The 50,791-nt window shown below is 67.7% G+C and carries 50 protein-coding genes and 1 riboswitch (1 of these 51 running past the window's edge); of the genes, 14 read left to right on the top strand and 36 right to left on the bottom strand.

The window, feature by feature from the left end:
- Positions 1-84: 84 nt before the first annotated feature.
- From ACXYMN_RS16620 to ACXYMN_RS16610, 3 genes are read left to right on the top strand one after another with little or no spacing between them, the layout of a single operon-like run.
- The gene (locus tag ACXYMN_RS16620) at positions 85-993 is read left to right on the top strand and encodes a sulfite exporter TauE/SafE family protein (RefSeq protein WP_459014780.1); all 909 of its coding nucleotides are present in this window, start codon (positions 85-87) and stop codon (positions 991-993) included.
- Entirely contained in the window at positions 993-1,760 is a 768-nt protein-coding gene (locus ACXYMN_RS16615; RefSeq protein WP_459014779.1) for a TIGR02186 family protein, read from the top strand. The genes ACXYMN_RS16620 and ACXYMN_RS16615 overlap by 1 nt, the downstream gene beginning before the upstream one ends.
- Positions 1,760-2,191 carry an acyl-CoA thioesterase gene (locus ACXYMN_RS16610; protein WP_459014778.1) on the top strand — a complete coding sequence of 144 codons (432 nt, stop codon included), beginning with the start codon at positions 1,760-1,762 and terminating at the stop codon, positions 2,189-2,191. Before ACXYMN_RS16615 ends, ACXYMN_RS16610 begins: the two co-directional genes overlap by 1 nt.
- A 317-nt stretch (positions 2,192-2,508) precedes the next feature.
- Here ACXYMN_RS16610 and uvrC read toward each other — a convergent pair whose 3' ends face one another.
- The 8 genes from uvrC to petA all read right to left on the bottom strand — a co-directional run bounded on the left by uvrC (position 2,509) and on the right by petA (position 10,403).
- A complete protein-coding gene (gene uvrC / locus ACXYMN_RS16605; RefSeq protein ID WP_459014777.1) occupies positions 2,509-4,383 on the bottom strand; it encodes an excinuclease ABC subunit UvrC in 1,875 nt (624 codons plus the stop codon).
- A gap of 324 nt (positions 4,384-4,707) precedes the next feature.
- Complete coding sequence (locus ACXYMN_RS16600; protein ID WP_459014776.1) at positions 4,708-5,502, bottom strand: SDR family oxidoreductase; 795 nt, start codon at positions 5,500-5,502, stop codon at positions 4,708-4,710.
- Positions 5,503-5,522: 20 nt separating this feature from the next.
- Positions 5,523-6,476, bottom strand: coding sequence for a calcium/sodium antiporter (locus ACXYMN_RS16595; RefSeq protein WP_459014775.1), 954 nt, complete (start codon positions 6,474-6,476; stop codon positions 5,523-5,525).
- Entirely contained in the window at positions 6,473-6,643 is a 171-nt protein-coding gene (locus tag ACXYMN_RS16590; RefSeq protein WP_459014774.1) for a hypothetical protein, read from the bottom strand. The genes ACXYMN_RS16595 and ACXYMN_RS16590 overlap by 4 nt, the downstream gene beginning before the upstream one ends.
- A gap of 1 nt (position 6,644) precedes the next feature.
- Positions 6,645-7,439, bottom strand: a complete 795-nt coding sequence (locus ACXYMN_RS16585; protein WP_459014773.1) for a S49 family peptidase — start codon at positions 7,437-7,439, stop codon at positions 6,645-6,647.
- A 228-nt stretch (positions 7,440-7,667) separates the two neighbouring features.
- Positions 7,668-8,462, bottom strand: a complete 795-nt coding sequence (locus ACXYMN_RS16580; RefSeq protein WP_459014772.1) for a cytochrome c1 — start codon at positions 8,460-8,462, stop codon at positions 7,668-7,670.
- A gap of 19 nt (positions 8,463-8,481) precedes the next feature.
- Complete coding sequence (locus ACXYMN_RS16575) at positions 8,482-9,828, bottom strand: cytochrome b (protein ID WP_459014771.1); 1,347 nt, start codon at positions 9,826-9,828, stop codon at positions 8,482-8,484.
- A gap of 11 nt (positions 9,829-9,839) precedes the next feature.
- Complete coding sequence (gene petA, locus ACXYMN_RS16570; RefSeq protein WP_459014770.1) at positions 9,840-10,403, bottom strand: ubiquinol-cytochrome c reductase iron-sulfur subunit; 564 nt, start codon at positions 10,401-10,403, stop codon at positions 9,840-9,842.
- A gap of 271 nt (positions 10,404-10,674) precedes the next feature.
- Between petA and ACXYMN_RS16565 the strand changes: the two genes are divergently transcribed.
- A complete protein-coding gene (locus tag ACXYMN_RS16565) occupies positions 10,675-11,340 on the top strand; it encodes an outer membrane protein (RefSeq protein ID WP_459014769.1) in 666 nt (221 codons plus the stop codon).
- On the opposite strand, the gene pssA is transcribed toward ACXYMN_RS16565, so the two are convergent.
- The 9 genes from pssA to ACXYMN_RS16520 form a co-directional block, all read right to left on the bottom strand.
- Positions 11,330-12,079 carry a CDP-diacylglycerol--serine O-phosphatidyltransferase gene (gene pssA / locus ACXYMN_RS16560; protein WP_459014768.1) on the bottom strand — a complete coding sequence of 250 codons (750 nt, stop codon included), beginning with the start codon at positions 12,077-12,079 and terminating at the stop codon, positions 11,330-11,332. The two genes, ACXYMN_RS16565 and pssA, sit on opposite strands and share 11 nt — an antisense overlap.
- Entirely contained in the window at positions 12,076-12,747 is a 672-nt protein-coding gene (locus ACXYMN_RS16555; protein WP_459014767.1) for a phosphatidylserine decarboxylase, read from the bottom strand. Before ACXYMN_RS16555 ends, pssA begins: the two co-directional genes overlap by 4 nt.
- Positions 12,748-13,204: 457 nt before the next feature.
- Positions 13,205-13,810 carry a glutathione S-transferase gene (locus ACXYMN_RS16550; RefSeq protein ID WP_459014821.1) on the bottom strand — a complete coding sequence of 202 codons (606 nt, stop codon included), beginning with the start codon at positions 13,808-13,810 and terminating at the stop codon, positions 13,205-13,207.
- A 145-nt stretch (positions 13,811-13,955) separates the two neighbouring features.
- Positions 13,956-14,882, bottom strand: a complete 927-nt coding sequence (locus tag ACXYMN_RS16545; protein WP_459014766.1) for a tyrosine recombinase XerC — start codon at positions 14,880-14,882, stop codon at positions 13,956-13,958.
- Positions 14,879-15,589, bottom strand: a complete 711-nt coding sequence (locus ACXYMN_RS16540; protein WP_459014765.1) for a DUF484 family protein — start codon at positions 15,587-15,589, stop codon at positions 14,879-14,881. Before ACXYMN_RS16540 ends, ACXYMN_RS16545 begins: the two co-directional genes overlap by 4 nt.
- A gap of 119 nt (positions 15,590-15,708) precedes the next feature.
- Positions 15,709-16,407 (bottom strand): thiamine ABC transporter ATP-binding protein, encoded by a 699-nt coding sequence (locus tag ACXYMN_RS16535; protein ID WP_459014764.1) that lies wholly within the window; start codon positions 16,405-16,407, stop codon positions 15,709-15,711.
- Positions 16,394-17,917, bottom strand: a complete 1,524-nt coding sequence (locus tag ACXYMN_RS16530) for a thiamine/thiamine pyrophosphate ABC transporter permease ThiP (protein ID WP_459014763.1) — start codon at positions 17,915-17,917, stop codon at positions 16,394-16,396. Before ACXYMN_RS16530 ends, ACXYMN_RS16535 begins: the two co-directional genes overlap by 14 nt.
- The gene (locus tag ACXYMN_RS16525) at positions 17,893-18,876 is read right to left on the bottom strand and encodes a thiamine ABC transporter substrate-binding protein (protein ID WP_459014762.1); all 984 of its coding nucleotides are present in this window, start codon (positions 18,874-18,876) and stop codon (positions 17,893-17,895) included. The genes ACXYMN_RS16530 and ACXYMN_RS16525 overlap by 25 nt, the downstream gene beginning before the upstream one ends.
- A gap of 45 nt (positions 18,877-18,921) precedes the next feature.
- A riboswitch (TPP riboswitch) is annotated at positions 18,922-19,022 on the bottom strand.
- 80 nt (positions 19,023-19,102) lie between these two features.
- On the bottom strand, positions 19,103-19,948 hold the full coding sequence (locus tag ACXYMN_RS16520) for an isocitrate lyase/PEP mutase family protein (RefSeq protein WP_459014761.1): 846 nt from the start codon (positions 19,946-19,948) through the stop codon (positions 19,103-19,105).
- A 117-nt stretch (positions 19,949-20,065) separates the two neighbouring features.
- Here ACXYMN_RS16520 and aroC point away from each other — a divergent pair, with 117 nt between their 5' ends.
- Positions 20,066-21,166: a chorismate synthase gene (gene aroC / locus ACXYMN_RS16515; RefSeq protein WP_459014760.1), complete on the top strand. Its 1,101-nt coding sequence runs from the start codon at positions 20,066-20,068 to the stop codon at positions 21,164-21,166.
- A gap of 60 nt (positions 21,167-21,226) precedes the next feature.
- Here aroC and ACXYMN_RS16510 read toward each other — a convergent pair whose 3' ends face one another.
- The 4 genes from ACXYMN_RS16510 to tsaA form a co-directional block, all read right to left on the bottom strand.
- Positions 21,227-21,436, bottom strand: a complete 210-nt coding sequence (locus ACXYMN_RS16510; RefSeq protein ID WP_459014759.1) for a hypothetical protein — start codon at positions 21,434-21,436, stop codon at positions 21,227-21,229.
- Between the two features lie 665 nt (positions 21,437-22,101).
- A complete protein-coding gene (locus ACXYMN_RS16505) occupies positions 22,102-22,413 on the bottom strand; it encodes a hypothetical protein (protein WP_459014758.1) in 312 nt (103 codons plus the stop codon).
- Between the two features lie 72 nt (positions 22,414-22,485).
- The gene (locus tag ACXYMN_RS16500) at positions 22,486-22,899 is read right to left on the bottom strand and encodes a lysozyme inhibitor LprI family protein (RefSeq protein ID WP_459014757.1); all 414 of its coding nucleotides are present in this window, start codon (positions 22,897-22,899) and stop codon (positions 22,486-22,488) included.
- Between the two features lie 111 nt (positions 22,900-23,010).
- Positions 23,011-23,493, bottom strand: a complete 483-nt coding sequence (gene tsaA, locus ACXYMN_RS16495; protein ID WP_459014756.1) for a tRNA (N6-threonylcarbamoyladenosine(37)-N6)-methyltransferase TrmO — start codon at positions 23,491-23,493, stop codon at positions 23,011-23,013.
- Positions 23,494-23,627: 134 nt separating this feature from the next.
- Between tsaA and ACXYMN_RS16490 the strand changes: the two genes are divergently transcribed.
- The 4 genes from ACXYMN_RS16490 (at position 23,628) to ACXYMN_RS16475 (ending at position 26,950) form a co-directional block, all read left to right on the top strand.
- Entirely contained in the window at positions 23,628-24,335 is a 708-nt protein-coding gene (locus tag ACXYMN_RS16490) for an ABC transporter permease (RefSeq protein WP_459014755.1), read from the top strand.
- A complete protein-coding gene (locus ACXYMN_RS16485; protein ID WP_459014754.1) occupies positions 24,328-25,032 on the top strand; it encodes an ATP-binding cassette domain-containing protein in 705 nt (234 codons plus the stop codon). The genes ACXYMN_RS16490 and ACXYMN_RS16485 overlap by 8 nt, the downstream gene beginning before the upstream one ends.
- Positions 25,033-25,077: 45 nt before the next feature.
- Positions 25,078-25,905, top strand: a complete 828-nt coding sequence (locus ACXYMN_RS16480; protein ID WP_459014753.1) for an ABC transporter substrate-binding protein — start codon at positions 25,078-25,080, stop codon at positions 25,903-25,905.
- A gap of 178 nt (positions 25,906-26,083) precedes the next feature.
- On the top strand, positions 26,084-26,950 hold the full coding sequence (locus ACXYMN_RS16475; protein WP_459014752.1) for a substrate-binding domain-containing protein: 867 nt from the start codon (positions 26,084-26,086) through the stop codon (positions 26,948-26,950).
- Between the two features lie 149 nt (positions 26,951-27,099).
- Here ACXYMN_RS16475 and ACXYMN_RS16470 read toward each other — a convergent pair whose 3' ends face one another.
- The 4 genes from ACXYMN_RS16470 to ACXYMN_RS16455 all read right to left on the bottom strand — a co-directional run bounded on the left by ACXYMN_RS16470 (position 27,100) and on the right by ACXYMN_RS16455 (position 31,703).
- The gene (locus tag ACXYMN_RS16470) at positions 27,100-27,801 is read right to left on the bottom strand and encodes an ABC transporter ATP-binding protein (RefSeq protein WP_459014751.1); all 702 of its coding nucleotides are present in this window, start codon (positions 27,799-27,801) and stop codon (positions 27,100-27,102) included.
- The gene (locus ACXYMN_RS16465) at positions 27,794-28,564 is read right to left on the bottom strand and encodes an ABC transporter ATP-binding protein (protein ID WP_459014750.1); all 771 of its coding nucleotides are present in this window, start codon (positions 28,562-28,564) and stop codon (positions 27,794-27,796) included. Before ACXYMN_RS16465 ends, ACXYMN_RS16470 begins: the two co-directional genes overlap by 8 nt.
- Complete coding sequence (locus ACXYMN_RS16460) at positions 28,561-30,399, bottom strand: ABC transporter permease (RefSeq protein ID WP_459014749.1); 1,839 nt, start codon at positions 30,397-30,399, stop codon at positions 28,561-28,563. Before ACXYMN_RS16460 ends, ACXYMN_RS16465 begins: the two co-directional genes overlap by 4 nt.
- Before the next feature lie 104 nt (positions 30,400-30,503).
- Positions 30,504-31,703, bottom strand: coding sequence for an ABC transporter substrate-binding protein (locus ACXYMN_RS16455; RefSeq protein ID WP_459014748.1), 1,200 nt, complete (start codon positions 31,701-31,703; stop codon positions 30,504-30,506).
- Between the two features lie 236 nt (positions 31,704-31,939).
- Here ACXYMN_RS16455 and ACXYMN_RS16450 point away from each other — a divergent pair, with 236 nt between their 5' ends.
- A complete protein-coding gene (locus ACXYMN_RS16450; protein WP_459014747.1) occupies positions 31,940-32,995 on the top strand; it encodes an aldose epimerase family protein in 1,056 nt (351 codons plus the stop codon).
- A gap of 5 nt (positions 32,996-33,000) precedes the next feature.
- Positions 33,001-34,197, top strand: a complete 1,197-nt coding sequence (gene kynU, locus ACXYMN_RS16445) for a kynureninase (protein WP_459014820.1) — start codon at positions 33,001-33,003, stop codon at positions 34,195-34,197.
- Positions 34,198-34,402: 205 nt separating this feature from the next.
- On the opposite strand, the gene ACXYMN_RS16440 is transcribed toward kynU, so the two are convergent.
- Positions 34,403-35,791: an FAD-binding oxidoreductase gene (locus ACXYMN_RS16440; protein WP_459014746.1), complete on the bottom strand. Its 1,389-nt coding sequence runs from the start codon at positions 35,789-35,791 to the stop codon at positions 34,403-34,405.
- A 236-nt stretch (positions 35,792-36,027) separates the two neighbouring features.
- On the opposite strand from ACXYMN_RS16440, the gene ACXYMN_RS16435 reads away from it, so the two are divergent.
- Positions 36,028-39,879: an HlyD family secretion protein gene (locus ACXYMN_RS16435; protein ID WP_459014745.1), complete on the top strand. Its 3,852-nt coding sequence runs from the start codon at positions 36,028-36,030 to the stop codon at positions 39,877-39,879.
- A 3-nt stretch (positions 39,880-39,882) separates the two neighbouring features.
- Here ACXYMN_RS16435 and ACXYMN_RS16430 read toward each other — a convergent pair whose 3' ends face one another.
- The 10 genes from ACXYMN_RS16430 to ACXYMN_RS16385 form a co-directional block, all read right to left on the bottom strand.
- Complete coding sequence (locus ACXYMN_RS16430; protein ID WP_459014744.1) at positions 39,883-40,731, bottom strand: CE1 family esterase; 849 nt, start codon at positions 40,729-40,731, stop codon at positions 39,883-39,885.
- A 62-nt stretch (positions 40,732-40,793) separates the two neighbouring features.
- Positions 40,794-42,068, bottom strand: coding sequence for a sialidase family protein (locus ACXYMN_RS16425; RefSeq protein WP_459014743.1), 1,275 nt, complete (start codon positions 42,066-42,068; stop codon positions 40,794-40,796).
- Positions 42,069-42,152: 84 nt separating this feature from the next.
- The gene (locus ACXYMN_RS16420; RefSeq protein WP_459014742.1) at positions 42,153-42,446 is read right to left on the bottom strand and encodes an acyl carrier protein; all 294 of its coding nucleotides are present in this window, start codon (positions 42,444-42,446) and stop codon (positions 42,153-42,155) included.
- A gap of 31 nt (positions 42,447-42,477) precedes the next feature.
- Positions 42,478-43,374, bottom strand: coding sequence for a class I SAM-dependent methyltransferase (locus ACXYMN_RS16415; RefSeq protein ID WP_459014741.1), 897 nt, complete (start codon positions 43,372-43,374; stop codon positions 42,478-42,480).
- A 16-nt stretch (positions 43,375-43,390) separates the two neighbouring features.
- On the bottom strand, positions 43,391-44,284 hold the full coding sequence (locus tag ACXYMN_RS16410; RefSeq protein WP_459014740.1) for a CE1 family esterase: 894 nt from the start codon (positions 44,282-44,284) through the stop codon (positions 43,391-43,393).
- A gap of 1 nt (position 44,285) precedes the next feature.
- Complete coding sequence (locus ACXYMN_RS16405) at positions 44,286-45,812, bottom strand: hypothetical protein (RefSeq protein WP_459014739.1); 1,527 nt, start codon at positions 45,810-45,812, stop codon at positions 44,286-44,288.
- Positions 45,809-46,558, bottom strand: coding sequence for an SDR family oxidoreductase (locus ACXYMN_RS16400; RefSeq protein ID WP_459014738.1), 750 nt, complete (start codon positions 46,556-46,558; stop codon positions 45,809-45,811). Before ACXYMN_RS16400 ends, ACXYMN_RS16405 begins: the two co-directional genes overlap by 4 nt.
- 14 nt (positions 46,559-46,572) lie before the next feature.
- Complete coding sequence (locus ACXYMN_RS16395) at positions 46,573-47,331, bottom strand: SDR family oxidoreductase (RefSeq protein ID WP_459014737.1); 759 nt, start codon at positions 47,329-47,331, stop codon at positions 46,573-46,575.
- The gene (locus tag ACXYMN_RS16390; RefSeq protein ID WP_459014736.1) at positions 47,328-48,353 is read right to left on the bottom strand and encodes an alpha/beta fold hydrolase; all 1,026 of its coding nucleotides are present in this window, start codon (positions 48,351-48,353) and stop codon (positions 47,328-47,330) included. Before ACXYMN_RS16390 ends, ACXYMN_RS16395 begins: the two co-directional genes overlap by 4 nt.
- A 12-nt stretch (positions 48,354-48,365) precedes the next feature.
- Positions 48,366-49,946, bottom strand: a complete 1,581-nt coding sequence (locus ACXYMN_RS16385) for an alkaline phosphatase family protein (RefSeq protein WP_459014735.1) — start codon at positions 49,944-49,946, stop codon at positions 48,366-48,368.
- 168 nt (positions 49,947-50,114) lie between these two features.
- On the opposite strand from ACXYMN_RS16385, the gene ACXYMN_RS16380 reads away from it, so the two are divergent.
- Both ACXYMN_RS16380 and ACXYMN_RS16375 read left to right on the top strand, forming a co-directional pair.
- Positions 50,115-50,447 (top strand): hypothetical protein, encoded by a 333-nt coding sequence (locus tag ACXYMN_RS16380; RefSeq protein ID WP_459014734.1) that lies wholly within the window; start codon positions 50,115-50,117, stop codon positions 50,445-50,447.
- Between the two features lie 125 nt (positions 50,448-50,572).
- A protein-coding gene (locus ACXYMN_RS16375; protein WP_459014733.1) for a sulfotransferase family protein crosses the window boundary here: on the top strand, positions 50,573-50,791 show its beginning. Its footprint extends 687 nt past the window's final position; only the first 219 of its 906 coding nucleotides appear in the window; the start codon lies at positions 50,573-50,575; the stop codon falls past the right edge of the window.

The following is a 50,791-nucleotide window of genomic DNA, read 5'->3' as shown; positions in this document are numbered from 1 at the left end:
CTACCCCCCCCCCCCCCCCCCCCCACCTCCGGATCGCCCTCGCACCACATTGCCTTTCACCGCCGCGCGGCACATGCTGGCGGGATGCAACTCTACCTTCCCATCGCCGAGGTTTCGGTCAATCTGATCCTGCTTCTGGGCCTCGGCACGCTCGTGGGCATGCTGTCGGGCATGTTCGGGGTCGGCGGCGGGTTCCTGATCACGCCCCTGCTGTTCTTCATGGGCATCCCCCCCGCCGTGGCCGTGGCCACCGGGGCCAACCAGATCGTGGCAAGCTCGGTCTCGGGCGTCATGGCGCATCTCAAGCGCCGCACGGTGGACCTGCGCATGGGGGTGGTGCTGCTGGCTGGTGGGCTCGGGGGCTCGGGCTTCGGCGTCTGGGTATTCAACATCCTCAAGGAACAGGGCCAGGTCGATCTGCTGGTACGCCTTGCCTATGTCATCTTCCTCGGCATCATCGGCGGGCTGATGTTCGTCGAAAGCCTGCGCGCCCTGCGGCGGTCGAAATCCGGCGCGCGGCCCAGGCGTCGCAGTCACGGCTGGGTCCATGGCCTGCCATTCAAGATGCGCTTCCGGGCCTCGGGGCTCTATATCTCGGCGATCCCGCCGCTGGCTGTCGGCGCGGCGGTGGGCGTTCTGGCGGCGATCATGGGGGTCGGCGGCGGCTTCATCATGGTGCCCGCGATGATCTACCTGCTGGGCATGCCCACCAAGGTGGTGATCGGCACATCGCTGTTCCAGATCATCTTCGTGACCGCCTTCACCACGCTTTTGCACGCCACCACCTCGCAGACCGTCGACATCATCCTCGCGCTGGCGCTGATCGTCGGAGGTGTGCTCGGCGCGCAGTTCGGCGCGGTGGTCGGATCAAAGCTGAAGGCCGAGCAGTTGCGCATCCTGCTCGCCGGTCTTGTCCTTGCGGTCTGCTTCAAGCTGGCCCTCGATCTGTTCCTCACCCCGGACGAGCTTTTCGTCATCGCGGAGGGCGGCTGATGCGCCGCAGCCTCGCCCTGCTCGTCTCGCTGTTTCTGCAGACCCAGCCGACGCCGGCCGCCGAAGACGTCGTGCTCGATCTCAGCAGCGACACGGTCTCGATTTCGACCAATTTCGACGGTTCGGAAATCCTGATCTACGGCGCGGTCAAGCGCGAAGACGCGATCCCCCTGGACAGCGACCTCGATGTGGTGATCACCGTCGAAGGCCCCTATGTGCCGCTGACCGTGTACCGCAAGGACCGCGTGCTGGGGGTCTGGGCCAATACCGACGCGGTCGAGGTCGACCTCGCGCCCTCGTTCTACGCCATCGCCACGTCCGGCCCGTTCGGCGCGGTGCTCAGCAATGTCGAGGACCTGCGCCATCACGTCTCGGTCCCGCGCGCGATCCGCTCCGTCGGCGCGCCGGACAGCGTCGAGAATGCCCAGATTTTCACCGACGCCGTGATCCGCATCCGCCGCGAAGCCGGGCAATACCTGCTGCGCGAAGGCGATGTCACCGTGCGCGAACAGACGCTGTTCTCCACCCGCGTGCAACTGCCCGCCAACCTCACCGAGGGCCGCTACCAGACCCGCATCTTCCTGACCCGCAAGGGCCGGGTGGTCAGCCAGATCGCGCGCGACATCGAGGTGCGCAAGATCGGTCTCGGGCGCTGGCTGTTCAACCTGTCGCAGAACCAGCCCCTGATCTACGGTCTGCTCGCCGTGGCGATCGCTCTTGCCGCGGGCTGGACTGCCGCCGCCGCCACCCGCCTGCTGAGGTCCTGATGTCCAGACCGCCTGCCCCGCGCCGCGCCGACTTTGCCGCCTTCGTGCCGATCCAGACGCGCTGGGACGACAACGACGAATACGGCCACATGAACAACGCCACCTACCTCGCGCTGTTCGATACCGCGCTGAGCTATTGGCAGCTCGACAACGGTATCGACATCCGCGGCCCGGATGCCAGGCGCTTCGTGGTGGTCGAGAGCGGCTGCCGCTATTTCCGCGAGCTGGGCTTTCCCGACGCGCTTGCGGCGGGCCTGCGCATTGCCCGCATCGGAGGATCGTCCTGCCGCATCGAGGTGGCGCTGTTTCGCAGCGGCGACGAGACTGCCGCCTGTCTGGGGCACTTCGTCCAGGTGCTGCTCGGTGCCGATGGCCGCCCGATGCCGATCCCGGATCCGCTGCGCGACACGCTGGCGCGGATCTCGGTCTAGGCAGACCTGCGCGGTTCGAGCCGCGATCACCGCCCCGCCCAACCCCGCCCCGGACCCCGATCCGTCCCTCACACCCACCGGAGCACACCTTGAACGCCTGCCCGCGGGATGGCGCAGCAACGCCCGGGCCGGGCGCTTGATCCCCGCCAGATCCTTCGACAGCACAGCCCGCTCACAAACGGCCCCACAGCGCCAGCCCACCGGGGCGGGCAGGCGCTGGCGCGGCGGCTGCAAACAGCCTTGTCCCGCGCCCCTCGCGCCGCCACCCGCGCCCCGGCCCCCGACCGGGGCCCCGTGACACCGGCGCAGGCCAGACCTCAGCCCTTTTCGTGGAAATACCCGTAGATCCGCTCTGCCAACGCCTCCGACACCCCCTCGACGGCCCTCAGATCCGCCAGATTGGCGCGCCCGACCGCCTTGGCCGATCCGAAATGCGCCAGCAGCGCGCGCTTGCGCGATGCCCCCACGCCCGAGATCTCGTCCAGCGGGTTCTTCCCCATCGACTTCGCCCGCTTGGCCCGGTGGGTGCCGATCGCGAACCGGTGCGCCTCGTCGCGCATCCTCTGCACGAAATACAGCACCGGATCGTTGTGCCTCAGCGCGAAGGGCCGCGTCCCCTTGCGATGGAACTCCTCCTTGCCCGCATCGCGGTCGATGCCCTTGGCCACGCCCACCATCGGGATGTCCTCGACGCCGTATTCGGCCATGATCCCATGCACCGCCGAGACCTGCCCGGCACCGCCGTCGATCAGCAACAGATCCGGCCACAAGCCCTTGTCGCGGTCCGGGTCTTCCTTCTGAAGCCGCTTGAACCGGCGCTCCAGCACCTCTTTCATCATGCCGAAATCGTCGCCCGGCACCACATCCTCGCCCTTGATGTTGAACTTGCGGTACTGGCTTTTCAGGAACCCCTCGGGCCCCGCCACGATCATCGCGCCGACGGCGTTGGTGCCCTGGATGTGGCTGTTGTCGTAGACCTCGATCCGCTCGGGCACCGTGTCCAGCCCGAAGGCCTCGGCCAGACCCTTCAGCAGCTTGGTCTGGGTCGCCGTCTCGGACATCTTCCTTGCCAGGCTTTCTCGTGCATTGCGCGCCGCGCCCTCGACCAGCTCTGCCTTCTCACCGCGCTGCGGCACGTTGATCTCGACCTTGCGGCCCAGCTTGTCGCTCAGCAATTGCTGCATCAGATCGGCGTTCTCGATGCCGTGGCTCAGGATCAGCTGGCGCGGCGGCTCCTTGGTGTCGTAGAACTGGCCGATGAAGGCCTCCATCACCTCGGCGGCATCGACGTCGTCGCCGACCCTCGGATAGAAATCGCGATTGCCCCAGTTCTGGTTCGCCCGGATAAAGAAAACCTGCACGCAGGCCTGCCCGTGTTCCATGTGCAGCGCGATGATATCGGCCTCGGACACGCCCTTGGGGTTGATGCCCTGCACCGACTGCACCTGCGTCAGCGCCCGGATCCGATCGCGGAGCGCCGCCGCGCGCTCGAACTCCATGTCCTCGGACGCGGTCTGCATCTGCGCCGCCAGCGTCTCCTGGATTTGCGTCGTCCGCCCCGACAGGAAGCGTTCGGCATCGCGCACCGTCTCGGCATAGTCGGCCTGCGAGATGCGCCCGACGCAGGGCGCGCTGCAGCGCCGGATCTGGTGCAACAGGCAAGGCCGTGTGCGGCTCTCGAACACCGAGTCCGAGCAGTTGCGCAGCAGGAACACCTTCTGCAACTGGTTGAGCGACCGGTTCACCGCGCCCGCACTGGCGAACGGGCCGTAATAGGACCCCTTCTCGCGCTTGGCGCCGCGATGCTTCTTGATCTGCGGGAAATCATGATCGCCGGTCACGAGGATGTTCGGAAACGACTTGTCGTCGCGCAACAACACGTTGAACTTCGGCTTGAGCTGCTTGATCAGGTTCTGTTCAAGCAGCAGCGCCTCGGTCTCAGTGCGCGTGGTCAGGAACATCATCGACGCGGTGTCGGCGATCATCCGTGCGATGCGCCGCGAATGACCCGCGGGCCGCGCGTAGTTCGACACCCGCGCCCTGAGGTTGCGCGCCTTGCCGACATACAGCACGCGGCTCTGCTCATCCAGCATCCGGTAGACGCCGGGCGATGTGTCCAGCGTCCGCAGATAGGCCTGGATGCAGTCATGCCCGCGCAACGGGGCGGTCTGGTCGCTGTCGGATTTGGTCATCGTCGCTCGGTTGGGTGACCCTGACGGGAAGGTCGGGTTCCTGGGTTGATTCTGTTCGGTCGCTGCAATTGTCACAACATTGTTTCAACCTGTTTAACATCCACCGATCCTGTGGATAAACCTTTGGGCAAAATCCACATGTCGTGAAATTATTCTTTGTTTTCGGTGGCCTTGTCGGTTTGCCCAATTTTTAGGCACAAATTCAAGCCCTTGAAATTGAACGAAAGAATTATGCTGCGCCTGCAACATCCTGAATTCTATCGCGTTTCCGTGATCAAGCCGCCGATGCCGCCCGGACCCGTGCATAACTTGACACAACGTCACCTATTCAAGCCCGATCACATCCGGCGTCTGCCAGGCCAGATGCTGTCCGCCGTCGACACACAGAAGCTGACCGGTGATGGCGGGCGAATCGTACAGATAGCCCAGCGCCGCGGTGATATCGTCGGTATTCGCGCCCCGGCCCAGCACCGTGGCGGCGCGCTGTCGGGCAAAATGCGTATCGCTCTGGCGGCCGCCCTGCAGGGTCGGACCGGGACCGATGGCGTTGACCCTGACCCGCGGTGCCAGCGCCTGCGCCGCGGTCTGGGTAAACGCCCAGAGCCCCATCTTTGCAATCGTGTAGGTCATGAATTCCGGTGTCAGCTTGCGCACCCTCTGGTCGATCATGTTGACCACCAGACCGCGCGCCACCGGCTCTGAATTGGCATCGGCCACCGGGGCCGGAACCTGCGCCGCCAGCGCCTGTGTCAGCACGAAGGGCGCGCGCAGGTTGCTTTCCAGGTGCCGGTCCCAACTGGTGCGCGTCGCGCTCTCGATGTTGTCATATTCGAAGATCGAGGCGTTGTTGACCAGATGCGTGATCGGCCCGCCAAGCGCCTCTGCGGCGGCGGGCATCAGCCCCTGCACCGCGTCTTCGTCCAGAAGGTCCGCGGCCACCGTCGCGGCCTTGCGCCCCATGTCCCGGATCTGCGCCGCCAGCGCCTCTGCGGCGACCTCCGAGGTGTTGTAATGCACCGCCACATCGCAGCCACGCCCGGCCAGATACAGCGCCATCGCGCGGCCAAGACGGTGTCCGCCGCCGGTCACGACGGCGCGGGGTTGATCGGTATCGGTCATGCACGCATCCTCTGGGGTCGTCAGCTCAATACGTAACCCACATAGCCCAGATACAGCAGCGACAAGATCACGCCCCAGCTGCGCGTCAGATCGCGCTTCATCAGCACGAAGGGCACCAGCAGCAGCGACGCCCCCAGCATCACCCAGAGGTCGAAGCGCAGGATCTCCGCATCCACTTCAAGCGGCGCGATCAGGCTGGCGATGCCGATGATGGCCAGCAGGTTGAACATGTTCGACCCGATGACGTTGCCCAGCGCCACGTCCGCCTGCTTGCGCAGCGCCGCCGACACCGTCGTGGCCAGTTCCGGCAACGAGGTGCCCAGCGCCACCAGCGTCAGGCCGATCACCGTGTCCGAAACGCCGAAGCGCGACGCGATCTCTCGGGCGCTGTCGACCAGCAGGTCGGCGCCCAGCGGCAGGCCGACAAGGCCCAGCGCCAGAAACAGCAGGATCTTCCACCAGCGCATCTCGGGGTCCGCGCCTTCCAGGTCCTCCTCCTCGTCGGCCTGCGCCGCGATGCCGTTGCGATGTCTGAGGCTGTCGCGGAATGCATCGCCCAGGATCGCCATCAGCGTCGCCACGAGGATCAGCCCCGCGATCCAGTCGAACACGCCGCGAAAGGCCAGCCCGATGAACAGCAGCGTCGCCGCCAGCATGATGAAATAGCTCTTGCGGGTGTCATGCGCCGATGTGTGCATCACCGCCAGCATCGCCGGGATTCCCAGTACCAGCAGCACATTGGCGGTGTTCGATCCGACGACGTTGCCCAGCGCGATGCCCGGCACCCCGTCAAGCGCCGCGTTGACCGAGATCAGAAGCTCGGGCGCGGAGGTGCCGAAGGCCACGATGGTCAGGCTGACGATCAGCGCCGGAACCCCCAGCCGCAGCGCCAGGTTCACCGCACCCTTGACCAGCGCGTCGCCCGCCAGCAGCAGGATCGCCAGGCCCAGAAGGCCGGACAGGTAGACCATCATCCGCGCGTTCCCTTGCCGCAGGGGCATGGCCCCTTGCCGATCCGGAACCGTCCGCAACTCTTGCACTTGCGGTCGGACAACTGCTTGGCGCCGGGCACCCTGAGCTTGCCGAACATGGCCAGCACACCCATGAACACCAGAAACAGAAGGACAATCTTGACGATCACGTCACAGACCAAACCGCGCGAACGACGCGCGTTCTTCGATCTGCTGATAGGCGCTTTCGGCGACATTGGCCCCGAACCGGCTCAGCAGCGACTTGCGTTGACCATAGCGGCGCAGTTTCACATCCTCGCCGAAACGCTTTTTCAACACCTGGTCGAGATGCCCGATACCATCCGCCAGCCCGACCTCGACGGCGCTTGCCCCCAACCAGATCTCGCCTGTGAACAGGTCGGGATCGTCGGTCAACTTGTCGCCGCGCCGGGTCTTCACCTGGCCGATGAAATTTCCGTGCAGTTGCTCCAGAAGCCGGTTCAGCCGTTCGACGTCTTCTTCCTTCTCGGGGCGGAACGGGTCCATCATCGATTTCGATTCGCCCGCCGTGTGCACGCGCCGCTCGATGCCCTGCCGCTGCAGGAAGACATGCGCGCCGAAGCCAGCCGAGATCACCCCGATCGAGCCCAGGATCGAGCTGTCGTCGGCATAGATCTCGTCCGCGGCGCTCGCGATCCAGTAACCGCCCGATGCCGCCACGTCCTCGACAAAGGCAAGCACGGGGACCTTCTTGTCCTCTGACAACCGCCGGATGCGCGCCGCGATCAGCGACGATTGCACCGGCGATCCGCCCGGCGAATTGATCTCGAGCGCGACCGCCTTGGGTTTGCCCCGGCTGAACGCCTTGTCGAGCATATCGGCAACGGACCGGTCGGACAGGCTTGCCCGGCCCATGCCGATCGCGCCCTGCATGCGCACCACCGACACCACGGGTCCGCGTTTCAAATAGGTAAGTGGGTTCTTCATGCCTTGGACTTAGATCGCGCGCGCCCGGTAAACAAGGGGCCGCACCGCCGAGGTTGCAGACCATTGCACCGCCGCCAGTATGCCTTGGCGTCAGGGCCGCCCCGTCGCCTGCCCGTCGCCTGCCGCCCGTGGCGCCCGTGGCGCCGACCCCTCGCCGTCAGCCCGCCCGCGGACGGCAAAAGGCCCCGCCGGGGCAGGGCCTTTCAGACATTCGTGTAGCGAACCGGATCAGTCCTCGGCGCGGGACTTGATCGGCTTCCACAGGCGCTTGTTGGTCAGGTACAGCAACACCGACAGGATCGTCAGGAACACGACGCCCAGAAAACCGGCCTGCTTGCGGGCCATCATCTTGGGCTCCGCGGTCCACATCAGAAAGGCCGCGACGTCCTTGGACTGCTGCTCGATCGTGGTCTCGATCTCGGCGTTGGCATATGCCACGTCATCGCCGTAAAGCGGCGGGGCCATCGAAATCCAGCCGCCCGGAAAGGCGGTGTTCTCGTAGAGGATGGTCCCGGCCTGCTCTTTTTCCTCGCCGGTATACCCGGTCAGCAACGAGGCGATGTATTCCGGACCTCCCATGCCCTTGAAGAACTGGTTGATGCCCAGGCCGTAGGGGCCGTGGAACCCGGCCCGTCCCTTCGCCATCAGCGACAGGTCCGGTGCGCCCACCGCCGTGTTGGCGGGGAAGTTGTCGGTCGGGCGCGCGGGGCGGAAGTCGTCCAGCTCCGGATCGAAGACCTCATAGGTCTGCGACGCGTAGGCCAGCACCTGCTCTTCGGAATAGCCCAGGCCGCTCTCGTCCCCGAGCGACCGCAACGGCACGTAGCGCAGGCCGTGGCAGGCCGAACAGACCTGCGTGTAGACCTGCAGACCGCGCTGCAGCTGGTTCTGGTCGAATGCGCCGAACGGACCCTCGAAGGAGAAGTCGTAGTTTTCGACATGACCCTCTGCACCGGCGGCATAGGCACCGCCGGCAGAAAGGCCCAGAGCCACGAGGGCTGAAAGTGCGAGTTTCTTGAACATCACGTTTTCCGATCCTTTCTTATTCGGCCGGAGAAACCGAGGGGATGGTCTTGGTGCCACCCGTCGCGGATTTGTGGGCTTCGAAGTCGGCCTCGATCGTATCGGGACGCGGCAGCGGCTTCTCCAGCACGCCCAGAAGCGGCAGGATCACCAGGAAGTAGGCGAACCAGTAGGCCGACCCAAGCAGTGCGATGTAGGGATAGATCCCCTCGGCGGGCATGGCGCCTGCCCACATCAGTACGAAGAAGTCGATGACCAGAAGCCAGAACCACCACTTGAACTGCGGACGATAGCGGCCCGACCGGACCGACGACGTGTCCAGCCAGGGGGCCAGCGCCATCACCGCGATCGCGCCGAACATGGCGATCACGCCGAAGAACTTCGCATCGATGATGCCGCCCGAGATCCAGCTTGCCGCGATCACCACCCAGACATCGCCGTCAAAGGCGCGCAGGATGGCGTAGAACGGCAGGAAGTACCATTCGGGGACGATATGCGCGGGCGTCGCCAGCGGGTTCGCCTCGATATAGTTGTCCGGATGCCCCAGGAAGTTCGGCATGAAGCCCACGACGGCAAAGAACACCGCCAGGATCAGCGCCAGCGCAAACAGGTCCTTGATCACGTAGTAGGGCCAGAACGGCACGGTGTCCTTCTGCGCCTCGGCCTTCGATCCGCGGCGCACTTCAACACCCGTGGGGTTGTTGTTGCCGGTGGTGTGGAAGGCCCAGATGTGCACGATCACGAGGCCCAGGATCAGGAAGGGCATCAGGTAATGCAGCGAGAAGAAGCGCGTCAGGGTGTAGTTGCCGACCGCCGGTCCGCCCAGCAGCCAGGTCTGGATCGACTCGCCGATCAACGGGATCGCGCCGAACAGACCGGTGATCACCGTGGCCCCCCAGAACGACATCTGGCCCCAGGGCAGAACGTAGCCCATGAAGGCGGTGCCCATCATCAAGAGGTAGATCAGGATGCCGATGATCCATGTCACTTCGCGCGGTGCCTTGTAGGACCCGTAATACAGCGACCGGAAGATATGCGCGTAGACCGCCACAAAGAACAGCGACGCGCCGTTCATGTGGATATACCGCAGCGCCCAGCCGCCGTTGACGTTGCGCATGATATGCTCGACCGAGGCAAAGGCCATGTCCGCATGCGGCGTGTAATGCATCACCAGCGTGACGCCGGTGGCGATCTGCAACACCAGCGTGAAGGTCAGCACGATGCCCCAGATCCACATCCAGTTGAGGTTCTTGGGGGTCGGGATCATCAGCGTGTCATACAGAATTCCGACGATCGGCAGCCGCTTGTGCAGCCACTTCTCTCCGCCGGTCTTCGGTTCGTAATGGTCGTGCGGGATACCAGCCATGTTTTTCTCCCTTAACCGAGCAGGATCGTGGTTTCGTCGACGAATTCGGCGGTCGGCACGGGCAGGTTCTCCGGTGCGGGACCGCGGCGAATACGCCCCGAGGAATCGTAGTGCGACCCGTGACAGGGGCAGAACCAGCCGTCGTAATCCCCGGCACCGTCGCCCAGCGGCACGCAGCCGAGGTGGGTGCAGACACCCATCATCACCAGCCAGCGGCCCTCTTCGTCGAGGGCGCGGTTTTCGTCCGTCGCCGCGGCCTCACCGGGGATGTTGGCGTTGCGCGCCACCGGATCGGGCAGCGCCGAGACGTCGACGCCGCGCGCCTCGTCGATCTCGGGCTGGGTGCGGTTGCGGATGAACACCGGCTTGCCCAGCCATTTCACCGTGATCTGAGACCCTTCCGAGATGCCGCCGATATCCACCCGGATGGTCGACAGCGCCCGCACGTCGGCGGATGGGTTCATTTGGTTCACGAGGGGCCAGACAGCCGCGCCCGTGGCGACAGCACCGGCACCGGCAGTGGCATAATAGAGGAAGTCCCTCCGGGTGCCTGCGTGATCTTCTGCATTCGACACGAGGTGTTCTCCGTTCTTGCGCCGGATGACCGGCAAGACGTGCGGACCCACAATTTGGTCCATCAGGAATCTAGGGCGCTGAATAACGGCACTGTGCAGAGCCGTCCAGAACACAAAGGCGGGAGATCGCAAAAAGGGGCTTTGTGTCGCGCCAAAGCGATCATACATGCATGCGAGGACCCTTCAAGCTGAACCGGTCGGTTCGGAAACGGGAAAAAACGCATCATTGACCGACATTTCGGTCTCTTCTCTGAATCGGCTTTGTCAGAAAATGGATTTCAGCTGCATACCGGTCAAGACCCCCCTCGCCTGCGCGCTGCTGGCCGCGATGGCCACCCCGGCGATGGCCGAGTTCGAGCTTTCGCTTTACGCGGGCTCGCAGAACGTGGCGCCATCGACGCTCGACGGGACGTATCCCGCCGGCGGCGACTATGACCGCAAGGTCGACTGGCACGGCAAATCCTTCGAGATGCCGCCCTATTACGGCCTGCGCGGCACCTGGTGGCAGACCGACAATCTGGGCTTCGGCGCGGAATTCACCCATATCAAGGCCTATCTCGACAAGGACGACCGCGACGCGCTGGGGTTTTCCCGGTTCGAATTGACCGACGGGCTCAACATCCTCACCGCCAACGCGATGGTTCGCTGGCCCGATGCGCTCGGTACCGCAACGCCCTATGTCGGCGCCGGTCTGGGCGTTGCCCTGCCGCATGTGGATGTCGAAATCGGCGGCTCGGACACCTATGGCTACCAGCTTGCCGGTCCCGCCATGCGCGCGCTGGCCGGGCTCAGCGTCGATGTCACCGACCGCATGGCGCTGTTCACCGAATACCAGTTCACCGCGTCGTGGAACGATCTGGACCTCGAAGGCGGCGGCTCGGGCAGGACCGTGCTCCGCACCAACGCGATCAACTTCGGCCTGTCGATCAGCTTTTGAAGCGACGGCGGCGCAGCGTCACCAGCTTCAAGGCCACCACAATCACGTAGAACACGCACAGGATCACCAGGCTGATCCACGCATAGGTGAACAGAACCGCGCCCGCGATGGCGAAGGCCACGAGGAACAGCTTCACGTTGCGGCGCGGCACGCGGGTGGTCTTGAACGACCATGTCGGCACCTGGCTGACCATCAGCATGCCGATCCCCATGACATAGAGCGCCAGCAGGAAATCCGGCAGCACCGGCCCGTCGGCAAAGGCGAAGGACGCGAACATCGGCAACATCGCCAGCATCGCGCCCGCGGGCGACGGCACACCGATGAAAAAGGCTCCGTCACCGCCCTTGCCGCCCTGCTCTTCCTTGCGCGCCACGTTGAACCGCGCCAGCCGCATGACGCAGCAGATGGCATAGACCAGCACCGCCAGCCAGCCGAGGCCCCGCAGGTCCTGCAGCGCCCAGAGATACAGCAGCAGCCCCGGGGCCACGCCGAAATTCAGGAAATCCGCGAGGCTGTCGAGTTCCGCCCCCATCTTGCTGTCGGACCCCAGCGCCCGGGCCAGCCGCCCGTCCAGCCCGTCCAGCACGGCGGCCAGCAGGATCATCTGCACCGCCAGTTCCCAACGCTCGGACAGCCCGAACCGGATCGAGGTCATGCCCAGCCCGATCGCCGTGATCGTCAGCATGTTCGGCACCAGCTGCACCAGCGTCAGCTTGTCGCCGCGCGGGGTCTCGCTCATTCGGCGTCTCCGTCAAGCCGCGCCAGGATCGTCTCGCCCGCGACCATGGTCTGCCCGATGGCCACGTCCGGGGTCACGCCCTCGGGCAGGTACACATCGAGCCGCGATCCGAACCGGATCAGGCCAAAGCGCTCGCCGCGCGCGATCTCTGCGCCTTCACGGGTGAAACACAGGATGCGCCGCGCCACCAGCCCCGCGATCTGCACCACGCCCAGATCGCGCCCGTCGGCCATGGTGATGACGATGCCGTTGCGCTCGTTGTCCTCGGACGCCTTGTCGAGCGACGCGTTGAGGAACTTGCCGGGCGTGTAGGCCACCCGCTTGACGGTGCCCGCCACCGGCGCGCGGTTGATATGGCAGTTGAACACCGACATGAACACCGACACCCGCAAGAGCGGCACCTCCGACAGGCCCAGCTCGGGCGGCGGCACCGCCTCCTCGATCAGCGACACGACGCCATCGGCCGGCGAGATCACGAGGCCCGGACGGTCCGGCGTCACCCGCTCGGGGTCGCGGAAGAAGTAGTAGCACCAGATCGTCAGACCGACGCCGATCCAGCCCAGCGGTTCCCAGACCAGAAACAGGACCAGCGTGACGACGGCAAAGATGCCGACAAAACGCCGCCCCTCGGGGTGCATCGGTTTGATGAAGGTATCGCGCATCCGCATCGGGCTGCCTTTCGGGTTCGGAATATCGCCTGACCGGGTAACCGGGGGCAGGCGCGGGCGCAAGGGTTTCGCGGCAAAGGCGGCGTGGCGACGGCGCGCGGCCTTGAGGCTGCGACCGACCCCGTGCGCGCAAGGAAGGCTGCGTGATCCTGTCGGTCGGCCTGGAAGCGCCGGTCCGGCGGGTTGGCGCCGCAACGATCAGGCAAGGCGCCTTGTCCCGCCACATCGTCGCCCGAAACGAACCGCGCGCTTGGAACACCAAAGCGCCAAACCGGTGGGGCCGGATCGACGCTGGAGCGCGGCGGCTGCAAGCAGCCTTTGGTCCGCGCCCGGGCGTGCGGTCCGCTCCCGCGCCGGGGCCTCGTCACCGACCAGACGCGCACCACCGCCCTGGCCCCCGCGCCGGGGCCTCGCCGCAAACCCGCCGCAACCACGACGGCCCCGGCCACCGCGCCGCTCAGCCCTCTGGCACCGTCGCCTGCATCGACGGGCGCGCCGAAAAACCCTCGTACCAGTCCGCCAGCGCCGCATGTCCGTCGCGCCAGCCGCGCGCGTCGTGGCGCAGGTCGAGATAGCCCAGCGCGCAGCCCACCGCGATCTGCCCCGCATCGAGCGGCCCGGCAAGGTGGCTCATCCAGCGTGCCTCGACCGCCGCCAGCGCGCGGGCGATCTTGCCCCACTGCGCCTCGATCCAGTCCTCCCAGACCCTGCCTTCGGGGCGGAACCGCAGCTCGTAGGTCATCGCCAGCGCCGCATCCAGCATGCCATCCGCCAGCGCTTCCAGCGTCAGAACGTCCCAGATCCGGCTTTCGGGGTAAAGCTTGCCGCCCGCGCGGGCATCCAGGTAACGGCAGATCACCCGGCTGTCATACAGCGTGCCGCCATCGTCGCGCACCAGCGCCGGGATCTTGCCGATCGGGTTCAGCGCGGTCAGGTCCGGGTCGGGATCGAGCGGCGAGTTCGCCCCCGAAACCAGCGTCACGTCGTCGATCTGGCCGGTTTCGATCAGGGTGACGTGCACCTTGCGCACATAGGGTGACGGGCTGAGCTTGTAGAGTTTCATCATCCGCTGGACCTTTCGGGATAGACGTTTCGCGACAACCCTACAGCCCGCGCCGCGTGCCGCAAGCACCGGCGACGACCGCGCCGGGCGCCGCTTCTTTTCCGGGATTGCCGTGCGGACGGCATTGCCGTGCGGACCCCGCCCCTCAGCCTGCCTTGGGATGCGCGGCGGCGTAGACCTTCATCAGGTGGACCTGGTCGACCGAGGTATAGGCCTGGGTCGTCGACAGCGACGCATGGCCCAGCAACTCCTGGATCGCGCGCAGATCGCCGCCCGCCTGCAACAGGTGTGTGGCAAACGAATGCCGCATCGCGTGCGGCGTCGCGGTGGCGGGCAGACCCAGCTGCATCCTTGCGGCCTCGGTCACCTTCTGCACCAGCCGCGGGTTCAGCGCACCGCCCCGCGCGCCGCGAAAGACCGGCGTGCCGGGCGTGATGTCATAGGGGCACAGGGCCACGTATCTGGTCACCGCCGTGCGGGCCACCGGCAGCACCGGCACGATGCGTTCCTTGCCGCCCTTGCCGAGGATCCGCAGGCTTTCGCCCAGCGGCAGCGCCGCGCCGGTCAGCCCCAGCGCCTCTGATATGCGCAACCCGGACCCGTAAAGCAGCGTCACCACTGCCGCGTCCCGCGCGCCGATCCAGTCCGCGCGGCCCTGATCGCCCACGGTGTCGATCATCGCGCGGGCGGCATCCTCGGTCAGCGGGCGCGGCAGTTTCTTCTGAAAGCGCGGCGCGCGGGCCGACAGCACGGCGGTCGGCTCGTATCCCTCGCGCTCGGCGATGTAGCGGTAGAACGACTTGACCGCCGACAGCTTGCGCGCCATCGACCGCGCGCTGGCCCCGTCACCGCGCAGATGCGCCATCCAGGCGCGCATGTCGCTGGTGGCGATACGCGCCAAGGCGGCCAGCCCCTGGCTGTCGCCGTGATGGCGGGACATGAAGGCAATGAAATCGATGACATCCGCGCGGTAGGCGGTCGCCGTGTTCTCGGCCTGTCCCTTGATCGCGCGCGCGGTATCCAGCCACCCCTCCAGCGCATCGCGCGCCTGGGCTGACAGCGTCAGGCTCATTGCAGCCAGCGTCGCATCGACCGTTCGAACACCCCAGCGAAGAAGGCCAGAAGGTCGGTGCCGTGCTGTGACGTGAACTGATGCGGATCCTCCGCGCCCATGACCAGAAGCCCGGGCAGGCGTCCCGCCCCGAAGTCGAGCTTGAGACACGCCTCCGAGCGCACCCAGTCGCACAGCTCGCCATAGATGCGCGGGTTGCCGTCCTCGATCTGGCGCAGCGTGATCTGCCGCACGGGCGTCGAGCGGCCATTGGCAACGTAGCTGTCGATGAAGCCGGGCTCGGCCACGGTCAGCACGCCGCCAAGCCGCGCGACGGCGGCGTCCTCGGCGCCGGCACCCGCGGATTCCAGCACCAGCTTGACGCAATCGACCCGCAGGATGTCGGCGACATCGCCGCCCAGATCGCGCAGGAACGGCTCGAACTCGGTCGGGTCGAGCATGCGCAGGATGGCGCGGTGCAACTGGTTGGTCCCGGCGAGGTTCTCATAGGCGGCGGCAATGACCGAGCGGTGGGTCTCCTCGAGCCGGTCGAGACGCGCCTCGAGGCGTTCCATGGCGATGCCGCGCAGATCGACGATGTTCGCGCCCATCGCGCGTTCATTCGCCGCCACCAGCGCGCGCATCAGGTCGGCGTCTTCCAGCAGAAGGTCCGGTCGCTCCATCAGCGCATCGCGCAGGGAGGCATCGATCTTGGGTTGGCTCGTCATGTCGCCTCATGTCGGTGTCGCACGTCCCGTGTTGCCCGGGCCTTTGGGGACTTGTCCTCTGTCGAAGGTCTTTGTGTCAACGCCGAAGGGACCGGAAGGTAAACGCGGTGCCTTTGAGGTCACGCGCCGAGATAGCGCGCAAGGCTGGGCGGCGGATCGGCGAACAGCGCCTCGGTGTCCTGCGGCGCATGGGCGATGCCGTCGGCGACAAGAATGGTGCGGGTGCCCCATCGCCGGGCGTCGGCGGGGTCGTGGCTGACCAGCAGGGTCAGCGCGCCAAGCCGGTCCGACAGGGCGCGGACGCGGGTGAGCATGTCGGTCTTGAGCGCCGGGCCGAGGGCCGCGAAAGGTTCATCGAGCAGGATCACGGGGCGGTTCTGCAGCAACAGCCGCGCGAGTCCCGCGCGGCTGGCCTGACCGCCCGACAACGCGGCGGGTTTGCGCGCGCCGAAGCCGTCGAGCCCGACCTCGCGCAGCACCTCGTCCACCCTGCGGCTGTCCTCGGGGGTGATCCGGCCGCCGCCGGGATCGAGGGCAAGGGCCAGGTTGCGCGCAAGGTCGAGATGCGGGAACAGGTTCTGGTCCTGGAACAGGATCGCCACGGGCCGCTTGCCCGGGGCCGCGGCGGTGATGTCGCGGCCCTGCCACAGCACGCGCCCGGCCCCGGGCGTCTGGAACCCCGCGATCACGTCGAGCAGCGTCGACTTGCCCGCCCCCGACGGCCCGATCACCGCGATCCGTTCGCCGGGCGACAGCGTCATATCCGCCGACAAGGTGAAATCGCCCGCCCGCAGGCGGATACCGTCAAGCACCAGCATCGACCCGCCCCCCTTGATCGAAGAGCCAGAACAGCGCGAGGCTGGCCCCCAGCAGCATCAGCGCCGCCCCCTGCGCCGCCGCCATCTGGTAGCTGCCCATCAGCCGGTAGACATGCAAGGGCAGCGTCGTCCGGTCCGGGTCGGCAAACAGCGCGATTACCCCCAGATCGCCCATCGACAGCGCCGCCGTCAGCCCCGCCGCGAAGCCCAGCGGACGGCGCAGGCGCGGCAGGAACACCCAGCGCAGCCATGCCCGCGGCGTCAGGTCCAGCGATTGCGCCAGCCGCGCATACTCGGCGCGGACAGCGTCCGCTTCGGGGCGCAGGATGCGCAGCGCGAAAGGCAGGCTGACCAGCGCATTGACCAGCGCCGTCACCGGCAGCGCAAGCGCGAAGGGGTTGGCAAAGGGCCGCACCAGAAGGAACAGCCCGGTGCCCAGCACCAGAGGCGACAGCGCGATGCCCAGAAGGCCCAGAAGCTCGCCGCGCCGGGTTGCCAGCGGCAGCGCCCAGGCCAGACACAGCCCGGTCGAGACCAGCGCCACCCAAAGCGAGTTTCCCGCCGCGGTCCAGGTTTCGGGGCCGAGCAGCGCCACCCCCGGCAGCCCGCGCGCGACCACCAGCCCAAGCGGCATCAAGAGGAACAGCGCCACCGCGAAGATCGCCGCACCGTCGCCGATCCGCGCCCAGGCCCCCTGCCCGTCCCAGCGCGGCACCACCCGGTCGAGTCCCGCGCCAAAGCCTGTCCCCGCGCCCCCCGCCAGCCGCAGCGCCACCAGCCCCGCCACCAGCGCCAGGCCCAGTTGCACCACCGACAGCGCCGCCGCCCGCCCGAGGTCGAAATCAAAGCGCATCGCCTGGTAGATCGCCAGTTCGACGGTCGTCGCCCGTGGCCCGCCGCCCAGCGTCAGCGCCACCGCGAAGGAGGACAGGCAGATCACGAAGATCACCGCGAAGGCCCCGGGCAGGATCCGCCCCAGCATCGGCACCTCGAGCGTGCGGAACATGGCCCAGGGCGTCAGCCCCAGGGACGCGGCAAGGCGCAGGCGTTCGGCGGGCATCGCCAGCCAGCCCTGCAACACCAGGCGGGTGGCCAGCGGCAGGTTGAAGAACACATGCGCGATGACGACGCCGTGCAGCCCGTAGACGCTGAACCCGGGCAGACCCAGCGCCGCGAGGCCGCGATTGACCAGCCCGTTGCTGCCGAAGGTGGCGATCAGGCCCAGCACGGCCACGATCACCGGCAGGATGAATGGCGCGCCGAGAAGCGCCACCAGGATCCCGCGCCCGGGAAAGTCGCGTCGGGCAAAGGCCCGCGCCACCGGCACCGCGAAGCCCACCGAGAACAGTGCCGACAACAGCGCCTGCCAGAGGGTGAACCGCACCGCCGCAAGGTCGCCGGGCGCGAAGGCGGCAAAGCCCCCGGCCCGGACCAGAACGGCCGCGACCGGCACCAGCGTCAGCGCCAGCACCAGCGCGCCCGCGATTATTGCGAGAGACCGGCGCGCCATGCTTCGACGGCCTGATCGCGCAAGCGCGCGGCCTCGTCCTCGGTGTAAAGCAGGGACGTCCCGGGCAGATCGAGCGCCCGGAAGCCCGCGGGCCACTTGTCCTGGCTCAGCGCGGACGGAAACGACCAGTTGCCGGTGGCGATCATGGTCTGGAAATCCTCGGACAGGATGAAGGCCATGAACTGATCGGCAAGCTCGGGCACATCGGTGCCCGCCACCTTTCCGACCAGCTCGACCATCAGGTAATGGCCCTCGGGGAAGATCGCCGCCTTGATGGTGTCGTCTTCCTCGGCGATCAGGTGATAGGCGGGCGATGTGGTGTAGGACAGCACCATGTCGGCCTCGCCATCGGTGAACAGGCCGTAGCTTTCGGACCAGCCCTTGGTCACCGTCAGGATGCTGTCGGACAGCTTTTCCCAGGCCTCTTGCGCGCCGTCGCCGTAGACCGACTGCACCCAGAGCGCCATCGCCAGACCCGAGATCGAGGTGCGCGGATCCTGGATCACGATCTTCAGCTCGTCCCCCGCCGCGAGAAGCGCCGCGAAGGTTTCGGGCGGCGCGCTCAGCCGGTCGCTGTCATAGACAAAGGCGGTGTGGGAATAGTTGAACGGCAGGAAGGTGTCGTCGGTCCAGTCGATCGGCAGGGTCAGGCCGTCAAGGTCCTGCCCGTGCGGCGCGAACAGGCCCGATTGACGCGCGCGCCGGGTCACGTCGGTGTTCAGACCGAAGACGATGTCGGCCTCGGTGCGGTCGCCCTCCAGCAGAAGCCGGGGCATCAGGTCGCCGGGCTTGAATTGCAGATCGCAGCCGCAGCGGGCCTCGAACAGCGCTTCGATTTTCGGGCCGGGGCCCCATTCCGAGACGACGTAATCGCCCGCATAGACGGTCAGGACATCCTCTTGCGCGGCGACCGAGGTCGCCAGAAGTAGTCCCGCTGCAAACGTGGTGAGGGTTCTCAAGTCCCATCCTCCTCTTTGCGGCGGATGGGTCAGATCGGGGGCATGAGAGGCCCGGCAAACCTTCCCTCCGCCGGTGTTAACCGGTTCAGGTTCAACGGGTTCGAGCAGTTGCGCATCTCAGCCTTGCGGCACCCCGAGGTAGTTCTGACGTAGTGCAGCGCCGCGGGGCTTGCAAGGGTCCCGCCGTTTCGGGTGGCAGGGCCGTCGGGCGACCGGGCGGTCGGGCTCAGTCGTCGCGGCGGTCCGGTCGGGTGATCGTCATCAGCGCGCTGATCTCGGCGTCGGGGATGGCGGCGTCGGCATAGGTGAAGGTGCCGTGGTGCAGCACCTCTTCGGCGGCGCGCTTCACCGCCCCGAGTGCGGCGCGCGCGAAGGACCCGCCGGTGCTGATGCGGGTGACACCCGCGGCGGCCAGATCGTCGACGCTGACCCGCAGGCCCGACAGGCCCATGACCACGTTCACCGGCTTGTCGAGCGCGGAGCACACGGTGCGGATGGTCGCGAGGTCGGGCAGGCCCGGCGCATAGAGCACATCCGCCCCCGCCGCCGAAAAGGCCTGCAGGCGGTGGATCGTGTCGTCGAGATCGGGATTGCCCCAGAGGTAATTCTCGGCCCGGGCGGTCAGCAGGAACGGCAGGTCGCGGGCGGCCTCGGCGGCGGCCTCGATGCGGGCCACGGCGGCGTCCATGGCATAGATCGGGTCGTCGGGATCGCCGGTCGCGTCCTCGATCGAGCCGCCCACGAGGCCAAGGCTCGCGGCCATGCGGATCGTCTCGGCGCAGGTTTCCGGGGCGGGGCCGAAGCCATCCTCGAGGTCGGCGGTGACCGGCAGGTCGGTGGCCGCGACGATGGCGGCAGCGTTCAGAAGCAGCGTCTCGCGCGGGATGGCGGCAAAGCTGTCGCGCTTGCCGCGCGCGAAGGCCAGCCCGGCGCTGGTGGTGGCCAGCGCCTCGAACCCCATCGCGGTCAGAAGCCGCGCGGTGCCCGCGTCCCAGGGGTTGGGCACGACGAAGGCCGCGCCGCGCTGATGCAGCGCCGCAAAGCGCGCGTGTTTGGTCTTCTGGTCGGTCATCGGGGCCTCCTTGGGCAAGGGTTTCAGCCTAGACGGTTTCTGTTGCGTCTGTCCCGCCTCTTGAGGCGATGCGCGCTCTGGCCTAACAGGGGCGGCAGCAGCAAAGGGCACGCCAGCATGAGCTACAACACCTTCGGACACCTGTTCCGCGTCACCACCTGGGGCGAAAGCCACGGGCCCGCGCTGGGTTGCACGGTGGATGGCTGCCCGCCGGGGGTGCCCATCGACGAGGCCGCGATCCAGCACTGGCTGGACCGGCGCAAGCCCGGCCAGAACAAGTACACCACCCAGCGGCGCGAACCCGATCAGGTGCGCATCCTGTCGGGCGTCTACGAGGGGCAGACCACCGGCACGCCGGTGCAGCTGATGATCGAGAATACCGACCAGCGATCCAAGGATTACGGCGACATCGCCGAGACCTTCCGCCCCGGTCACGCCGACATCTCCTACTGGCAGAAATACGGCATCCGCGATCCGCGCGGCGGCGGGCGGTCCTCGGCGCGCGAAACCGCCGCACGGGTGGCGGCGGGCGGCCTTGCGCGGGCGGCGCTGGCCAAGCTGGTGCCGGGGCTCGAGGTGCAGGGCTACATGGTGCAGATGGGGCCGCATCCGCTGGGGCCCGGGCGCGACATGGACCAGATCGAGCAGAACCCGTTCTGGGTGCCCTCGGCGCGCGCGGCAGAGGAATGGGCCGCCTATCTGGACGGGCTGCGCAAGTCGGGCAATTCCTGCGGCGCCGTGGTCGAGGTGGTGGCGCGCGGTGTGCCCGAGGGGCTGGGCGCGCCGGTCTATGGCAAGCTCGACACCGATCTGGCGGCGGCGATGATGTCGATCAACGCGGTCAAGGGCGTGGAGATCGGCGAGGGCATGGCGGCGGCGGCGCTGACCGGAGAGGACAATGCCGACGAGATCTTCCTCGGCAACGACGGCAAGCCGGTTTATTCGTCGAACCATGCGGGCGGCATTCTGGGCGGCATCTCGACCGGGCAGGATGTGGTGGTGCGGTTCGCGGTCAAGCCGACATCGTCGATCCTGAAACCGCGGTCGTCGATCACCAAGTCCGGCAAGCCGACCGAGGTGATCACCAAGGGCCGGCATGACCCTTGCGTCGGGATCCGGGCGGTGCCGGTGGGCGAGGCGATGATGGCCTGCGTGATCCTGGACCACCTGTTGCTGGACCGGGGCCAGACAGGCGGGGTGCGCGGGCCTATCGGGTAGGTGCTGCGCCGACCCCCGCGGCACGCGGGCCGTGGGGGTCGAGAGGTCCGGACGGGCCGCTTACAGGTAGAAGCGGTTGCGGAACGTGCGGCGCACAGCTTGTGCGCGGGTCTCGCCGCGGGCGGCAAGGTCGGCGTCGTTCATTGCGCGCAGCATCGTCAGTTGCTGGAAGCGCGGGTTGTTGCGCGACATGAAGCGCAGGGCACCTTCCATCGCGTCGCTGACGCAGGTGAAAAGGTCGGGGCGGTGATCGGCAAGCGTATGTGCCATGTTGAACTCTCAATGTTTCCGTTGCGGTCCCCAGACAAATGACCATTCCCAGGCAATTCCCAACCACCAAAGGCACATGCCTGACTTGCTTGGCACGCATGGCTCGACGGGGCCGACAGGCGGGTCGGGAAAAGCGCTGAAAACCTTTCGCATGCGAAAGGTAAGGATTTGATAACGTTCGTTAATATTTTCAAACCGGCGCGGCGCCTCAAGGTCGGGCGAATGCGGCCGCCGGGCATGACCAAGCGTCAGCGGTGACGGCGGCAGGCAGAAAGGGCACATGCGACGAGGCGTCGTCCGGGGGGCCGCGGCGTCAGGCCTTGAAGGCCGCGTCGACCGGGCCCCGAATTGTCGGGGCAAATGGCCGCTGCGTCGGCGCAGAGCGTGTCATCTGCCAAAAACGGCAGGGTGATCGGGAGCGGCAGGGTGATCGGGAGTTTCGACCATCGCGCGATGGTGCGGCGTGACGGTGTCGCAAGGATGGTCGCCCTCGTGACGGCCCCGGCGCTGGCCGGGTCGGGCTGACGCCGCCGGGGCAGCATGTCCATGCCCCCGTTCGTCGCGCAGGCATCGCGCCGGTGTCGCGGCGGTTGGATGCAAAGCGGCGGTTCCTGCCCGCGCCGGGATCAGCGCGCGGGCAGGCAGTGTTCAGAGCGCCCGAACGGTCAGACCGGCGTGGCGTGGGTCCGGCGCGGCGGCATCTCGGGCAGGGCCGAGGGCTTGCGCGCGGCTTTGCGGGACTTATCGGCTTCGGCGATCGTGCGCATCACCCGCGGCGAGATCGGGCGCTTTCGCGGCTGTGCGGCGGTCAGCGAGTCGTCGGCGACAACGGTCGGCAGATCGATGCCGAACACCGACTTGCCGTTCTGCTGCGCGGCTTCCGACATGATCTGCGCCATCTTGAGCTGCTGCATCCAGAACGCGTTGGTCCAGGCCATCCAGATCTGTGTGGCAGCCAATGGGTTCATATAGGTCATCGTTCCCTCCTCTGACCAGTTTCGGGGTCTTCCCCCCCCGATCAAGCACGACTGCGGCTGCAGCCACGCGCGTTAGCCACCAAAGCCGAAAGATGCCAGATCTTCGGTTCGACGGGTCGTCAGTCGCGTCAGGCACATCAGAAACACCTGACTTTGCATCGAGCCACCACGTACGGCGAGGCTTTCGGCTTCGCAAGCCTGATCCCGAAACGGGATCCAGGCCCGCTGGGCGTCGCGCAGAATGTCTTCTGCCGGTACGTCCGCAGGGCCGATGGTCTTGTCCCAGCGCCGCACGGTTGCAACCGCCATGCGCCAGACCCGGTTCAACTCGGCGTCGGCGCGCTCGTATTCCAGCCCGGCACAGCCCGTCATCTCGACCTGGGTGGTCGGATCGGCGCAATTCGGCGTCTGGGCGGCGGCCGGCATGGCCGACAGAACCGGCATGCCGACACAGGCACAGGCCCAGAGAGCGAATCGCGACAACATGACTGGCCTGAGCCTCCTTCAGGGGTGAATACCGGGTTTCGCCCGAGGTGTAAGGTGGAAAATGCACGCATACGTTGATCAGGATCAATCTGCCGCCGATGTGAGCAGAGATCAGCCGTCTGCCGCCTTTTCAGGCGCAATCGGGGTGTAGCCGCAGCGCTGCGGCTTGATGTCGAGAAGCGGCGTGCCGTCGATGCAATCGAGCCCGCGAATGTGCAGCACCGCGCCCTCGCGCCCTTCGAGCAGCACGCGCGACAGGCCGATCGGGTTCGGGCGCACCGGCGACCGCAGGGCGAAGGTGCCGCGCAGATCGCCGTCCGAGCGCGGCGTCTGGGTCACCAGGTCGCGGCGCGACCGGTCAAGCCAATAGAGCACGTCGAGCTCTGAAAAGCGGTCGATGCCGTCCAGCGCCGCGGCCCATTCGGGATCGAGCACAAGCTGGCAGGGCGGCCCGTCGAACCGGCCCTGGCGCGGACAATCGGCACGGGTGGCATAGGGCGTGCGGCACCGTCCGATGAAGCGCAGCGCGGCGTCGTCGGCGGGCGGCAGATCAAGCGCGATCTCGCCGGGGCGGAGGTCCTGTGTGGGGTCCATCGGGCGGCTCCTTCTGGCGGGGGTGCAGCAAGGCTAGCGCGGGTCGGCGGGGGACGCACGCAAAAGAGACTTGCAAACCCGCGCGCGGTGGCGGAAAATTTGCTGGGTTTCGGAAATTTTGCAGGTTTGCGCATATGAACGACATGGCAGAGGCGCTGAGAGTCGCGATCTCGCTGGTCCTGTCAGGCGATGCGGACCTGTGGCAAATCGTCCTGCTGTCACTTCGGGTGAGCCTGACCGCCACCGCCGTCGCCTGCCTGATCGGGCTGCCGCTGGGCGCGCTTCTGGCGACGCGGCGCTTTGTCGGGCGCGGCGCGGTCATCGTGCTGGTCAACGCGCTGATGGGCCTGCCGCCGGTGGTGGTCGGCCTGCTGGTCTATCTGATGCTCAGCCGGTCGGGGCCGCTGGGAGTTCTGGGGCTGCTCTACACGCCCGCGGCGATGATCATCGCGCAAACGATCCTGATCACGCCCATCGTCGCCGCGCTGTCGCGGCAGGTTCTCGAGGCGCTGCACCTGGAATATGACGAACAGTTCCGGTCGCTCAGGCTGGGGCCGGTGGCGGTGGTGCGGGCGCTGCTGTGGGACGGGCGATTCGCGCTGCTGACCGTCGGGCTTGCGGGGTTCGGGCGGGCCATCGCCGAGGTCGGCGCGGTGATCGTCGTGGGCGGCAATATCGACCATCTGACGCGGGTCATGACGACGGCGATCGCGCTCGAGACGTCGAAGGGGGACCTGGCGCTGGCGCTGGCTTTGGGCATGATCCTTATGGCGCTGGCGCTGGGCGTGAACGCCGCGGTGCACAGCGTGCGGACAACCGAGGGACGCCTGGCCCATGCGTGATCTCGACCCGAGGGACATCGCAATGGAACCGCGCCTGAGGCTGGACGGACTGGTCGTCAGCCGCGGCGATCGGCGGCTGCTGGACGGCGTCGCGATGACGGTGCAGGCGCAGGGCATCACCATGATCATGGGGCCGAACGGCGCGGGCAAGAGCGTGCTGCTGCGCGCCATTCACGGGCTGATTGCCACCGAAGGCAGGATGCGCTGGGGCGGCGACCGCGTGCCGCGACAGGCGCTGGTGTTCCAGAAGCCGGTGCTGCTGCGCCGGTCGGTGGCGGCGAACATCGATTTCGTTCTCGGACGGGACCCGGCGCGGCGCGACGGCCTGCTCGCGCGGGTCGGGCTTCTGGCCCATGCGGGGCAACCCGCGCGGCGTCTGTCGGGCGGGGAACAACAGCGCCTGGCGCTGGCCCGTGCGCTGGCGACCGACCCCGAGATGCTGCTGCTCGACGAGCCGACGGCCAACCTCGACCCGGCCTCGGCGCTGATGATCGAGGACATCCTGCGCGACGTCGCCGCCCGGGGCACGACGATCCTGATGGTGACGCATGACATCGCCCAGGCCCGCCGACTGGCCGATCACGCAGTCTATCTCGCGCATGGGCGCGTCGCCGAGCAGGGCCCCGCCATCCCGATCCTGTCCACCCCGGACACCCGCATCGCGCGGGATTTCCTTGCCGGTCGCCTGATCCCCTGAGGCCCCGCCCCCCGTTTTCCGCAACGACACCAAAGTGAGACCCCGATGACCGCCTTTCGCCTGTTCCCGCTTGTCCTGACCGCCTGCGCCGGCACCGCCCTGGCCGGGACCGCCCTGGCCGACAGCACCGCGATCCTGGTGCAATCCACCACCTCGACCGCCAATTCCGGGCTCTACGACCATCTGCTGCCGCAATTCACCGCCGAGCACGGGATCGACGTGAACGTGGTCGCCGTCGGCACCGGTCAGGCCATTCGCAACGCGCAGAACTGCGACGCCGACGTGCTGTTCGTGCACGCAAAAGCCGCCGAGGAGGCCTTCGTCGCGGCCGGCTACGGCGTTTCCCGGCACGACGTCATGTACAACGATTTTGTCATCGTCGGCCCGCCCGAGGACCCCGCGGGGGTCTCGGGACTGACCGACGCGAAGGCCGCACTGGCGCGAATCGCGGCGACCGAATCCCTCTTTGCATCGCGCGGAGACGATTCGGGCACCCACAAGAAAGAGCGAAGCCTGTGGTCCGGCACGCAAGTTGACCTAACGGAAGCATCGGGCACCTGGTACCGCGAGACCGGGTCCGGCATGGGCGCGACGCTGAACGCGGCGCTGGGCATGGGCGCCTACGCGATGACCGACCGCGCCACGTGGATCAGCTTTGCGAACAAGGGGGATTTCAAGGTTCTCGTCGAGGGCGATGCGGACCTGTTCAACCAGTACGGCATCATCCTCGTGGCCCCGGATCACTGTCCCGAGGTCAAGTCCGAGGCCGGTCAGGCCTTCATCGACTGGGTTCTCTCGGCACCGGGCCAGACCGCCATCGCCGCTTACGGTATTGACGGAGAGCAATTGTTCTTTCCCAATGCAGTTGATTGACGCGTCAGTCCGTTAACCAGTGTATTGGTCACGAGTGCCCCCCTTCCGTTCGCGGGAGGGGGGTTTTCAGTGCCGTTCGCAAGCGCCATGCGCGCGAGCGGTTCAGGGCCGCCCGGCGCCACCTTGCGCCCTCGGGGCCGCACACGCATGATCGCGGGGCCGCAAGGAACCCTGCCACATGCCCGAGTTTCTGACCGTCAAAGAACTGGCCGCGCTGCTGCGGATCAAGGAACGCAAGGTCTATGACCTCGCCGCGTCCGGTGCCGTGCCCTGCGCCAAGGTGACCGGCAAGCTGCTGTTTCCCGAGGCCGACATCCGCGCATGGATCGCCAGCGGGCAGTCGGGGCCGGATGCCTTGCGCCCGACCCGGCCCGACGTGGTGCTGGGCAGTCACGACCCGCTGCTCGACTGGGCGCTGCGGCAGTCGCGGGCCGGGCTCGCCACCTATTTCGACGGCTCGCAGGATGGGCTGAAACGGTTCGTGGCCGGGGAAGGCATCGCCGCCGGACTGCATCTGATCGGACCGGACGGCGACTGGAACATCGCCGATGTCACCGCCGAGGCATCCGGATGCGACGCGGTGCTGCTGGCCTTTGCCCGCCGCCAGCGCGGACTTCTGATGCGCCCCGAGCTGGCCGACCGGGTGACCGGCTTCGACCGGCTTCCCGGCCTGCGCGTCGCCCCCCGGCCCGAGGCAACCGGAAGCGCGCGGCTGTTTTCGCGGGAACTCGCGGCGGCGGGCCTGTCGAGGGCCGACCTGACGCTGACCGACATCGCCCATAGCGAGGAAGACGCCGCCTTCGCGGTCCGCCAGGGCGGCGCGGACGTGACCTTCGGACTGGCGGCGCTGGCCCGGTCGCATGGGCTGGCGTTCCGCCCGGTCACCGAAGAGCGATTCGATCTGCTGCTCGACCGGCGCGCGGCCTTCGAGCCCCCCTTGCAGGCGCTGCTGGCGTTCCTGCGCGGTGCCGCGTTTCGCGCCCATGCGGCGCAGATCGCGGGTTATGACCTTCGCGACGCCGGACAGGTGCGCTGGAACGCCTGATGCCGTCGCGCGAAACCCCGCAGCGCGGAACCGGTGGCACGGCCAGTGACGCGTATTTGGAAAATGGAAAGGGCAGGCAGCGCCTCCGCCTGCTGTCTTTCCATTTTAAAAATACGCATTTGCGCCGGCGCCGCGCGCGCGACACCGGATCAGACAGCGAGGTGGTCGGCGCGGATGGCGGGCGCGGCGTCAAGGGCGTCTAAGCTGCCGGCAAAGACCACGCGGCCATGATCGATGATCGCCACCCGGTCGGCCACGGCGCGGGCGAAGGGCAGCGTCTGTTCGGACAGCAGGATGGTCAGCCCCTGGCGCTTCAGGCGGCGGATGGCGCGGGCCATTTCGGTCACGATGACCGGGGCGATGCCTTCGGAGGGCTCGTCGAGCAGCAGGCACGCGGGGTTGCCCATCAGCGTGCGGGCGATGGTCAGCATTTGCTGTTCGCCGCCCGACAGTGCGCGGCCCTGTGCCTCGGCCCGTTCGGCGAGGTTGGGGAAGAGTGCAAACAGCGCGTCTTCGGTCCAGGCGGGGGCGCCGTCGCGTGGCGGCTGGCGACCGACTTCCAGGTTTTCGCGGACCGTGAGCTGGGTGAAGATGCGGCGTTCCTCGGGGACATAACCCAGGCCTTCGCGCGCCACGCGAAACGGCGCCAGGCCGGTGATGTCGGTTCCGCCGAGCCGCACTTGTCCGCGTGCCACCGGCAGCATCTGCATGATCGCCTTGAGCGTCGTGGTCTTGCCCGCGCCGTTGCGGCCCAGCAGCGCCACCACCTCGCCGCGCGCCACCGACAGCGAAAGCCCGGCCAGCACCTGCGCCTTGCCGTAGAAGACGTCGATGTCGCGCACCTCAAGCATCGCGCAGCGCCTCCTCGTCGAGCCCGGCCCCGAGATAGACCTGTTGCACGCGCGGATCGGCGCGCACCGCATCGGGCGGACCTTCGGCGATCAGGCGGCCGCGATCGAGGACCATCACCGCCTCGGCATGGGCGAAGACCACATCCATGTCATGTTCGGTGAACAGGATGGTCATGCCGCGGTCGCGGGCGATGTCGGTGACCGTGGTCATCAGCTCGGCGCGTTCGGTCGCGGCCATGCCGGCGGTCGGTTCGTCCATCAAGAGCAGTTTCGGATCATGCGACAGCGCGATGGCCAGTTCCAGCCGCTTGAGGTCGCCGTAGGCCAGGATGTCGGCGGGGCGGTCGGCCTGTTCGGCCATGCCCACGGTCTCGAGCAGCGCGCGGGCGGCCTCGACCTCGAGCCGCCGGGCATAGGGGATCAGCGAGAAGCTGCGGCGCTGGTGCGACAGGAGTGCGGTCTGCACGTTCTCGAGCACGGTCATCGACGGCCAGGTGCCGGTGATCTGGAAGGTGCGCCCGACGCCGCGGCGGAAGATCCGCGGCGGGGTCAGCCCGGTGATCCAGCGGTCTTCGAACAGGACGCGGCCCGAGGTCGGGCGGATCTCGCCCATGAGCATCTTGAACAGGGTCGACTTGCCCGCGCCGTTCGGCCCGATCAGGGCGCGGATGTCGCCGGCCGCGAGGGTGAAGCTGACATCGTCGACGGCGTGCAGCGCGCCGTAGTGGCGCGACAGGTGGTCGACGGCAAGAAGCGGGGTCATTGGCGGCCCCTTTGCCACAAGCGGCGGAGCGATCCGACGATGCCCTCGGGGGCCAGCGTGACGATGAAGAGGATGGTCAGGCCGAGGGCCAGTCGCCAGTATTCGAACCGGGTCAGCCAGTCGGTGCCCGCCTCGAAGACCGCGCCGCCGACCCAACCGCCGGACAGCGTCTTGACGCCGCCGAGGAAGACCACGATCAGGGCGTCGAAAGAGCGGGCGATCTCAAGCTCGTTGGGAAAGACCGAGCCCTTGGCAAAAACAAACAGACCGCCCGCAAGCCCCGCCATCGCACCCGCCAGCGCGAAGGCCGCCCATTGCAGACGCCGTACGTCGAGGCCGGTGGCGGCGGCGCGGCGGGGATTGTCGCGGGCGGCGCGCAGGGCATATCCGAAGGGCGCGTGGGCGATGTGGCGCAGCGCCAGGATCCCCGAGACGGCGAGGGTGAAGGTCAAGAGGTAGAAGGCGGTGTTGCCTTCGGCCCAGGGCGCGGGCCAGATGCCGACCAGCCCGTCCGAGCCTCCGGTAACGTCGGCCCATTGCCAGACCAGCGACCACAGGAGTTGCGCGAAAGCCAGCGTCAGCATGGCGAAATAGACCCCTGTGGCCCGCAGCGACACCCAGCCTATGGCAATCGCGAGGAGCCCCGCGATCAGAGGGGCGAGGAGCAGGGCCAGTTCCATCGGTGCCCCGGCTTGGCGCACCAGAAGGGCCGCCGCGTAGGCGCCGCCGCCATAGAAGGCCGCGTGGCCAAAGCTGACCAGCCCCGCCTGCCCCAGCAGGAAATGCAGCGAGGCGGCGAAGAGGCACAGGATCAGAATGTCGGTGGCCAGCACCAGCAGGAAGTCCGACCCGTATAGCGGCAGCGCGCCGAGCGCCGCCAGCGCCAGGGCGACACCTGCGCGCACGCGTCGGCCCGCGGGCCGGATCGGGTCGTCGGGCAGGCCCGGCTGGCCTGCCTCGCCGGCCACCTCGGCACGCCCCAGAAGCCCGAAAGGCCGCCACATCAGAACCGCCACCATGACCACGAAGGTCAGCGCCAGCGTGGTTTGTGGCAGGTAGGCGACGCCGAAGACACCCAGCACCGAGATCAGCACTGCCGCCAGATACGCCCCCGGCAGCGACCCCATGCCGCCGATCACCACCACCACGAAGACCGAGGTCAGGATGGTGAAGTCCATGAGCAGGTCGGCCCCGCCCTGCGGCAGTTGCAGCGCGCCGCCAAGGCCTGCCAGCGCGCAGCCCAGCGCAAAGGTGCCGGTGAAGAGCCAGCGCTGGTTGACGCCGAGCGCGCCGACCATTTCGCGGTCCTGGGTGGCGGCGCGCACCAGGATGCCGAACCGCGTCCGGGTGATCAGCGCCCAGAGGCCAAGCGCCACCAGGGGCGTGATCGCGATCAGGGCGAGGTCGTATTTCGGCACCGGCTCGCCCAGAATGCGCACCACGCCGCGCAGGCCCGGCGCGCGCGGGCCGAGCAGGTCCTCGGGCCCCCAGATCATCAGCGCCAGGTCCTGAACGATCAGGATGACGCCGAAGGTCGCGACCAGCTGAAAGAGTTCGGGCGCGGCATAGACCCGACGCAGGATCACCATCTCGACCAGCGCGCCGATCACGCCCACCGCGACACCGGCCAGCAGCATCGCGCCCCAGAAGCCGACGGACCCGGGCAGCACCTGCATCAGCGTGTAGCCGATATAGGCCCCCAGCATGTAGAAGGACCCATGCGCGAAATTCACGATGCGGGTGACGCCAAAGATCAGAGACAGGCCCGAGGCGACCATGAAGAGCGCTCCGGCATTGGCCAGCCCGGTCAGGATCTGCGCAAGGAAAAAGCCCATCGCCGTCGCGTCCTTTCGCAGGCTCGGGGGGGCGGCGCGTCTGGCCCGCCCCGGTGGCCCGGTCATGCGCCCGGGTTATGCGCCCCGATCACACGACCCGGGTGTCACTGACCGCGCCGCGCGCGCACGTCGTCATCCGAGGGCAGGTAGTCGGCCCCGTTGCGATAGCCCCAGTCCACCATGACGCCCGCGCCGTCCTGCCGCGCGAGGGTGCCCACGAAGGCCCCCATGGTCGACTGGTTGTCGATCTGGCGATAGGTGATCTTGCCGATGGGTCCGGTCACCTCGAGCCCCTCGAAGGCGGCACGGATGGCGTGGCTGTCGGTGGTGCCCGCCTCGCGCAGGGCGGCGGCCACCGAAAGGCCGGTCATGTAGCCCACCAGGCTGCCGTTCTTCGGGCTCTCGTCGAAGCGCGCGGTGTAATCGGCGACAAAAGCGGCATTGGCGTCGCCCTCGAAGGCATACCAGGGATAGCCGGTGACGACCCAGCCCTCGGGGGCTTCGTCGGCCAGCGGTTCGAGGTATTCCGGCTCGCCCGACAGAAGGCCAAACACCGCGCGCCCGTCAAAGAGGCCCCGGTCGCCGCCCTGGCGCACCAGCTTGGCCAGGTCCGGCCCGAAGGTGACGTTGAAGATCGCGTCGGGCTTGGCCCGCTCCAGCGCCTGCACCTCGGCCCCGGCGTCGATCTGAAAGAGCTGCGGCCATTGCTCGGCGACAAACTCGACCTCGGGCTTCAGCGCGCTCAGCGCGTCCTTGAAAGCCGCGACCGCATCCTTGCCGTAGGCGTAGTTGGGGGCGATGGTGGCATAGCGGACCGCGTCGGTCTTGGCGGCTTCTTCGGCCAGCATGGCGGCCTGCATGTAGGTCGAGGCGCGCAGCCGGAAGGTCCAGTCGTTGCCCTGTTCCCAGACCAGCCCGTCGGCCAGCGGTTCGGAGGCGAGGTAGACCCATTGCTTCTGCGCTGCCACCGACGAGATGGCGAGGCCGACGTTGGACAGGATCGCACCGGTCAGCATCACCGCGCCTTCGCGGGTCATCAGTTCCTCGGCGATGCGGACGGCCTCGCCCGGTTCGCCCTGATCGTCGCGGAAGATCACCTCGATCGGGCGACCGTCGATGCCGCCTGCCGCGTTGACTTCGTCGACGGCCATCTCGTAGCCCTTGCGGTAGGGTTCGGCGAAGGCGGCCATGCGCTTGAAATGGTTGATTTCGCCGATGCGGATCGGCTCTGCGTCCTGCGCGGTCGCGGGCATGGCTAGCAGCGCGAGGCCCGCGGTGAGGGTGAGGAAGGTTCTGCGGATCATCGGGCCGCTCCTTGTGAAAGTCCCTGTCGCGCCCGTCTTTACGCGAGGCGGGGCTGCGAATGTAAGCCCTTTCGGGCGCAAAACCCGCAACACGCCCTTTCCAAGCGGTGGCGGGACTGCTTGGTTGGGGTGTCGGGCAACGGAGGAAAAGGCATGACACAGGGGCGAGGGCGCCGGATCGGGGCGGGCGTGGCGGCCCGGAAGCGCGGGACACGGGGCCGCCCCGGAGCGTTGCGGTGAAGACGCATATCCGCGACACCAAGGACGGCCCGCTGTGGCAGGTGACGCTGGGCGCGGGGGTGCCGGGGTCGGGGTCGGAGGGGCCGGGGTCGGGGTCGGAGGGGCCGGGGTCGGAGGGGTCAGAGACGGAGGGGCCAAGGCCTGGCAGTCCGGGGGCGGGGCGTGTGACCGCGACGGTGACCAATGCCGGGGCGGCGCTGGTCGACTTGCGGCATGCGGGCGTCGCGCGCCCGCTGGTGCTGGGCCATGCCGACCCGGAGCGCTACCTCGAAAACACCGATTTCTTCGGACCGATTGTCGGCAGGGTCGCCAACCGGATCGCGGGTGCGCGTGCCATGGTCGGTTCCCGGTCGTGCCGGTTCGATGCCAACGAGGGCGATCTGACCCTGCATGGCGGGTCGGACGGGGCGTGGCGCAAGCTGTGGACGCTCGACCATGCGGATGCCAGCCGCGCGCGGTTTTCGCTGCGCCTGCCGGACGGGCATATGGGGTTTCCCGGCACCCTCGATGTGACGGCGGAATACCGGGTGTCGGGGGCGGCGCTGCGCCTGACCGTCACCGCCACCAGCGACCGGGAGACCCTGTGCAACTTCGCCAGCCACGCCTATTACGCGCGCGGGCCGGAGACGCGGCTGCAGGTGGCGGCGGACAGCTATCAGCCGGTCGATGCCGCGAATGTGCCGCTGGGCGACCCGGCCCCGGTGGCGGGCACCCGCTTTGACTACCGCGCGGGCAAGCTGCTGGCCGAGCCGATCGACCACAACCTGTGTCTGGCGCGGCACCGGGGGCCGCTGCGCGACGTGGCGCGGCTCGAACATCCCGATTGTCGGCTGGTCTTTGCCACCACCGAGCCGGGCCTGCAGGTCTATGACGGGCGGCACCTCGATGTTGCGGGCGGGCTGGAAGGGCGGCATTATCGCGCCGGTATGGCGGTGGCGCTCGAGCCGCAGGCCTGGGTCGATGCGCCGAACCGCGGCTTTGCGGATCAGGTCGTGCTGCGCCCCGGCGACAGCTACCGGCAAGACACCCAGATCACCGTGGAGACCACATGACCGAAATGCCTGCGCCCGATCTGCCTGTGAAGGACCGCTTTCATCTGCCCGAGGGCGTGATCTACCTTGATGGCAATTCGCTGGGGGTGCTGCCCCGAGGCGCCGCGTCGCGCGCGGCGCGCGTCATCGAGAGCGACTGGGGCGACGAGTTGATCCGGGCCTGGAACAGCCGCGACTGGATGGCGCTGCCCGCGCGGGTCGGCGACCGGGTGGCCGGGCTGATCGGTGCGCCCGAGGGGTCGGTGACCATGGGCGACACGCTGTCGATCAAGGTCTTTCAGGCGCTGTCCGCGGCGCTCGAGATGCGGCCCGACCGGCGGGTGATCCTGTCGGATGCGGGCAATTTCCCGTCCGATCTCTATATGGCCGACGGGCTGGTGCGGCATCTGGCGCGCGGCCACGAGGTGCGCACGCCCGCCCCCGAGGATGTCGCCGGTGCCATCGACGATACCGTGGCCGTGGTCATGCTGACCGAGGTCGACTACCGCACCGGGCGGCGGCATGACGTGGCCGCGATCACCGAGGCGGCGCATGAGGCAGGCGCTGTGATGATCTGGGATCTGGCGCATTCGGCGGGGGCCTTGCCGGTCGACGTGGCGGGCTGTGGCTGCGAATTTGCGGTCGGGTGCAGCTATAAATACCTCAATGGCGGACCGGGTGCCCCGGCATTCATCTACGTGCGCCCCGATATCGCGGACAGCATCGACCCGGTGCTGTCGGGCTGGCTGGGCCATGACGCACCCTTCGCGATGGAGCGCCGTTACCGCCCTGCCCCCGGCGTGGAACGGATGCGGGTGGGCACGCCCCCCATCGTGCAGCTTGCGATCCTCGACGCGGCACTGGACGTCTGGGAGGGGGTCACGCTGGAGGCGCTGCGGGCCGCGTCGGTGACGCTGACCGAGCGGTTCATCGCCGAGGTCGAGGCGCGCTGCCCGGACCTGACGCTGGCGTCGCCGCGCGCCTCCGAAGCGCGCGGCTCGCAGGTGTCCTTCGCGCATCCCGACGGCTACGCCATCATGCAGGCGCTGATCGCGCGCGGCGTGATCGGGGATTTCCGCGCCCCCGACATCCTGCGCTTCGGCTTCACACCGCTTTATGTCGGCGAAGCGGATGTGGTGGGCGCGGCAGAGATCCTGCAGGAGATCATGCAAAGCGGCGTCTGGCGCGAGACGCGGTTCCAGACGCGGGGACGGGTGACCTAGAAGGGCGCGGCTGACCTGGGAACGGAAGCACTTTGTCCCGGCCAAGTCGGCCCAAAGAATGAACAAAGCGCCAGCGGCGCAAAAGCGCCAGCCCGCCACTCCAAAGGCGTGCCAATTCAAGCTGCGCACCAATGGCGCGACGGACGGGCAGGCGCAAGGCGCGGCGGCTGCAAGTGGTCTCGTTCCGCGCCTCGGGGCCTCCCCCTCAGACCTCGACGATCTTGCCGGGGTTCATCAGGTTCAGCGGATCGAGCGCGCGCTTGATGTCGGCCATCACGTCCAGCGCATCGCCGTGTTCGTCGCGCATATAGGCCATCTTGCCGGTGCCGACGCCATGCTCTCCGGTGACCGTGCCGCCAAGATCCAGCGCGATGCGGTTGACCCTGGAGGCCAGCGCGCGGGCGGCGGCGACTTCCGCGGGGACGTCCGGATCGATCAGGATCGACAGGTGGAAATTGCCGTCGCCCACATGCCCGACCAGCGGTGCGACAAGACCCGCCTCGGCGATCTCGTGCTTGCTGCGGGCGATGGCCTCGGCCAGCGCCGAGATCGGCACGCAGCTGTCGGTGACGAGGCCCCGCGCGCCTTGCCGCAGGGCCTGGGCCGCGTAATAGGCGTTGTGGCGCGCTTCCCAAAGGCGGCTGCGGTCCTCGGTCCGGGTGGCCCACCGGAAATGCGACGCGCCGTGGTCTTCGGCAATGTCGCGAAACGCCGCCACCTGTTCGGCGACGCCCGCCTCGGTGCCGTGAAATTCCAGGAACAGATGCGGCTGTTCGGGCAGGCCGAGATCGGGATTGTAAAGCGCCATGCCGCGCATCTGAACCTCGTCCAGAAGCTCGATCCGGGCCAATGGCAGGCCCGACTGGATCGCGAGGATGACAGTATCGACGGCGCTGCCGATATCCCCGAAAGCGCAGGTCGCCGCCGAGATCCTCTCGGGCTGGCCGAAGAGGCGCAGGGTCAGCGCGGTGATGATGCCGAGCGTGCCTTCGGAGCCCACGAAAAGATGCGTCAGGTCATAGCCCGCCGCGGATTTGCGCGCCCGCGTGCCGGTCCGGATCACCCGCCCGTCGGCCAGCACCACCTCGAGCGCCAGAACGTTCTCGCGCATGGTGCCGTAGCGCACGGCGTTGGTGCCCGAGGCGCGCGTCGCGGCCATGCCGCCCAGCGTCGCATTGGCGCCGGGATCGACGGTGAACATCAGCCCCGTCGCGCGCAACTCCTCGTTCAGCGCCTTGCGGGTCACGCCGGGCTGCACGACGACGTCGAGATCGTCCGCATGGACCGCAAGCACCCGGTTCATCCGGCTGGTGTCAATCGAGATGCCGCCATGCAGCGGGATCACGTGGCCCTCCAGCGATGAGCCGATGCCGAAGGGCACCACCGGGCAGCGATGGGCATGGCACAGCGCCATGATCTGCGACACTTCCGCGGTGGTTTCGGGGAAGGCCACGGCGTCGGGCAGATGCGGCGTGGCATAGGCCTCGTCGCGGCTGTGCAGGTCGCGGATCGACGCCCCGGTGGAAAGCCGATCCCCCAGCACTGCGCCAAGCGCCGCGATCACCGCGCCATGCGGTCGGGACTGGTCTGTCATGGGTCTGCTCCTGCCTGTGCGGCCTCAGGCTGCCGCTTGCGCGGAATCAATGCAACAATCTTGCGTTTTTGACACGCCGAAAACCCGCCCCGGCTTGAGAATGGGGCCGTCCATGCGTAAATATCGGGGGCGGGGCACGGCCTTGCGCCTGTCTGGCGGTGCGCGCGGGTCCGTCCCGGGTTGGCGGTGCGGAAAGGCGGCGGACGACCGCAGGAAACGCCGCGGAGGAACGATCCATGTCCAAAGCGGGCGATCCATTCGAGACGGTGCGGGCAGGTGCCGCCTATGCGCGTCCGCGCCTGCGTCCTGAGCTTGTCATCGAGGACCGCGCGGCTGCGACGGGCCTGCGGTCCGGCCCGGCCTATGTGGTGCGCGATCCGGAAAGCGGCAAGTCGCTGGACATGACACAGGCCGAACGCGAGTTGTTGCTGCGCGCCGATGGCAGGGCCGACCTGCGGACGTTGCACGCGGGACAGTCGGCGCTGAAGCCCGAACAGGTTCTGACCTTCTTCCGCCAGTTGCATGTCCGCGGGTTTCTTGCCAGCGCCGACAGCGCCCCGCCGGTCGCCGAGACCGCGTCCACCACATCCGCCGCGACAAGAGGGCGACCCGCGCGCCCGCTGATGCAACGCCGCATGCGCGCGGCAGAGGCGGCGGCGGCCCAGAACCGGAAGACGCGATCCTCCCCTGCTGCCGATGGCACCGCAGAGACCGCGGCGCGCAAGGCCCGGAAAGTGGCCGCTCCGGAAAGGGAGGGGTCGCCTGCGGCCCCCGCGCCGAACGCGAAAGGCCCGGTGGCGGACGCGTCGAAACCAAAGGCCGCGCCATCCGGCACCCGGACGCCGGACGCGACCGGGGCCAGGGCCGAGGCCGAGACCCAGACCGACACGGCCAAGACCCCGAAGACCGAAGCGCCTGTGCAAGCGGCCAAGCCCGACCAGACGTCCGAGACGCCGCAGGGTGCGGGCGGGTCGGGGACCAAGGGCACGGTCGAGACACCGGAGACGACAGGCAAGACCGACACGCCAAGGGACGCGGGCAAACCAGAGGACTTGGGCAAGCCAGAGGACACGGGCAAGCCAGAGGACACCGTCGCACCAAGGGACGCGGGCAAGCCAGAGGACACGGGCAAGACCGATACGCCCGCCACGACGGTCCCCGACGGCGCGCCCGAAGCCGAAGTCCGGACCCAGGATGACACCGCCAGGTCCCTCGCAACCGCGCCGGACAGCGGGGCGAAGGCGGGGCCGAAGGATGCCGCATCGAAGCCGGGTGCCACGCCCCCGACGGCGGTCGCGCCCAAGCCGGTGCCGACGGTCAAGCCTGTGGTGACGTCCCGGGCGGTGACCGACAGGGCGCTGAGGATCGCCGAGAAGGCGGAAAAGTCCGCAACCGCGCGCGAGGCGGCGCGGCAGTCGCGCAGGGCGACACGACGGGCGGGCCCCGCACAGGCCGCGCAACCCGCGCAACCCGCACGGGATCAGGAGGCGCGCCCCGCCGCGCAGGGCCGCCGGGTCGATGCCGCCAGCGCGCGGAAGCCGCCTCAGGATCGGTCGGCGTCGGCCCGGTCAGATGCGGCCCGGGCAGATGCGGGGCGGTCAGATGCGGGGCGGTCCGACAGGGCACGGATCGCGGCTGCGGTGCCGGACCAACCGGCGCGCGGCGGGCGCACGCCCCGAAGTGGCGATGCCTTCGAGGTGATTACCGCCAATTTCCGACCCGAACGCGCCAAGGCCGATCCGATCGACGAGAACGGGTTGTTCGACGATCTGGGTCTGGACGACGATCTGGACGATCTTGGCTTCGGCGGTGCTGCGGGGTTCGGCGGCATGCGCGGCGGCGGCGGTGGCTTTGGCGGCGCCGGTGCGGGCGGCCAGGGCGAACGGTTGCGGGCGCTGCTGACCGCGCGCCAGGGTGGCGGCATGGGTGGTGGCGGCATGGCCGGTGCCATGGGTGGCGGCGGCATGGGCGGTGGCATGGCCGGTGGCGGCATGGCGGCGGCCATGGGCGGTGCGGGTGGCGGTGGCGGTCGGGCGGGCGGCAGAGCCGCGGCGCCGGCCGATCCCGAGGACGGCCCCGCGCGGCTGCCGCTGTTCAACCCGACGGCGCTTCTGAAAACGCTTTATATCGCGGGTTACCCTCTGAAATACTTCCTCTGGATGGTGGTGCCGCTGGTTCTGGTCGCGGGCATGATCTGTATCCAGAACTGGACCGATCTGTCGCGCGACCTGCAGGCGAGCCTGTCGCAAATCTCGCGCATCTGGCTGGTGCTGGTGGCGGCGGGCACGGTCAACCTGATCCTGCGGCTGGCGCAGGGCGTCGCGATCGTCGCCCATGGCGGTCGGGTCAGGCGCATCGGGCTGAAGGTGATGCTGGGGGTGCTGCCACGCTTCTATATCGACCTGTCGGCGGTGCGCGGGCTGGACCGGAGCGGGCAGCTCTGGGCCTATGGCGCGCCGCTGCTGGCGCGGCTCGGGGTGTTCGCGGCGGGCACGATCCTGTGGTCCATCACCCGCGAAAGCGGCACCAACCTCGCGCAGGCAAGCCTGCTGGCGGCCAATATCGGGCTGATCATGTTCGTGATCAGCGCCTTTCCGCTGTTTCCCGCCGAAGGGCAGCGCTGGGTCGCGATCTATGTGAACGAGCCACAGCTTTTGCCGCGCACGCTTCTGGTCCTGCGGCGGACCTTCTTCGGCGGCACGCTGCCGTCGCAGATGGAGGGGGTCGGCACCGGGCCGTACCTGCTGTTCGGACTGGCGGTGGTGATCGCCTCGGCGGCAGGTGTCCTGACGCTCGCGACCTATATCTTCCTAGGGCTGGAGCAGGATCTGGGGGGCACCGGGGTGGTGATCTTCCTGGGGCTCGTCGGGTCCTTCGTGGTCTGGCTGCTGGGGCTCAGGGCGATGGTCGGACGGCGCTTTCGGCAGGCCGGGCTGGCGGGCGGCGGCGGTGGCCGTGGCGCGGGCGGCGGGGCGGCGATGGCGATGGCGGGCGCACCGGCGCAGGCGGAATTGCAGGCGCATCCGCTTGAGCAGGTGGCGGATCCGGGGGCGGCCTCCGCGGCCAGCGGTGTGGCCAAGGTGATCTGGGCGCTGGTGGTGACCGGGCTGCTGGCGGTGGCCTTCCTGCCCTACAACTACGAGGCGGGCGGCCAGGTCGAGATCTTGCCCGCCGCGCGGGCGCAGGCGGTGGCGCGCACCGACGGCGAGGTCATCGAGATGTATGTCGGGGACGGCGATCTGGTGGCCCGAGGCGACGTGCTGGCGCGGCTGTCCAACTGGGAGCAGCTGAACGCCCGCGACGTCACCCGGTCGCGGCTGAGCGCCGCCGAGGCCACGCTGGCCAAGCTCGAAGCCGGGGCCAAGGCCGAGGAGATCGAGGTCGCACGCACCCGTCTGGCCAGCGCCGAGGCGGCGGTCCGGTTCTCGGCGCTCGAGGTCGAGCGCAGCCGCGAACTGGTCAAGCGCGGCACCATCAGCGCGTCGGAACTGGAAAAGGCCGAAAGCGCCTATGAGGCCGATCAAAGCCAGCTGTCGACCGCCAGGGCCAATCTGGCGCTGGTCGAAAGCGGGGCCACCGAGGAAGAGCTGGCCATCGCCCGCGCCGATGTGGAGCAACTGACGCTGGAACTGGCCTACCGCGAGGCGGAGATCGAGCGCACCCGCATCGAGGCGCCGATGGACGGGCGCGTGGTCACGCCCGAGTTGAGCCTGCGGTTGGGCAGTTTCCTGAAGGTCGGTGAGACCCTGCTCGAGATCGAGCGCACCGATCAGGTCAGCGCCGCCATCGCGGTGCCCGAATCGGATATCAACCTTGTCGCGCCCGGGGCCACCGTGCGCATGAAGGTGCGCGGTTACCCCGACGAGACCATCGAGGGCACCGTTTCAAGCATTGCGCCCGCCGCCGAGGATACCGGCTACGGGCGCACTGTTCGGGTTGATGCGGTGTTCGAGAACGCGGACGATTTCCTGCGCTCGGGCACCACCGGCTATTCCAAGATCGAAGCGACGGAAATGCGCGTCTGGGAGGCCTATCTCAGGTCGGTCCGCCGCTTCTTCCAGATCGAGTTCTGGTCCTGGATCCCGTAGCGGTCAGTTCACGAAATTGCCGATGATGCCGCCAAGGCTCTGGCCCAGTTCACGCAGGGCAGAGGTGTTGATGGTATCGACCTGATGCTCGGCGGAATTGAGATAGAGCACTTCGACCGAGGCACCGGCATTGCGCAGGATGCTCAGCGTCTGTTCGGTCGACGGGAAGCCCGAGCCCATCAGACGGTCGCCCTTGCCGCCGCCGGCGATCGGAACCGTTTCGTCACGCCGGCCCTGGATGTGCAGGATGCGCACGCCCGAGGCGCTGGGGCAGCTGGAGGCGACGAAGGGGGCGGCCATGCCGATCACGCCGGTGATGCTGCCCGGCCGCGTGCAGGCGTAGCGATAGGACATCATGCCACCGTTCGAATGCCCGGCAAGGTAGACGCGGCCCGGATCGGCGATGCCCTGTGCCACAAGGGTCGAGATCGCGGCGGAGATATAGCCGATGTCGTCGACGTTCTGTTCCATCGCGGAGCCGCAGCAGGACCCGGCGTTCCAGGTTGCGCGGTCGCCCACACGGAACTGCGGCGTGCCATAGAGGTAAACCGCGTTGATCCCGCGCGCCGCCAGTTCGCTGCCGATGGGCGCCTTGGCCTGCATCTTTGAAACGCTGCTGAGGCCCCCGTGCAGGATGATGACCGTGCTGCGCGGACCCGCGCCGCCCGACAGCAACTGCATCTGTCGCCCGTTGGCCGACAGCATCTGCGAGCCGCCGGTGTAGGATGCCTGGGCGACGGAGGTGGGTGCCGGAGCGGTTGTGGCGGAACTGCTGCCCCGGTCGCCGCGACACGCGGCAAGAACACTCAGGCTTGCGACAAGGCCGCAGGCGATCAAAAGGGATTTGCGCATTTATTCGGGTTCCATTCTGTCGTTGGTGTCAAAAATCGACGCAAGGCCCGATGGTCGGCGGATCACAGGAGATAATCAAGAATTTCCGACGGCGCGTCGGCCTGCTCGGCTTCGGCCAGAACCTGTTCGGACGCCGGGTCCGCCAGATCGACCGACCAGGAATAGAGCATCGAGAACTTGTCGGTGAACGCCAGGTTCACCTGCATGACGATCACCATCTCGTCGTCGAAATACTCGGGCACCTCGAAGCGGACGGGGCCGGGATCGAAGAAGAACGGCACGTCGAGCGTGGCCACGGTGACCCAGGTGTCGCCGTGATCCAGGCTTTCCAGCACGTAAAGCTCGCCGGTTTCGGTATCGTCATAGGTCAGGTAGAGGCGTCCGTCATCCTCGGCGCTGATCTGTACCGAACTGACCGATCCCGCGCTGTCCTCGAACACCAGCGCCTCGCTCCAGCTTCGGGAAAGGGCGTCATATTCGAGCAGGATCAGCGTGAGATCGGGGTCGACGACCGCCACATAGGTCGAATCGCCCACCTCGACGGTGCTGAAATGGGTGGCGTATTTGCCGATCGCGCCGCCGCTGTAGACCTCTTCGTAGCTCCAGCTTGAGGTCGCGGGCGTGTACCCGGCCCAAAAGATGCCGTCGGACGTGGCATAAAGCACCCCGAAGCCCGAGGTGGTCGCAAGCACACGGGCCGCGCCGGCTTCGGCGTCGAGAACGTCGATCTGGGTGTTTGTCCAGGTGTAGCCGCCGTCGTCGGAATAGGCGAAGTTGATCTCGAGCCCGGCATCGGTGGTTTCGGTATAGGCCACCAGCACGAGGCCACGGTCGGACACCGCGATGGTCGGGTGCGAGATGCCCGAGGATTCGACCCCGTTCGCGACGACCTGCTGGGTCCGGGATGTCCAGGTATTGGCCTCGGTGTCGTATTCGAGACGCCAGAACACGATCTCACCGGCGTCGGTCGAAAAGACCACCGCCGCCGTGTCGCCATCAAGGACCATCCGGATATCGGCGCTGCTGCCGATGCCGTGCTGGCCGATCAGCATGGAGCGTTCCCAGGTCACACCGGAATCGGTGCTGGTCATGATCACGGTGCCCTGCCCGAGCCCCATGTTCACCATCAGGTGCAGATCGCCATCGGATGTTTCGATGATATGGTCCTGCATCCGCGACACGATCATCTTCGGGGACATGCCCTTGGTGGTCGGAATCGCACCGAGCTTCGTCACCGGCGCCAGATCGGGCGGTGCGAAGATCAGGGTTTCGGCGGCACCCGAGACATCGAAGAAATGGGTCGCAGGTGCCGAAGCCGCATTGGATGACGCGTTCATGACGCAGGTCCATTTAAAATAGCTTAAATAGACCTTAACTCTTTATTAACGTTGACGCCAAGTCAACGAACTTGGGAGGTCGTCTCAGGCAGGCTTGTGTTCGGCCTGCAGGAAATTCACGACATCCCCGACGGTTACGTCATCGACGTAAGCACCGTCCTGGATGAACAACTTCTCGAAGGGCAGGCCCTTGGTGCCGAGCTTCTGTTCGAGCGCGACGCAGAACTGCACCACGTCAATCGATTCGAATTGCAGCTCTTCGATCAGGGTCGTCTCCGGGCCGATCTCTTCCTCGATCTCGAGGTCCCAATCCTGGGTGGTTTCCTGCAACACCGTGATCACGGCGCTTTGCAGGGCTTCGGTCGCATCGTCTTTCATTCCGTACTCCGTCGTAGCGCGTCTCTTGTCGTCAGGACAGGCGCGTGGCCGCGACCTGCAACCAGTTCCGAGGCACTTCGGTGATATTCAGGTTGCGGAACGCCCGATGAACCCCGTCTTGCATGCATTGGCTGGCGATGTCGACCGGATAGCCGCTCATCAGGACTTCGGCAAGACCGCCATAGCCGCCGATCGCCGCGAGGCCGTCTTCGGTGATCGGCATCACGGTCTGATGCGCGTCGTCGATCCGGAAGCCCGCGTCGCGCGCGGCGTCGCACCATCCGTCCTGGGTCAGCCAGTCGGTCTGGCGAAAGGCCCGCCCGACAGTCCCGCGTTTGCGGGGCACGGGTTTTTCGCCCGCCGCGCGGCGCGCCGCGTTGATCTCGTTCATGGCGATCACGGCTTCCTTCATCATCTCGGTGAACACCGCCTCGGTGCCCTCGACGAAGGTGCCGGTGTAGAAGACCGAGTTGAACACGAAGGTGCCGCCGGGGCGCAGCACCCGCGCCACTTCGGCAAGAAAGGCGGTGCGGTCGGGCATCATGTGGATCGCGTTGCCGATCACCACGAGGTCGACCTCGGCGTCATCAAGCGGCAGTTCCATCGCCGAGGCCACCCGCAGATGCGCCCCGCCCTGCCCCGCGCGGGCGGCGGCGCGCCAGGCGTCGAGTGTGCCGTGCAGGGGCACGTTGTCGGCGGTCAGGCCGCGCGTGGCCAGATCCACCTGCACCGGGTCAAGGTCGATGCCGCAGATCGCAAGGTCGGGCTTGCGACCGATCAGCAGCCGCGACAGCAGACCGGTGCCGCAGGCCAGATCGGCGACGCGCGTCACCGCGTCAAGGTCGATGGCCGCGATCATCTCGCGGTTGACCGCGATGTAATTCTCGTCCTCGGCATAGGTCTCGTATGAGGTGTCGCCCGGCGTCATGGGAATCTCCGTCTGATTATTCTGCGTCAACTGCGGCGCTAAGCCGTTCCGGGTCCACGTACCACAGGACCGTGCGGGCAATGAACTCTTCAAGTGTGCCTGGCAGAAACGGTCTGGGATCGCCATCGAGCAGACGGTGCCCGCCGCCCTCGATGATGACAAGCCAGACATCCGCGCCGTCCGGACCACCGGCCCAGTAATGCACGTTGGCGGACTTGCCGCCGATGCGGAACCGTTGCTGGCGCGGCGCGCCGGAGACGCGGTTGTGTCGCTGCCAGAAGGCGACGGTGTCATCGACCGACAGCAGGCGGCCCTTGACGGTCATGCCGCCGATATCGAGAACCTCGCCGCCCTTCCAGGGGATGATCGGGTCGGCCTCGCCCTGGATCAGCATCACCGGCGTCGGCGCACCGAGGGTCGCGCCGGTCGCCACAGCTTCGGGCAGGGCCGAGGCGACGGCGACGGTGATCACGGGCTTGTCGCGCGCCTCGATGGCGTAGCGCTGCGCGAACATCGCGCCGTTGGATGACCCGATCAGCGCCAGCGGCACTGTGTCGAGGCCCAGCGCCTCGCGGCTGGCGGCATGCAGCGCCTCGACGAAGCTGCGGTCGGCGGGCCAGCCCGGCTCCAGCGGCGGGCGGCCGTCGGACCAGTGCTTGAGGGCCTGCGGAAAGGCGATGTCGTGGCCGAAGGAATGGATCGCGCCGCAAAGGCCCGAGCGTTCGGCAAAGGCCCGCGCGGTGCCGTTGCCGCCATGAAACCCGAGGATCAGCGATGCGGCGGGCGCGCCGACACGGGCCAGCGGCGGCAGGCAGAGGTCGCGCTTGCCGTAGCGCGTCTTGATCCGCACCGCGCGCGGCTTGGGCGTGGCTGATGTGCCGGTGCCACCGGACGATCCGCGCCGGGCCAAGTCAGCCGGTCCCGGCGGGTGCGTTCGGCTGGCCGAGCCAGACCTCGAGCCCGCCACGCGGATTGTCGGCATAGGCCCAGCCGTCGGGCTTGGCGTCATCGCGCACGGCGACGCGCGGACCGAAGACGTTTGCGGTGCCCACGAACAGCCCCGAGGGCGTCGAGACAAGGTTGCGGATCCCCCAGTTATACGGGTTGTCGAAGCCGCGACGGGTCACCGGCATCCAGTTTTCGCCATCGGCGCTGCGCCAGAGGTCGGCCCCGCCCTCGTTCTCGACGATGGTTTCGGCCCCGACCCGGTCCAGCAGGCCGCGCACCATGCGCGGGGCCTGTTCGTAGATCGCCCAGCGCAGGGTGACCGACCAGTCGTAGCTGCCGCAATAAAGCCAGCCGTCATGCACGCCCATCGACCACATGTAGCCGTTGAAGAAATTGCCGAACCCCGCCTTGAGCCCGGAAAGCGGCGCGCGCCCGTCGTCGTCGCGGTCGCCGACGATGACGTCGACGCTGTCGTCGGCATTGATGCGCAGCACCTCGGCGGCGGCGGGGCCGACGTTGTTGACCCGGTCGAGGCCGCCACCCTGGATGCCGGTGCCGACATAGAGCGCGCCGTTGAACGCGGTCATGCAGGCCACCGCCTGGTTGAGCGGCCCGCGCCCCGCGCCCCGGTCGATCACCTTGCGCCAGCGGTAGGGATAGGGCCCGAGGGCGGCGTCGGCGGGGGTGCCGTCGGTGGCCCAGACCTGCAATCCGTCAAGGTTGAGCGTGCCGGCGTAAAGCTGGTCATTGGCCACGGCGAGGCTGAAGATGCCCTTGTTGCCCGGATCGTCGAAGCCGGGCGGATTGACGGTCTGCCAGTCGCCGGCCTCGGGGGTGGCGGAGCCGTAGATCAGCGGCATGTCGGTGGCGTTCTGCTGCCCGCCGGTGGTGCCGCGCTGCGCGGTCGGGGCAAAGTGCATGGCACCGCGAAAGGTGGTCAGGCTGCGGGTCACCGAAAACGGCGGGTCGATGACGCCGTACGGGGTCACCGGATCGAAGCGGGTGCCGTCATAGCTGCGCAGGATCAGCCCGCCCGGCGCGCGCCCCGGGGCCCAGGCCGACACGTAAAGCGCCGGTTCGGGGTCGGTCGGGCCCTGATACACCGCCATGGAGCGGTAACCGATCTCGCGCGGGACGGGCCTGCCGTCGAGCCCGTCGACCATGGGGGCGCGGAAGGTCATGTCCCACTTTCCGGTGACGGGATCGAAGGCCCAGATCTGCGAGCGGCGATCGAGCTTGTAGAGCCCGTCCATCGTATCGGGGCAGTCCACCGGCCAGATCGTCAGCGGCAGTTTCGCAAAGGCCGACTGGAAGCGCAGCATGCACATGTTGGACCGTGTGGTGCCCAGGTAGAGGCGGCCTTTGAACCAGGCCATGGAATGCGCGTAATTGTTGTGACCGTCGCCCAGACCGCCCTCGCCGACGCGGCTGAAATTGCGCAGCGACAGGCCCTTGGGCGGGATCGCGGGGGCGCGGAGGGGGGCGGTCATGCGGGGGGGTTGCCGCGGCGTTTGCGCATCGGGATCGGCGACAGCACGGAGTTGAGAAGGAAGGCGTCGCGCGGCAGGGTCACGAGGTAGTGCACGAAGGCCGCGACCCTTTCGGGCGTCAGCATGTGGCGCGGTTTCAGCGCGGCGGTGCCGGACTGGTCCCAGAGGCCGGTATCGACCGCGTCGGGCAGCACCGTCTGCACCCGCACGCCTTCGCGCTGGACCTCTTCGGCGAGGCTTTCGGACAACCCGACAATGCCGAACTTCGAACTGGCATAAGGCCCGTCGAAGGCGCGGCCCTGCTTGCCCGACACCGACGAGACGTTGACGATATCGCCTTCCTTCTGGGCCAGCATCGCGGCCAGCACCGCGCGGTTCGACAGGAACGTGCCGGTGAGGTTGACGTCGATCACCGTCTTCCATTCGTCGAATGTGGTGTCGGCCACGGGTTTCAGGCTGCCGCCCACGCGCAGGATACCGGCGGCGGCGACAAGGATGTCGATGCGGCCCGTCGGGGCCAGCGCGGCCTCGGCCATGGCGGCCATGTCTGCCTCGGAGGTGATGTCGGCGGCGAAGGCGGTGGCTGTGTCGCCCAGATCGGCGGCCAGTGCCGCGATGCCGTCCGCGTCGCGGTCGACCAGCAGCACATGCGCGCCTTCGCCAGCCAGCTTGCGCGCCACCGCGGCCCCGATGCCGCCCGCGGCGCCGGTCACGATGGCGGATTTCCCTGTCAGGGTGTCGGTCATGCTCATGTCTCCTGTCAGGTCCTGTCCTTGCGCGTCGGCATCGGCAGAAGGTGCGGGTCGGTCACGTCCATCTCGCGGCAAAGCTCGGTCAGGCCGATCAGCGCGGTGGCGAAGCTTTCGGGCGTCATCCTGCCGCCGAACGCGCCATCAAGCAACGTATCGGCGATCAGCGGGGTATCGACCGCGCCCGGAAAGACCGTGCGCAGGCGGATGCCGTCTTCGGCCAGTTCGCGGCCCATCTCGCGGCCCAGCGCGGCGAGCGCGAACTTGGTGGCGCAATAGGCCGGGGCCAGCGGCGTGCCGCGCAGCCCGTGCGGCGTGGTCGAGGAGGACACGTGGATCACGTCGCCATCCCCGGCGGCGCGCATCAGCGGCAGCGCGGCCTGCGTCGCCAGAAACACGCCGTGCAGGTTGACGTCGATGGCCTGCTGCCACTCGGCCAGCGTCAGATCGCGGGTGCGGGGCGGCAAGGCCCCCTGCCCTTCACGGCCCAGCACCGCCGAGGCAACCAGAACGTCGCAGCGCCCGATGGTTTGCAGACGGTCCGCGAGGTCGGCCATGGCGGCGGGGTCGGCCACATCGAGCGCAAGGGCGGCGTGGGCAATGCCCGGGCCCGCGGCGTCGAGATCGGCTTGCAGCGCGCGCAGCTTGTCCGGCGCACGGCCTACGCCCAGCACGCGGTAACCCCGGCGGGCAAATTCCAGCGCCATCGCACGGCCGATGCCGCTGGTGGCCCCGGTGACGACGGCGACGCGGTGCGGATCGCGGGTCATGCGCCCCTCCGCTTCAGGGCGGCGCGCAGACCGGGGCGGCCCAGGCGGCGCGCGGCATCGCGGCGGCGGGCGGCAAGGCCCGGGCTGTCGACGCCGGCCAGAAAGGTCGCCAGCGCGCGGGCAAAGAGACGCGGCTTGACGATGGGAAAGAAATGCCCCGCCCCCGGCACCACGATGCGGCGCGCGCCCGGCAGGCGTTGCAGCAGCGCATCGGAGGTGGGCAGGCAATGCGATTGCGCGCCGTAGATCAACAGCACCGGCAGCGCGAGTTCGGACAGCCGGTCGATGGCGACGGCGCTTTCATCCTCGAGATCATGCGAGACGGTGGTGTGCGAGACCAGTTCCTGCCAGCGCGCCGCGCCCCGAGCGCCCATTTGCCGCGAGCGCAGGTTGATGCCGCGCCTGCGTCCTCCGCCAGCCCCGCCGGGACCCGCCGCACGCGCCGCGCGGGCCCGGGGCCCACGTTCGGCAAGGTTGCCACTGGCCAAGGCCGCGCCGCCGCGCGGACCAAGCGAGGCGAGCAGGCGGAAGTCGATCTCGGACTCTTCGTCGGGGAAGCTGGTCACGCCCTCGGCGGCAAGCTGCTTTTTCCACACCGGCCAATGCGCCCAGTCGCGCAGGCGCATCGCCGGTTGCAATTCGCGCAGCTGGGTGTCGGCGATGGTCAGGCTGGCGAAGCGGTCGGGCTGCTGCTGCGCCATGACGATGGCCACCCGCGCGCCATGGCTGTGACCCACCAGATGCGCACGGTCGATCCCGGCGGCATCCATCACCGCGAACATGTCGCGCGCCATCTGGTCCAGCCCGTAGCCGCGATCCGGCATCGAGCTTGCGCCGTGGCCGCGCAGGTCGGGCAAGAGCAGCGCGCGGTCGCGGCCCAGATAGCGCACCGCGCCGAGAAACCAGAAGGACAGGTTCGCCCCCAGCCCGTGAATCATCACGATCGGGGTCGGAGACGTCGCCGGATCGACCCCGATCAGCTGATAGTTCAGCGCGACATGCGGCAGGGTGAGGGTTGTCATCCGGGCCGCTCGTCAGTCCATGTAGCCGAGCTGCTTCATCTGCCGCAGCAGCGCCTCGCGCTCTTCCGCGCTGGGTTCGGCGCGGTCTTCGCCCGACGCGTCGGCGGTTTTCGTGATGCCGGATTTGGTGCCGGTGATGCCGGGCACCAGCGCCTCGGTCGGCACGCGGCCTTCAAGGTTCTTGGGCACCGGCAGGCCCAGAAGCGTCAGCATCAAGGGCGCGATATCGAGCAGGGACAGCGCATCGACCTGTTCATCCTGCCGGAAAGCGGGGCCGTGGCCGATGAAGATGCCTTCGGGGCGGTGGGTGCCGTCGACCAGATCGCGCGGCTTGACGGTGGCATCCGAGGCGATGATCGACACGAAGCCGCCATCGCGCAGCTTGAGCGTCATGTCGGGGCACGGCTCCACGAAGGGGGTGCCGCGCATCTTGTTCATGTCGAGCCCGGCCAGCACCGGCTTGCCGTCGGCGTCTTTCCAGTCGAGCAGTTCGGCGCGCAGTTTCAGCGCCACATCCATGTAATTGTCCGGCGTCACGCCGGTGCCGTCGCCATTGTCGGGCTTGAGGAAGATCGCGTTCGACGACGGCGTCGGGCAGAAGGCGGTGGTGCGCTTCCAGTCGATCATCGCCTGATGATCCTTGAGCTTGTCGGCGGCCAGTTGCGCGCGCCCGTAGCCATGGCCGCCATCGCGCCAGTGCAGGTAGCCTTTGTCGGCAAGCCACTGGTTGATGTAAACAATCTCGTCGGTGGGTCCGAAGCCGTGATCCGAGGTCAGGATGACGTTGGTATCGGGGCCCGCCGCCTCGACCATGCGGCGGATGTTGTCGTCCATGCGCACGTAGAAGTCGGTGACGAGGCGATGCACCTTGTCGGTGTGTTCGCCCGGCTCGCCGGAATAGCAGTCGGGGTCCATGTAGCGCCAGAACAGGTGCTGCACCTTGTCGGGGCCGTCCAGAACGATGGCGGCAAGGTCGGTCGGGTCCTCGGTCAGGATCTTGCACATGACGTCGGTCCAGGCCTTGTCGCGGACGTTCTGCAACTCGATCCATTCCTCGTGCTCGTCGGCGTCGAGCCCCTGGACGACCTTCTTTTCCTCGCCGATATCCATGCCGAGGTCGCGGTAGTCGAAGTCTTTCGAGGCGCGCAACTCGTCGAAGAACGTCGTCGGGCGGATGCCGCCGCGCAGGTGTTTCCACGGCACGAAACCCGAGGCCACGTAGCCGTCGATCTCGGGCGCGGGATAGAAGCCGAAGAAATTGAGCGCGGTCGCCCGCTTGCCGCCGCGATTGGCCATGGAAAAGACCGTCTCGGCGTGGTTGTCGCGGCGGTCGTTGATCTTGAGGAAGACGCCGCCGTCATCGAGAAAGGCCGGGCGCAGGAAATCGTAGATTCCGTGGGTTTCGGGACTGACGCCCGTGGTCATCGAGGTCCAGGCGGGCGGGGTCAGCGGATTGCGCGTCGACATCAGCTGCGCCACCGTGCCGTTGCGGATCAGGCTGGTGAGAAACGGCAGCTTGCCTGCCTCGGACAAGGGCTTGAGTAGGGTAAAGGTGGCCCCGTCAAGGCCAATCATGAGGACGCTCGAGGACACGGGACGCTCCATTTCGACTTCAAATTCTTGCTGCACAGCAGCAACTCAAATAGACACTCGATGCCCAAGACACCAGACCCCGGGCGTCTGTGGCCCGGAAATATGGCGCACAGCCTTGCATCGGCGACGGCCTCTGCTACGAAAGACCACTAATTTTGCACTGGTATCATGAGCGATTCAGAAAACACAGACGCTGCGATCGCTCTTGGTCAGGATATCGCACAGCTTTTGCGCGAACAGGAAGAGCGCGCCACGCGGTTGCGTCACGTGCAGGAGTTTCTGACCACACCGGCGTTCCTAGATCTGGCGGAGATGGCGGTCGAGGTTTCGGACGATGACGACACCTTGCAGGACCGCAAGCGCGACCTCGACTACAAGATCGAGATGATGCGGTCGATCCTGGCACTGATGGAGGAAGAGCGGGCGCTGCTCGACCGGGTGCGGACCAGCAATGCGCCGCCCCGCGACGAAGCCGACGCCGGGGGGGATCAGGATGACTGAGCGCATGGCCGACCGCCCTGCCGCTGCGCATTGCCGCACAAAAAGCGGTTGCCAGCGTCTTCGCGCGAAGACTATCAACCCGGACAAGTCGCCCATTTCATCGGTTATCGTATTGGAACCATTGAATGCCTGAACCCCTTTTCCTGATCGCGCCGGGGCGCTCCTACACGTCGCTGATCGGCGGCATGATCGGCCAGCACCCGGAAATCTACGGCATGCCCGAGTTGAGCATTTCGCACGTGGATACGGTCGGCGCCGTGTTGCAAAGCCTGAAGGGGCCGCTGGCCTTCGGACTTGCCGGTCTGCTGCGGCTGCTGGCGGAACTGCATGAACAGGAACAGTCC

Source organism: Roseivivax sp. CAU 1753, from assembly GCF_054482575.1.
This window is presented reverse-complemented; position numbering and strand designations above follow the sequence as displayed.

Bases quoted from the DNA above. Each gene is read 5' to 3' on its own strand.
- ACXYMN_RS16460 (WP_459014749.1), bottom strand. From the start codon at position 30,399: ATGGGCTTTTTCCTTGCGCAGATCCTGACCGGGCTGGCCAATGCCGGA.
- ACXYMN_RS16580 (WP_459014772.1), bottom strand. From the start codon at position 8,462: ATGTTCAAGAAACTCGCACTTTCAGCCCTCGTGGCTCTGGGCCTTTCT.
- ACXYMN_RS16600 (WP_459014776.1), bottom strand. From the start codon at position 5,502: ATGACCGATACCGATCAACCCCGCGCCGTCGTGACCGGCGGCGGACAC.
- ACXYMN_RS16575 (WP_459014771.1), bottom strand. From the start codon at position 9,828: ATGGCTGGTATCCCGCACGACCATTACGAACCGAAGACCGGCGGAGAG.
- tsaA (WP_459014756.1), bottom strand. From the start codon at position 23,493: ATGGACCCCACACAGGACCTCCGCCCCGGCGAGATCGCGCTTGATCTG.
- uvrC (WP_459014777.1), bottom strand. From the start codon at position 4,383: ATGACCAAATCCGACAGCGACCAGACCGCCCCGTTGCGCGGGCATGAC.
- ACXYMN_RS16380 (WP_459014734.1), top strand. From the start codon at position 50,115: ATGAGCGATTCAGAAAACACAGACGCTGCGATCGCTCTTGGTCAGGAT.
- ACXYMN_RS16505 (WP_459014758.1), bottom strand. From the start codon at position 22,413: ATGACCTATATGAACCCATTGGCTGCCACACAGATCTGGATGGCCTGG.
- ACXYMN_RS16435 (WP_459014745.1), top strand. From the start codon at position 36,028: ATGTCCAAAGCGGGCGATCCATTCGAGACGGTGCGGGCAGGTGCCGCC.
- ACXYMN_RS16405 (WP_459014739.1), bottom strand. From the start codon at position 45,812: ATGACCGCCCCCCTCCGCGCCCCCGCGATCCCGCCCAAGGGCCTGTCG.
- ACXYMN_RS16620 (WP_459014780.1), top strand. From the start codon at position 85: ATGCAACTCTACCTTCCCATCGCCGAGGTTTCGGTCAATCTGATCCTG.
- ACXYMN_RS16565 (WP_459014769.1), top strand. From the start codon at position 10,675: ATGGATTTCAGCTGCATACCGGTCAAGACCCCCCTCGCCTGCGCGCTG.
- ACXYMN_RS16430 (WP_459014744.1), bottom strand. From the start codon at position 40,731: ATGCGCAAATCCCTTTTGATCGCCTGCGGCCTTGTCGCAAGCCTGAGT.
- ACXYMN_RS16615 (WP_459014779.1), top strand. From the start codon at position 993: ATGCGCCGCAGCCTCGCCCTGCTCGTCTCGCTGTTTCTGCAGACCCAG.
- ACXYMN_RS16585 (WP_459014773.1), bottom strand. From the start codon at position 7,439: ATGAAGAACCCACTTACCTATTTGAAACGCGGACCCGTGGTGTCGGTG.
- ACXYMN_RS16440 (WP_459014746.1), bottom strand. From the start codon at position 35,791: ATGACAGACCAGTCCCGACCGCATGGCGCGGTGATCGCGGCGCTTGGC.
- ACXYMN_RS16425 (WP_459014743.1), bottom strand. From the start codon at position 42,068: ATGAACGCGTCATCCAATGCGGCTTCGGCACCTGCGACCCATTTCTTC.
- ACXYMN_RS16530 (WP_459014763.1), bottom strand. From the start codon at position 17,917: ATGGCGCGCCGGTCTCTCGCAATAATCGCGGGCGCGCTGGTGCTGGCG.
- ACXYMN_RS16540 (WP_459014765.1), bottom strand. From the start codon at position 15,589: ATGACGAGCCAACCCAAGATCGATGCCTCCCTGCGCGATGCGCTGATG.
- ACXYMN_RS16420 (WP_459014742.1), bottom strand. From the start codon at position 42,446: ATGAAAGACGATGCGACCGAAGCCCTGCAAAGCGCCGTGATCACGGTG.
- ACXYMN_RS16480 (WP_459014753.1), top strand. From the start codon at position 25,078: ATGACCGCCTTTCGCCTGTTCCCGCTTGTCCTGACCGCCTGCGCCGGC.
- ACXYMN_RS16490 (WP_459014755.1), top strand. From the start codon at position 23,628: ATGAACGACATGGCAGAGGCGCTGAGAGTCGCGATCTCGCTGGTCCTG.
- ACXYMN_RS16455 (WP_459014748.1), bottom strand. From the start codon at position 31,703: ATGATCCGCAGAACCTTCCTCACCCTCACCGCGGGCCTCGCGCTGCTA.
- aroC (WP_459014760.1), top strand. From the start codon at position 20,066: ATGAGCTACAACACCTTCGGACACCTGTTCCGCGTCACCACCTGGGGC.
- ACXYMN_RS16485 (WP_459014754.1), top strand. From the start codon at position 24,328: ATGCGTGATCTCGACCCGAGGGACATCGCAATGGAACCGCGCCTGAGG.
- ACXYMN_RS16535 (WP_459014764.1), bottom strand. From the start codon at position 16,407: ATGCTGGTGCTTGACGGTATCCGCCTGCGGGCGGGCGATTTCACCTTG.
- ACXYMN_RS16520 (WP_459014761.1), bottom strand. From the start codon at position 19,948: ATGACCGACCAGAAGACCAAACACGCGCGCTTTGCGGCGCTGCATCAG.
- ACXYMN_RS16415 (WP_459014741.1), bottom strand. From the start codon at position 43,374: ATGACGCCGGGCGACACCTCATACGAGACCTATGCCGAGGACGAGAAT.
- ACXYMN_RS16510 (WP_459014759.1), bottom strand. From the start codon at position 21,436: ATGGCACATACGCTTGCCGATCACCGCCCCGACCTTTTCACCTGCGTC.
- ACXYMN_RS16470 (WP_459014751.1), bottom strand. From the start codon at position 27,801: ATGCTTGAGGTGCGCGACATCGACGTCTTCTACGGCAAGGCGCAGGTG.
- ACXYMN_RS16465 (WP_459014750.1), bottom strand. From the start codon at position 28,564: ATGACCCCGCTTCTTGCCGTCGACCACCTGTCGCGCCACTACGGCGCG.
- ACXYMN_RS16475 (WP_459014752.1), top strand. From the start codon at position 26,084: ATGCCCGAGTTTCTGACCGTCAAAGAACTGGCCGCGCTGCTGCGGATC.
- ACXYMN_RS16545 (WP_459014766.1), bottom strand. From the start codon at position 14,882: ATGAGCCTGACGCTGTCAGCCCAGGCGCGCGATGCGCTGGAGGGGTGG.
- pssA (WP_459014768.1), bottom strand. From the start codon at position 12,079: ATGAGCGAGACCCCGCGCGGCGACAAGCTGACGCTGGTGCAGCTGGTG.
- ACXYMN_RS16555 (WP_459014767.1), bottom strand. From the start codon at position 12,747: ATGCGGATGCGCGATACCTTCATCAAACCGATGCACCCCGAGGGGCGG.
- ACXYMN_RS16610 (WP_459014778.1), top strand. From the start codon at position 1,760: ATGTCCAGACCGCCTGCCCCGCGCCGCGCCGACTTTGCCGCCTTCGTG.
- ACXYMN_RS16400 (WP_459014738.1), bottom strand. From the start codon at position 46,558: ATGACCGACACCCTGACAGGGAAATCCGCCATCGTGACCGGCGCCGCG.
- ACXYMN_RS16595 (WP_459014775.1), bottom strand. From the start codon at position 6,476: ATGATGGTCTACCTGTCCGGCCTTCTGGGCCTGGCGATCCTGCTGCTG.
- ACXYMN_RS16390 (WP_459014736.1), bottom strand. From the start codon at position 48,353: ATGACAACCCTCACCCTGCCGCATGTCGCGCTGAACTATCAGCTGATC.
- ACXYMN_RS16395 (WP_459014737.1), bottom strand. From the start codon at position 47,331: ATGACCCGCGATCCGCACCGCGTCGCCGTCGTCACCGGGGCCACCAGC.
- ACXYMN_RS16550 (WP_459014821.1), bottom strand. From the start codon at position 13,810: ATGAAACTCTACAAGCTCAGCCCGTCACCCTATGTGCGCAAGGTGCAC.
- kynU (WP_459014820.1), top strand. From the start codon at position 33,001: ATGCCTGCGCCCGATCTGCCTGTGAAGGACCGCTTTCATCTGCCCGAG.
- ACXYMN_RS16500 (WP_459014757.1), bottom strand. From the start codon at position 22,899: ATGTTGTCGCGATTCGCTCTCTGGGCCTGTGCCTGTGTCGGCATGCCG.